Origin of the sequence: Paraburkholderia podalyriae, from assembly GCF_014397785.1 — a bacterium.
Classification (GTDB): domain Bacteria; phylum Pseudomonadota; class Gammaproteobacteria; order Burkholderiales; family Burkholderiaceae; genus Paraburkholderia; species Paraburkholderia podalyriae.
Genome location: NZ_VZQQ01000046.1, coordinates 1 through 49,009, shown reverse-complemented (window position 1 = coordinate 49,009; position 49,009 = coordinate 1). Strand labels below are relative to the sequence as shown.

The 49,009-nt window shown below is 63.8% G+C and carries 54 protein-coding genes and 6 pseudogenes; 28 read left to right on the top strand and 32 right to left on the bottom strand.

Features of this window, described 5'->3' with window-relative positions; genetic code table 11:
- The first annotated feature begins 723 nt into the window (after positions 1-723).
- The 8 genes and pseudogenes from F6X42_RS32310 (at position 724) to F6X42_RS32275 (ending at position 8,194) form a co-directional block, all read left to right on the top strand.
- A complete protein-coding gene (locus tag F6X42_RS32310; protein ID WP_187638072.1) occupies positions 724-981 on the top strand; it encodes a hypothetical protein in 258 nt (85 codons plus the stop codon).
- A 305-nt stretch (positions 982-1,286) separates the two neighbouring features.
- Positions 1,287-1,862: a cytochrome b gene (locus F6X42_RS32305; RefSeq protein ID WP_187638071.1), complete on the top strand. Its 576-nt coding sequence runs from the start codon at positions 1,287-1,289 to the stop codon at positions 1,860-1,862.
- A 280-nt stretch (positions 1,863-2,142) separates the two neighbouring features.
- Positions 2,143-2,595, top strand: a pseudogene (locus F6X42_RS32300) (MBL fold metallo-hydrolase); the annotation flags it as partial.
- Between the two features lie 255 nt (positions 2,596-2,850).
- Entirely contained in the window at positions 2,851-4,827 is a 1,977-nt protein-coding gene (acs, locus tag F6X42_RS32295; RefSeq protein ID WP_187638070.1) for an acetate--CoA ligase, read from the top strand.
- Between the two features lie 118 nt (positions 4,828-4,945).
- Positions 4,946-5,551 (top strand): acetate uptake transporter, encoded by a 606-nt coding sequence (locus tag F6X42_RS32290; RefSeq protein ID WP_187638069.1) that lies wholly within the window; start codon positions 4,946-4,948, stop codon positions 5,549-5,551.
- Between the two features lie 230 nt (positions 5,552-5,781).
- A complete protein-coding gene (locus F6X42_RS44410) occupies positions 5,782-6,045 on the top strand; it encodes a hypothetical protein (RefSeq protein ID WP_246530318.1) in 264 nt (87 codons plus the stop codon).
- A 155-nt stretch (positions 6,046-6,200) separates the two neighbouring features.
- Positions 6,201-7,547, top strand: a complete 1,347-nt coding sequence (locus tag F6X42_RS32280) for a PAS domain-containing sensor histidine kinase (RefSeq protein WP_187638068.1) — start codon at positions 6,201-6,203, stop codon at positions 7,545-7,547.
- The gene (locus F6X42_RS32275) at positions 7,544-8,194 is read left to right on the top strand and encodes a response regulator (RefSeq protein ID WP_187638067.1); all 651 of its coding nucleotides are present in this window, start codon (positions 7,544-7,546) and stop codon (positions 8,192-8,194) included. The genes F6X42_RS32280 and F6X42_RS32275 overlap by 4 nt, the downstream gene beginning before the upstream one ends.
- Positions 8,195-8,638: 444 nt before the next feature.
- Here F6X42_RS32275 and F6X42_RS32270 read toward each other — a convergent pair whose 3' ends face one another.
- The 6 genes and pseudogenes from F6X42_RS32270 to F6X42_RS32245 all read right to left on the bottom strand — a co-directional run bounded on the left by F6X42_RS32270 (position 8,639) and on the right by F6X42_RS32245 (position 14,201).
- The gene (locus F6X42_RS32270) at positions 8,639-9,979 is read right to left on the bottom strand and encodes an ArsB/NhaD family transporter (RefSeq protein ID WP_187638066.1); all 1,341 of its coding nucleotides are present in this window, start codon (positions 9,977-9,979) and stop codon (positions 8,639-8,641) included.
- A 17-nt stretch (positions 9,980-9,996) separates the two neighbouring features.
- The gene (locus tag F6X42_RS32265) at positions 9,997-11,034 is read right to left on the bottom strand and encodes an amino acid ABC transporter substrate-binding protein (RefSeq protein WP_187638065.1); all 1,038 of its coding nucleotides are present in this window, start codon (positions 11,032-11,034) and stop codon (positions 9,997-9,999) included.
- Between the two features lie 43 nt (positions 11,035-11,077).
- Entirely contained in the window at positions 11,078-11,899 is an 822-nt protein-coding gene (gene ppk2 / locus F6X42_RS32260; RefSeq protein ID WP_187638074.1) for a polyphosphate kinase 2, read from the bottom strand.
- Positions 11,900-12,253: 354 nt separating this feature from the next.
- Positions 12,254-12,511: an RNA-binding protein gene (locus F6X42_RS32255; RefSeq protein ID WP_187638064.1), complete on the bottom strand. Its 258-nt coding sequence runs from the start codon at positions 12,509-12,511 to the stop codon at positions 12,254-12,256.
- A gap of 32 nt (positions 12,512-12,543) precedes the next feature.
- Positions 12,544-13,325, bottom strand: a pseudogene (gene fabI / locus F6X42_RS32250) (enoyl-ACP reductase FabI).
- A gap of 381 nt (positions 13,326-13,706) precedes the next feature.
- Positions 13,707-14,201, bottom strand: coding sequence for a universal stress protein (locus tag F6X42_RS32245; RefSeq protein WP_187638063.1), 495 nt, complete (start codon positions 14,199-14,201; stop codon positions 13,707-13,709).
- A gap of 264 nt (positions 14,202-14,465) precedes the next feature.
- Here F6X42_RS32245 and F6X42_RS32240 point away from each other — a divergent pair, with 264 nt between their 5' ends.
- The gene (locus F6X42_RS32240) at positions 14,466-14,720 is read left to right on the top strand and encodes a histidine kinase (protein ID WP_187638062.1); all 255 of its coding nucleotides are present in this window, start codon (positions 14,466-14,468) and stop codon (positions 14,718-14,720) included.
- Positions 14,710-15,141, top strand: a complete 432-nt coding sequence (locus F6X42_RS32235; RefSeq protein WP_187638061.1) for a sensor histidine kinase — start codon at positions 14,710-14,712, stop codon at positions 15,139-15,141. Before F6X42_RS32240 ends, F6X42_RS32235 begins: the two co-directional genes overlap by 11 nt.
- A gap of 30 nt (positions 15,142-15,171) precedes the next feature.
- Here the strand turns inward: F6X42_RS32235 and F6X42_RS32230 are convergent, their stop codons facing one another.
- The 17 genes and pseudogenes from F6X42_RS32230 to F6X42_RS32150 form a co-directional block, all read right to left on the bottom strand.
- On the bottom strand, positions 15,172-16,020 hold the full coding sequence (locus tag F6X42_RS32230; RefSeq protein ID WP_187638060.1) for a F0F1 ATP synthase subunit gamma: 849 nt from the start codon (positions 16,018-16,020) through the stop codon (positions 15,172-15,174).
- The gene (locus F6X42_RS32225) at positions 16,017-17,519 is read right to left on the bottom strand and encodes a F0F1 ATP synthase subunit alpha (protein WP_187638059.1); all 1,503 of its coding nucleotides are present in this window, start codon (positions 17,517-17,519) and stop codon (positions 16,017-16,019) included. Before F6X42_RS32225 ends, F6X42_RS32230 begins: the two co-directional genes overlap by 4 nt.
- Positions 17,497-18,246 (bottom strand): F0F1 ATP synthase subunit delta, encoded by a 750-nt coding sequence (locus F6X42_RS32220; protein ID WP_187638058.1) that lies wholly within the window; start codon positions 18,244-18,246, stop codon positions 17,497-17,499. Before F6X42_RS32220 ends, F6X42_RS32225 begins: the two co-directional genes overlap by 23 nt.
- Before the next feature lie 9 nt (positions 18,247-18,255).
- A complete protein-coding gene (locus F6X42_RS32215; RefSeq protein ID WP_187638057.1) occupies positions 18,256-18,504 on the bottom strand; it encodes a F0F1 ATP synthase subunit C in 249 nt (82 codons plus the stop codon).
- Positions 18,504-19,199 (bottom strand): F0F1 ATP synthase subunit A, encoded by a 696-nt coding sequence (locus F6X42_RS32210; protein ID WP_187638056.1) that lies wholly within the window; start codon positions 19,197-19,199, stop codon positions 18,504-18,506. The genes F6X42_RS32215 and F6X42_RS32210 overlap by 1 nt, the downstream gene beginning before the upstream one ends.
- On the bottom strand, positions 19,196-19,477 hold the full coding sequence (locus tag F6X42_RS32205) for an ATP synthase subunit I (RefSeq protein ID WP_187638055.1): 282 nt from the start codon (positions 19,475-19,477) through the stop codon (positions 19,196-19,198). The genes F6X42_RS32210 and F6X42_RS32205 overlap by 4 nt, the downstream gene beginning before the upstream one ends.
- Positions 19,470-19,787, bottom strand: coding sequence for an AtpZ/AtpI family protein (locus F6X42_RS32200; RefSeq protein WP_187638054.1), 318 nt, complete (start codon positions 19,785-19,787; stop codon positions 19,470-19,472). The genes F6X42_RS32205 and F6X42_RS32200 overlap by 8 nt, the downstream gene beginning before the upstream one ends.
- Positions 19,784-20,242: a F0F1 ATP synthase subunit epsilon gene (locus F6X42_RS32195; RefSeq protein WP_187638053.1), complete on the bottom strand. Its 459-nt coding sequence runs from the start codon at positions 20,240-20,242 to the stop codon at positions 19,784-19,786. The genes F6X42_RS32200 and F6X42_RS32195 overlap by 4 nt, the downstream gene beginning before the upstream one ends.
- Positions 20,239-21,717 carry a F0F1 ATP synthase subunit beta gene (gene atpD / locus F6X42_RS32190; protein ID WP_187638052.1) on the bottom strand — a complete coding sequence of 493 codons (1,479 nt, stop codon included), beginning with the start codon at positions 21,715-21,717 and terminating at the stop codon, positions 20,239-20,241. The genes F6X42_RS32195 and atpD overlap by 4 nt, the downstream gene beginning before the upstream one ends.
- Positions 21,665-21,964, bottom strand: coding sequence for a hypothetical protein (locus F6X42_RS32185; protein ID WP_187638051.1), 300 nt, complete (start codon positions 21,962-21,964; stop codon positions 21,665-21,667). The genes atpD and F6X42_RS32185 overlap by 53 nt, the downstream gene beginning before the upstream one ends.
- Positions 21,965-22,365: 401 nt before the next feature.
- The gene (locus F6X42_RS32180) at positions 22,366-22,686 is read right to left on the bottom strand and encodes a chaperone modulator CbpM (RefSeq protein ID WP_184037555.1); all 321 of its coding nucleotides are present in this window, start codon (positions 22,684-22,686) and stop codon (positions 22,366-22,368) included.
- Entirely contained in the window at positions 22,683-23,639 is a 957-nt protein-coding gene (locus F6X42_RS32175) for a DnaJ C-terminal domain-containing protein (protein WP_187638050.1), read from the bottom strand. The genes F6X42_RS32180 and F6X42_RS32175 overlap by 4 nt, the downstream gene beginning before the upstream one ends.
- Before the next feature lie 133 nt (positions 23,640-23,772).
- Positions 23,773-24,468 (bottom strand): CBS domain-containing protein, encoded by a 696-nt coding sequence (locus tag F6X42_RS32170; RefSeq protein WP_187638049.1) that lies wholly within the window; start codon positions 24,466-24,468, stop codon positions 23,773-23,775.
- Positions 24,469-24,482: 14 nt separating this feature from the next.
- Positions 24,483-24,761 (bottom strand): UDP-glucose 4-epimerase, encoded by a 279-nt coding sequence (locus F6X42_RS32165; protein WP_187638048.1) that lies wholly within the window; start codon positions 24,759-24,761, stop codon positions 24,483-24,485.
- Between the two features lie 77 nt (positions 24,762-24,838).
- A pseudogene (locus F6X42_RS32160) lies at positions 24,839-25,488 on the bottom strand (BON domain-containing protein).
- 74 nt (positions 25,489-25,562) lie between these two features.
- Positions 25,563-25,994: an Hsp20/alpha crystallin family protein gene (locus F6X42_RS32155; RefSeq protein ID WP_187638046.1), complete on the bottom strand. Its 432-nt coding sequence runs from the start codon at positions 25,992-25,994 to the stop codon at positions 25,563-25,565.
- Between the two features lie 85 nt (positions 25,995-26,079).
- Positions 26,080-27,120, bottom strand: coding sequence for a zinc-dependent alcohol dehydrogenase family protein (locus F6X42_RS32150; RefSeq protein ID WP_187638045.1), 1,041 nt, complete (start codon positions 27,118-27,120; stop codon positions 26,080-26,082).
- A gap of 189 nt (positions 27,121-27,309) precedes the next feature.
- Between F6X42_RS32150 and F6X42_RS32145 the strand changes: the two genes are divergently transcribed.
- On the top strand, positions 27,310-28,980 hold the full coding sequence (locus F6X42_RS32145; RefSeq protein WP_187638044.1) for a bifunctional aminoglycoside phosphotransferase/ATP-binding protein: 1,671 nt from the start codon (positions 27,310-27,312) through the stop codon (positions 28,978-28,980).
- A 63-nt stretch (positions 28,981-29,043) separates the two neighbouring features.
- Here the strand turns inward: F6X42_RS32145 and F6X42_RS32140 are convergent, their stop codons facing one another.
- From F6X42_RS32140 to F6X42_RS32125, 4 genes are all read right to left on the bottom strand, one after another.
- Positions 29,044-29,790 carry a beta-ketoacyl-ACP reductase gene (locus tag F6X42_RS32140; protein WP_187638043.1) on the bottom strand — a complete coding sequence of 249 codons (747 nt, stop codon included), beginning with the start codon at positions 29,788-29,790 and terminating at the stop codon, positions 29,044-29,046.
- Positions 29,780-30,307 (bottom strand): hypothetical protein, encoded by a 528-nt coding sequence (locus F6X42_RS32135; protein WP_187638042.1) that lies wholly within the window; start codon positions 30,305-30,307, stop codon positions 29,780-29,782. The genes F6X42_RS32140 and F6X42_RS32135 overlap by 11 nt, the downstream gene beginning before the upstream one ends.
- 173 nt (positions 30,308-30,480) lie before the next feature.
- Entirely contained in the window at positions 30,481-30,939 is a 459-nt protein-coding gene (locus tag F6X42_RS32130) for a universal stress protein (protein ID WP_187638041.1), read from the bottom strand.
- Between the two features lie 55 nt (positions 30,940-30,994).
- Positions 30,995-31,330 (bottom strand): hypothetical protein, encoded by a 336-nt coding sequence (locus tag F6X42_RS32125; protein WP_312892955.1) that lies wholly within the window; start codon positions 31,328-31,330, stop codon positions 30,995-30,997.
- A 256-nt stretch (positions 31,331-31,586) separates the two neighbouring features.
- Here F6X42_RS32125 and F6X42_RS44405 point away from each other — a divergent pair, with 256 nt between their 5' ends.
- Together F6X42_RS44405 and F6X42_RS32120 are read left to right on the top strand one after the other, a co-directional pair.
- The gene (locus tag F6X42_RS44405; RefSeq protein ID WP_246530319.1) at positions 31,587-31,976 is read left to right on the top strand and encodes a chromate transporter; all 390 of its coding nucleotides are present in this window, start codon (positions 31,587-31,589) and stop codon (positions 31,974-31,976) included.
- Entirely contained in the window at positions 31,895-32,677 is a 783-nt protein-coding gene (locus tag F6X42_RS32120) for a chromate transporter (RefSeq protein ID WP_246530317.1), read from the top strand. Before F6X42_RS44405 ends, F6X42_RS32120 begins: the two co-directional genes overlap by 82 nt.
- A gap of 1 nt (position 32,678) precedes the next feature.
- Here F6X42_RS32120 and F6X42_RS32115 read toward each other — a convergent pair whose 3' ends face one another.
- Positions 32,679-33,536, bottom strand: a complete 858-nt coding sequence (locus F6X42_RS32115; RefSeq protein ID WP_187638039.1) for an ion channel — start codon at positions 33,534-33,536, stop codon at positions 32,679-32,681.
- A 383-nt stretch (positions 33,537-33,919) separates the two neighbouring features.
- Between F6X42_RS32115 and F6X42_RS32110 the strand changes: the two genes are divergently transcribed.
- Positions 33,920-35,539, top strand: a complete 1,620-nt coding sequence (locus tag F6X42_RS32110; protein ID WP_312892957.1) for an oleate hydratase — start codon at positions 33,920-33,922, stop codon at positions 35,537-35,539.
- A 12-nt stretch (positions 35,540-35,551) separates the two neighbouring features.
- Positions 35,552-36,853 carry an NRAMP family divalent metal transporter gene (locus F6X42_RS32105; RefSeq protein WP_187638037.1) on the top strand — a complete coding sequence of 434 codons (1,302 nt, stop codon included), beginning with the start codon at positions 35,552-35,554 and terminating at the stop codon, positions 36,851-36,853.
- Between the two features lie 58 nt (positions 36,854-36,911).
- Here F6X42_RS32105 and F6X42_RS32100 read toward each other — a convergent pair whose 3' ends face one another.
- Entirely contained in the window at positions 36,912-37,352 is a 441-nt protein-coding gene (locus F6X42_RS32100; RefSeq protein ID WP_187638036.1) for a hypothetical protein, read from the bottom strand.
- Positions 37,353-37,374: 22 nt separating this feature from the next.
- The gene (locus F6X42_RS32095; protein ID WP_187638035.1) at positions 37,375-37,887 is read right to left on the bottom strand and encodes a flavodoxin family protein; all 513 of its coding nucleotides are present in this window, start codon (positions 37,885-37,887) and stop codon (positions 37,375-37,377) included.
- Positions 37,888-38,191: 304 nt separating this feature from the next.
- On the opposite strand from F6X42_RS32095, the gene F6X42_RS32090 reads away from it, so the two are divergent.
- From F6X42_RS32090 to F6X42_RS32070, 5 genes are all read left to right on the top strand, one after another.
- Positions 38,192-38,431 (top strand): hypothetical protein, encoded by a 240-nt coding sequence (locus F6X42_RS32090; RefSeq protein ID WP_222945799.1) that lies wholly within the window; start codon positions 38,192-38,194, stop codon positions 38,429-38,431.
- A 126-nt stretch (positions 38,432-38,557) separates the two neighbouring features.
- Positions 38,558-39,961, top strand: coding sequence for a bifunctional enoyl-CoA hydratase/phosphate acetyltransferase (locus F6X42_RS32085; protein WP_187638034.1), 1,404 nt, complete (start codon positions 38,558-38,560; stop codon positions 39,959-39,961).
- 160 nt (positions 39,962-40,121) lie between these two features.
- A complete protein-coding gene (locus F6X42_RS32080) occupies positions 40,122-40,958 on the top strand; it encodes a universal stress protein (protein WP_187638033.1) in 837 nt (278 codons plus the stop codon).
- 57 nt (positions 40,959-41,015) lie between these two features.
- Complete coding sequence (locus F6X42_RS32075; protein WP_187638032.1) at positions 41,016-41,522, top strand: universal stress protein; 507 nt, start codon at positions 41,016-41,018, stop codon at positions 41,520-41,522.
- Positions 41,519-42,346, top strand: coding sequence for a universal stress protein (locus F6X42_RS32070; protein ID WP_187638031.1), 828 nt, complete (start codon positions 41,519-41,521; stop codon positions 42,344-42,346). The genes F6X42_RS32075 and F6X42_RS32070 overlap by 4 nt, the downstream gene beginning before the upstream one ends.
- A gap of 134 nt (positions 42,347-42,480) precedes the next feature.
- Here F6X42_RS32070 and F6X42_RS32065 read toward each other — a convergent pair whose 3' ends face one another.
- The gene (locus F6X42_RS32065; protein WP_187638030.1) at positions 42,481-42,957 is read right to left on the bottom strand and encodes a universal stress protein; all 477 of its coding nucleotides are present in this window, start codon (positions 42,955-42,957) and stop codon (positions 42,481-42,483) included.
- A gap of 179 nt (positions 42,958-43,136) precedes the next feature.
- Between F6X42_RS32065 and F6X42_RS32060 the strand changes: the two are divergent.
- The 4 genes and pseudogenes from F6X42_RS32060 to F6X42_RS32045 form a co-directional block, all read left to right on the top strand.
- Positions 43,137-43,500 (top strand): annotated as a pseudogene (locus F6X42_RS32060) (LuxR C-terminal-related transcriptional regulator); the annotation flags it as partial.
- A gap of 190 nt (positions 43,501-43,690) precedes the next feature.
- Positions 43,691-44,122, top strand: coding sequence for a response regulator (locus tag F6X42_RS32055; RefSeq protein WP_187638029.1), 432 nt, complete (start codon positions 43,691-43,693; stop codon positions 44,120-44,122).
- Complete coding sequence (gene fnr / locus F6X42_RS32050) at positions 44,115-44,897, top strand: fumarate/nitrate reduction transcriptional regulator Fnr (protein ID WP_187638028.1); 783 nt, start codon at positions 44,115-44,117, stop codon at positions 44,895-44,897. Before F6X42_RS32055 ends, fnr begins: the two co-directional genes overlap by 8 nt.
- A gap of 126 nt (positions 44,898-45,023) precedes the next feature.
- On the top strand, positions 45,024-46,055 hold the full coding sequence (locus F6X42_RS32045) for an Acg family FMN-binding oxidoreductase (protein WP_187638027.1): 1,032 nt from the start codon (positions 45,024-45,026) through the stop codon (positions 46,053-46,055).
- A gap of 44 nt (positions 46,056-46,099) precedes the next feature.
- Here the strand turns inward: F6X42_RS32045 and F6X42_RS32040 are convergent, their stop codons facing one another.
- Positions 46,100-46,375, bottom strand: a complete 276-nt coding sequence (locus tag F6X42_RS32040; protein ID WP_090804945.1) for a DUF1488 family protein — start codon at positions 46,373-46,375, stop codon at positions 46,100-46,102.
- A 305-nt stretch (positions 46,376-46,680) separates the two neighbouring features.
- Here F6X42_RS32040 and F6X42_RS32035 point away from each other — a divergent pair, with 305 nt between their 5' ends.
- From F6X42_RS32035 to F6X42_RS44400, 4 genes and pseudogenes are all read left to right on the top strand, one after another.
- Positions 46,681-47,352: a SagB/ThcOx family dehydrogenase gene (locus tag F6X42_RS32035; RefSeq protein WP_187638026.1), complete on the top strand. Its 672-nt coding sequence runs from the start codon at positions 46,681-46,683 to the stop codon at positions 47,350-47,352.
- A 176-nt stretch (positions 47,353-47,528) separates the two neighbouring features.
- Positions 47,529-47,801 (top strand): annotated as a pseudogene (locus F6X42_RS32030) (c-type cytochrome); the annotation flags it as partial.
- A 58-nt stretch (positions 47,802-47,859) separates the two neighbouring features.
- The gene (locus F6X42_RS32025) at positions 47,860-48,234 is read left to right on the top strand and encodes a DUF3564 domain-containing protein (RefSeq protein ID WP_187638025.1); all 375 of its coding nucleotides are present in this window, start codon (positions 47,860-47,862) and stop codon (positions 48,232-48,234) included.
- Positions 48,235-48,270: 36 nt separating this feature from the next.
- Positions 48,271-48,674 (top strand): annotated as a pseudogene (locus tag F6X42_RS44400) (hypothetical protein); the annotation flags it as partial.
- Positions 48,675-49,009 lie beyond the last annotated feature (335 nt).

Sequence of the window (49,009 nt, the reverse complement as noted above, 5' to 3'; positions counted from 1 at the left end):
TCGAACCCTGCTGCTTCATGCTTGCAATCGTCATGCGTTCTTCAGGCTGCAGTTGTTGGTAACTTCTTTTTTGCATTGGCACACCTTACACGAGCAAGGTGTTGCACTTCAAATTTGATCGCGCCGGAGATCAATAGCCACCTAAAGCTGGTTGATCTAACCGATTCAGCGCATGCCATTGCCGACTCCAACTGCGCCCTCGCCGATAACTGGCATTCAGATATCGGACGTGGACCGGACCAATACGCAGGAATCGATCCGCCCAGTACGCGGACTCGATCAATCGACATCCCGCACTCGAGCAACGCGGTACGCGGTCGCACAAGGGAGATCAGCGGACTCATTGCGAGCATCTTACGGACGCCGCTCGTTAGCTCACGGAAATTCTCGACGGACCTCGCCGAAAGCATTTAGCCAGCAGATAAAAAACGACATTAAAACGAGGGATGGCAGGATAGGCTATCGCCGGTTTCAGGCGCTTCAGGCGCCCCAAGGGGCCAACGCTCGAATTCCAGAGTTTCATCCGCGCCGCTTCCGAGTCGTCATAGTGCTCGCCGCCTCGAGCTGGTCGCGCCAAACCCGCGACCAGGTGGGGACGTTCATGTCATTCAAATTTAATGTTCGTGCCGAAACGCAGGCGAGCCGCCAAAGGGGTAACCGTCCTATTCGCGCATGTATGGAGCCGAAGCCTTTTGCACGCTTTAGCGTGTTAAGCCAGCGCGGGTGCGCGAGGCCACCGGCAAACTCGGTGACGAAATAGCCGGCGGGAGCGGTGGGCATGAAACCATCGGGCCGCGCCTGAACGGGCGCGATGTTGACCATCGGAATCAACGACGATTCCGGAACCGCATGGCGGGCGACGCGCCGAAGCCCGCATCGCCTGAACTTGATGGCCCGATCGCGCAGGAGGCCAGCGGCAAGACCATTGAAACAGCCAGACGATTTAGCAGGCGCATGTGGGTTCCGACCGATGAGCGTTGATCGGTGATGCATGGGAGGAACAGCAAGAAGCCGGCCCGTGACGTTGCCTGCTAAGGCGCAAACTGCTCCGTGATTCAAGCGGAAGACCTCAGCCTCCCGGCTTCCCGGTCTTGCTGACGCTACGTTGGCGGCTATGCGGAAACAGCAGCGGAGTCGAGCATCCGGATCGTCCCTTCCGAGCGTCAGGATTTCCTTAAGGTAAGGTCGCTAGCATCGGTCGGATTTTTGCAATGCTTTTTTCGGGCTGAATTCGCAGGCTGCGCGCCTCATCAATTCATCAATTCGCGACAACTTGAGGAGCAGGAATGGCTAACGCTTACAGAATGACGCGTCCGGCATACGATGCAGTCGCGCGCACGCTGCACTGGCTGACCGTCCTGTTGGTCGCTATGCAGTTTGTGATCGGCTGGACGATGCCGGATGTCCACAAGGACACGCAGCCCGTTAATCTGATCGCCTGGCATCTTGGCGTGGGCGCGACGCTCGTCGCCGTGATGGCAATCCGGGTGATCTGGCGATTGACACATTGGCCCACGCCGGACCAGCTGCCGCCGCTACTCAGCGTCGTCTCGCGCATAACGCATGTTCTGCTCTACGCCGCCCTGGTGCTGGTGCCGCTGCTCGGCTGGATCAACGCGTCCTCACGCGGCTGGTCGGTCCGCTTGCTGGGCGTCGTGCCTTATCCGGCACTGAGCGAACCGGGCTCGGCCTTCGGCCACGAGATGGGGGATGTGCACGGCATCCTCGCATGGGTGCTCTTCGCATTGATTGGTCTGCATATCGTCGCAGCGTTGTTCCACCACTTTGTTCTGAAAGACCACGTGCTGCAGCGGATGCTGCCCCACGCAGGGCCGTCGCGCGATCAGGTTCGAGACCGCTAAGGTCCCATGCCCACGGCTCACAAAGAACCGCATCGCATCAAGGCGATTGGCTGGCTCCGCGCCGCGGTGCTTGATTCGCGATTGACGCAAGCATCATCAGAGCCGACGCGAGCTCTGCACGCTCACCCTCGACGGCCAGATCGGCCGGGAGAAGTATCAAAGCATCGCCGGCTCGCTCAATGCATTCCGGCGCTTCGCCCAAGCGCTCTACGAAGCCTCCGTGCAAGCCTCGGCGCATTGAACGGACTCCCGGAGGTATGCGGCCACTCCTGACTGCAAGGTGCGCGAAACGAAGCTGACCTTTCTCGGCGCGTCGGAAACCGTCACCGGTTCGAGGTATCTACTGGAAGGCGCGGGGCTGCGGATTCTGATCGACTGCGGCCTGTTTCAGGGCACGAAAAATCTGCGCCTGCGCAACTGGAGCCCCTTGCCGATCGATGTCGGCACACTGGACGCCGTGATTCTGACGCACGCGCATCTGGATCACAGCGGCTACCTTCCGGTGCTCGTGCAGATGGGCTATTGCGGACCGCTCTACTGCACCCGCGGCACCCGCGACCTGTGCCAGATAATGTTGCGTGACAGCGCACGACTGCAGGAGGAAGAAGCGGCCTATGCGAACCGCCACGGCTTCTCGAAACATCATCCCGCGCTGCCGCTGTACACCCGGGAAGATGCTGAAAATGCACTCGAACTGCTCGAGCCGCGCGATTTCGACGTGCCGAAGCGGATTTTCATCAAGACTGCCGCGTTTCGTGTCGCCCGCGAAAATCCCGCTATGAAAATGTGCGGCGGTCCGCTTTCCAGTTGATATGCATCAATCGCGATTCCCCTCGCTCAGTCATAGTCGCCCTATACACACGCTGATTTGCCGCCGACCCGCCCTTGCTGGAGCGCGGGCGTCGGCGCCTCATGGCCAACAAGAGCCTTCCCTCATCGGTGAAGCGTTACGCGCTTTAACCCCCTTCATGACTCATGTGAGGAGACTATGTCTACCATCGATACCGCTCCAACCATTGCCACCGCGCTGCAAATTCCGCTTGCCCGGCATGCCAGCATCGACGGCATGAACGCCTATCGCGCCCTGGTTGCCGAGGCGAGCCAGGATCACGAAGCGTTCTGGGCGCGTCTCGCCCGCGAACACCTCGAATGGCGCCGCCCGTTCACGAAGGTGCTGAACGACACGGATGCGCCGTTCTATCGGTGGTTCGAAGACGGCGAACTGAACGCGTCGTACAACTGCCTCGACCGCAACCTGATTAACGGACTGGCGGAGAAAACCGCGATCGTGTTCGAGTCGGACGACGGCACCGTCACGCATGTCACCTATCAGGCGCTGTATCACCGCGTATGCCGGCTCGCCAATGCGTTGCGTGCTCGCGGCGTGAAAAAAGGCGACCGGGTGGTGATCTATATGCCGATGTCGGTGGAAGGCGTGGTCGCGATGCTTGCGTGCGCGCGCATCGGCGCACCGCACTCGGTAGTTTTTGGCGGCTTCTCCGCGAAATCGTTGCACGAACGCCTCGTCGATATCGGCGCGTGCGCCGTCATTACCGCGGACGAACAGGTCCGCGGCGGCAAGACACTGCCGCTCAAAACGATCGTCGACGAAGCGCTCGCGATGGGCGGCACGGCCGGCGTCGGAACGGTGGCGATCTATCGGCGCACGGGCGGCCGGATCCCGTGGATTGCCGGTCGCGACGCATGGCTGAACGAACTCGAAGCGGCCCAGCCGGACACCTGTGAGCCCGAGTGGGTCGGCGCGGAGCATCCGTTGTTCGTGCTGTACACGTCCGGCTCGACGGGCACGCCCAAAGGTGTCCAGCACAGCACCGGCGGTTACCTGCTGTGGGCTGCCGCGACGATGAAATGGACCTTCGATATCAAGCCGGCCGATGTGTTCTGGTGCACGGCGGATATCGGCTGGATCACCGGACACACCTACATCTGCTACGGGCCGACCGCAGTCGGCGCAACGCAGGTGATCTTCGAAGGCGTGCCCACCTACCCGAACGCGGGACGCTTCTGGAACATGATCCAGCGCCACAAGGTCAGCATCTTCTACACGGCGCCGACGGCCATCCGCTCGCTCATCAAGTCCGCCGACGCCGATCATTCGGTGCATCCGGCCAGCTTCGACCTGAGCAGTCTGCGTCTGCTGGGTACGGTCGGCGAGCCGATCAATCCTAGCGCCTGGACGTGGTATGCGCAGCACGTCGGCGGTGGGCGTTGTCCTGTTCTCGACACTTTCTGGCAAACGGAAACGGGCGGTCACATGATTTCTCCACTGCCCGGTGTGACTCCTCTCGTGCCGGGGTCATGCACGTTGCCGATGCCCGGCATCGACGCGGCGATCGTCGACGAAACCGGGCGTGAAGTGCCGAACGGACACGGCGGCGTGCTCGTCATCCGCAAGCCGTGGCCCTCGATGATCAGGACCATCTGGGGCAATCCGGAGCGCTTCCGCCATGGCTATTTTCCCGAAGAGCTTGGCGGCAATCTGTATCTCGCGGGCGACGGTGCAATCCGCGACCGCCACACCGGCTACTTCACCATCACCGGCCGTATCGACGACGTGCTGAACGTTTCCGGGCACCGGCTCGGAACAATGGAAATCGAATCGGCGCTCGCCGCGCATCCGTTGGTCGCCGAGGCCGCGGTGGTCGGGCGTCCCGATGAGACCGCCGGCGAGGCGATCGTCGCGTTTGTAGTGCTCAAAGCGGCGCGACCGTCAGGAGCCGAAGCGAAGCGCTTGGCCGCGGAATTGCGTGCGTGGGTCGGCAAGGAGATTGGCCCGATCGCTAAGCCGAAGGACATCCGCTTCGGCGATGCGATGCCGAAGACGCGCTCGGGCAAGGTAGTGCGCCGGCTGTTGCGTTCGGTGGCCAAAGGAGAAGCCATCGCGCAGGACACGTCGACGGTAGAAAACCCGACGGTGATTTCGCAGTTCGCCGACGCCACCTGACACACGAGCAACTACCAATCGCATCTCTTCTGACGCAATCCGATGATCGCGCGCGAACCGCACGTGCACGCGCGCGACCCTAATTTCAGCGTTCCTGCATGGAACGGAGGATGTCATCATGAACTTCAAGGCGCCCAATCCCGCTTCGCTCGGGCTCGCAGGCTTTGCCCTGACAACGTGGCTGCTCAGCATGATCAACGCCGGCTGGTTCAGCGGCAATGCGATGGGGATGGTGCTCGCCGTCGCCTTCGCTTACGGCGGCACCGCGCAGGCGCTCGCCGGATTGATGGAAATTCCGCGCGGCAACGCCTTTGGCGCGACCGCTTTCCTCAGCTACGGCGCGTTCTGGTGGTCGCTGGCGCTGTTCGTGCTGTTTCTGCACGGCACGGTTCCACCTGCCTTTATCGGGTGGTACCTGTTTCTATGGGGCGTGTTTACGCTTTACATGTGGGTGGCGACGTGGCGCGCGGCGCGCGTGCTGCAACTGGTGTTTCTCTCGCTGTGGATCACGTTCTTCGTGCTCGCCGCGAGCGAATGGACCGGACTTGAATGGCTACATCATGCCGGCGGGTACCTGGGAATGCTCACCGCGCTGCTAGCGTTTTATCTGTCGGCGGCGGAAATCATCAACGAGACCCATGGGCACGTGGTATTGCCAACGGGTGCGATGAGCCCACAAATCGCGGTAGCCATGACGATTCAGGAGGAGCTGCGCAACGCGTGATATGGGCAAGTGTCTTGCACTTACGGAAACTGAATGAGCCAGGAGCGGACACGCCCGCGAGCGCGGCCACTCCTGGCACGTGGCTGTCGATACGGACTTCGCTACGAGACCCGGAAGACAGGAGCGCATTTGTCGCCCGCCACTTCGTCGAGGACGAGATCATGGGTTCGGGCCGGCCGGCAATCGTGTTGCCGTATGCGGGACCGATCCGGTCTCAGATGGATAACGTCATGATCGCGTGGGATGGCGGCCGGGAAAGCGCGCGGGCCGCAACCAACGCGCTGCCGCTCATCCGCCGCGCCAGTTTCGTCACAATAATGAAAGTTCAGCGTCATTCCCATTACGGTGAGCCGACGGGCATCGATGTGGCGGCCTGGCTGGCGCGGCACGGCATCGAGGCAAGTTTCACGGCCACGCCAAGTGGGGACGAGCAAGTCGTCCGCCCTCGCCGCCCGGCGGCACTGGCACGAAACCGCCGATTCACGGACAATTAGCGCGAACACAAGCTTTCCGCGCGTGTTTCCCTGGCCTGCGGCCACCCGAAGCACGGAATCGCCCGGAACAGACGTGTTTGCCATGCGCGCCGCCGTACCGACATCGTCGAACAGCGCGCCCGATCCTTGTCCGCGGTCACTCCTAAGAGGCGCACATGCCTGTCAGCGGTAAGACGCCCGCACCGCACAGTGCCGTTTTACGCGAGCGGCTGGGCTCGATTGCGGCACGGCCCGCATTGGCGTCGGCGGCAGCGTTCGCCGTGACTCTGGCCGCGATGCTGGCGGCACGGCACTGGCTCGACCCGGTGTTGTTCATCTGTGTCGCCGCCGCCTTTCTTCTGGCGACGAGCGCGTACCTGCTCGTGCGCGGGCGTCCCGATGACTCTTCCGCACGCTACGAAACAAGCGCCGGGAGCAGTCGGTCTGGCGTGAATGAGGCTCGCATGATGGCGATCATCCGTTCCTCGATGGAAGCAATTATCACCATCGACGAACAGCAGCGGATCGTCATCTTCAATCCGATGGCGGAACAGGTATTCGGCTACTCCGCCATGGACGCGATCGGCCAGCCGCTCGCCCGCTTCATCCCGGAGCGGTTTCGGGCGGCGCACGCGCAGCACGTCGAGCAATTCGGCGTGACAGGCGTGTCGGACCGGCAGATGGGCAGGCAACGCGTGCTATCGGGTTTGCGCGCCAACGGCGAGGAATTTCCGCTCGAGGCCTCGATCTCGCAGATTCGCGATGGCGACACCCGCCTTTACACAGTGATGCTGCGCGACGTCACAGAACGCGTCAAAGCGGAACGCGCGCAGCAGCAGGCGCGTGAGGAACTGCGCGAACTGTCCGCCAATCTGCAGAAAATCCGTGAAGAAGAAAAAACGCGCATCGCACGCGAACTGCACGACGATCTCGGCCAGCAACTCACCGCGCTGAAAATGGACATCTCGTCGGTCGAACAGGCGCTGGACGCGTCGGCAAGCGCGCTGGTGTGTGAACAGTTGCAAGGCATGCGCCGGTTGATCGACGTAACCGTTGCCTCGGTCCGGCGCATCGCCGCCGATCTGCGGCCAGTCATGCTCGACGACCTCGGGCTGATTCCCGCGATCGAATGGCTTTCCAACGACTTCACCAACCGCTACGGTATCGATGTGAAACGTGACATCGAGACCGGTGACGCGCGTTTCAGCCCGGCAGGAGCCACCGCGCTATTCCGGATCGTGCAGGAGGCGCTGACGAATGTCGCGCGCCATGCTGACGCCACGCTGGTCACACTCAGCCTGCACGCCGGGAATCAAACCTTCGTGCTGCGAATCGCCGACAATGGCCAGGGCGCGCATCGCATGGCCGAGCCGGCGGGCAAGTCCTTCGGCTTGCTCGGCATTCGCGAACGCGCGCACATGCTCGGCGGCGCGGTCGACATTCATACCACACGCGGCGAGGGCTTTGTGTTGACTGTCACCATTCCTTCGGAAACCGTGCAAGCGCGGGAGACACAAACATGACCCGCGTCCTGCTCGCCGACGACCACGCGCTGGTGCGCGACGGTCTGCGGCATATCCTCCAGGGTGCAAGCGGCTTCGAAGTGGTCGGCGAAGCGAACGATAGCGCCAGCACCGTCGCGCTGATCCGCGCGCGGGCCGCCGACGTGCTGGTGCTCGATCTGTCGATGCCCGGCCGCAACGGCGTCGAGTTGATCAAACAGATCAAGGAAGAAAAACCGACGCTGCGCATCCTCGTGCTGACCATGCACGCTGAGCAGCAATATGCGGTGCGCGCGTTCAAGGCCGGCGCATCCGGTTACCTGACAAAAGAAAGCGCAAGCGCAGAACTGGTGGTGGCCGTGACCAAGGTCGCTGCCGGCGGTGTCTATGTGAGCCTCGCAATGGCGGAGCGGTTCGCGCAGAGCCTCAACGAACCCACCGATCTGCTGCCGCATCAGCGTCTGTCTGATCGGGAATTCGACGTCCTGAAGCGTATTGCCGCCGGTCAGACGATCACAGAGATCGCGGCCGAACTGTGCGTGAGCGCCAAGACCGTCAGCACGTACAAGACGCGCATCCTCGAGAAAATGCAGATGCCGCACGAAGCCGCACTGGTGCGCTATGCGATGCGACACAAACTGGTCAGCGACGAAGAGGACGACATCTGAACGCATCGCAGCCCCTCGCTTGCGAGCCACGACGCGGGCGAAGCCCGGGAGCCGTGCGTTTCCTGCCTGATCTGCCGCACAACTCGGGGATCTCAAGAAACGGATTTTTTCGTACGCTAAGCGCCGAAACAAGGCGTTTCGAATGTCTCTGCGCGACCCCTTCGCGACAGCCGGGCGAAATTTTCGATCATCTGCTGCTGATCCCGGACCGGACAATTGCACCGAACGGCCCTTGATCTTCTAGTCGCGGGTCTATGCCGGAACCGCCACCTCGGACCTGTAATGACACAGGTCGAAGGGAGAAAGCATGTCTGAATGCTCGCCGGCCTGCTTTCCGATGACGCCGCACGCGAATACTACCCGTACGATGGCGAAAAGGCGAAGAGACTAACAATGCTGCTTTGCTGCGTTAGGCTGACCAACGTGCAAGCTGCCGTGTTGGGGCTATCGCATCACGCGCGCCAGCAGGAGTACGTACAGCGCCGACGCAGCCAGTTGGCACAGCGTGACAGGCAGTCCGAAGCGCAGGAACTTCGCAAACGTGACCTGCTTGTCCTCGCGCGCACAGATCCCCGCCGCTACGATATTGGCGGAAGCGCCGATCAGCGTGGCATTGCCGCCGAGCGTTGCGCCGAACATCATCGCGACGAACACGGGAATCGAAATGGCGGGCCACTGCGTGAAGTGGGCGGACAGCGCCGATTCGGGCACCACCTCGGCCGCCACGAGATAGCCCTTGACCATCACCATGGACGCTGCGGCCACCGGCACGTTGGCAAGCAGGCTTGACAGCACGCCGATGCCCCCAATCATCGCCAGCGCAACCAGCGTCAGCTCCGTGCCGAACGCTTGATAGAGCCCAAGCGCCATCAACTGCAGCAAGCCGGTCTTGACCACCGCCTGCACGAGGCAAAAAATGCTTGCCAGGAACACCAGGGTCTTCCAGTCGACATCGCGCAGCACGTCGTCGGTCGGCTCGATCCGGGCTGCATATCCGACCAGCAGCGCAAGCGCACTCGCGATCAGCGCCACCGCGGGCGGCACGATGCGCGTAGGCAGATCCTCGCCGAAGACGAAGAGGGCCACCATCGTCGCGAGCACTGCGAGCGCGAGACTCGTGTACACAGGCCGCTCGATGCGCCTTGCCGCCGTACGCGCCGGCAAGGTCCGCCGCAGATGCCACACGTCCGGCATCAGCCAACGCAGCAGCGGCACGACGATCGCGATGGCCATGACACCGCCCAGACTTACGCGGTGCAGGTAGGCGCCGAACGTCATGCCGATCGAGCTGCCGACGAGGAACGTCGCCGGGTCGCCGACCAGCGTGAGCAGACCGGCGGAATTGCTCACGATCGCGGTCAGTATCATGGGCCCGACGAAATCCACTTCGAGCGCAAGCGCGACCCGCACGATGACGGGCGCGAGCAGGATGACGGCGGTGGCATTCGGCAGGAACGCGCACACGGGCGCGACCAGGGCGATCAGCAGGAGCAGGAAGCGCTTGCCGCTGCCTCCCGTCGCGCGCAGGTAGAAGTCGCCCAGCAGATCGAATATGCCCGTCGTAGCCAGGATGCGCGCCACGACCATGCCGCCGAACAGCAGGCCGATCGGTCCGCCCGCGGTGCGGCAGGCGTCGACGATGTCCTGACCGTCCAGAATGCCGAGCGCGATCAGCACGCAGATACCGGTCAGCGCGGCCACGGCCATGTCGATCACATTAAAGGCGATCGCAAGAATCACCGCCGAAAAAACCGCCATCACGATGGCGATCTGCAGTTCGCTCATGGGCTGACTCTCCTCGCCTATCGCACGGGCGGCGCGTACATCAGTCCGCCCTGCGTCCAGAGCCGGTTGAGCCCCCGTTCGAGATCGAAGGGGCTGTGCGGACCGAGATTGCGGTCGAACAGCTCGCCGTAGTTGCCGACGGCCTGCACGGCGCGCAACATCCATCCGGATTCAACGCCGAGACTGCGGTCCACCTCGTCGCCGGCCACCAGCGCTTGCAGCACGACGGCCTCGTGTGAGCGTTGCGCAAGGTTCGCCCGCGTGACACCCAGTTCCTCGGCGGCCAACAGTCCGAAGAGAACCCACCGCACGAGCACCAGCCAGCTCAGGTCGTCGCCGCGCACGGCGGGTCCAAGCGGTTCCTGCGAGATGCGTTCGGGCAGGATCACCCAGGTTTGCGGACCGCCAGGCGCATGCAGGCGCGCGGCGGCCAGCTGCGACGCATCGCTCGTCCAGGCGCTGCAGCGTCCGGAAAAGAACGCAGCGCCCGCTTCGGCAGCCGAGGCGAAAACGAGCGGCCGCAGGTTCAGGCGGTTTGCGGCCGAATACGCGAGAAGATGAGCCTGGCTCGAGGTGCCTTTCTCAACGCAGACGGCCGCATCCCTGAGCCCGGCCAGCGTCTGCGGGGCGCCCTGCGTGCGGACCATGAACGCCTGGCTGTCGTAGAAAAGCACGCCCGCAAACTGCACGCCGAGCGTGCTTTCGCGCAGCAGGGTCCAGCTGGTGTTGCGGGCAAGCACGTCAATCACGCCGTCTTCGAGTGCCGGGAAGCGCTCCGACGCCCTGAGCGGAACGAAGGCAACCCTGTCCGGACTGCCCAGTGCAGCAGCCGCGACCGCACGGCAGAAATCGACGTCGATGCCCGCCCAGAGGCCGGCCGCGTCGTGCGACGAAAACCCGGTGATGCCTTCGCTGACGCCGCAGCGCAGGACCCCGCGCGCTTTCACCTGAGCGAGCCTCTGACCGTCCGAGGCGTGCACGCCAGGGACCGCGCCGATGAACAGGAGCAGGCCGGCCAGCAGGGTGCGACCGACAATCCGACGAATGTGCGTCATGGCTTACCCCGTTTGTCCGCGGTTAATCGCGACGCGACATTACTCAGAATTTCTCAGGCACATACCTGAACGGATGGTCCGATTCGCGATAATCCCCAGCCTTCTGTCGTTGCGGCAACGATACCTTCCCGCGCGGGACGGCCTCATACGGAACCCTGCTGAGCAGGTGGCTGATGACGTTCAGACGGGCGCGCTTTTTGTCGTCGGAACGTGCGACATACCACGGCGCGAACTCGGTGTCAGTCGAGCTGAACATCTCGTCGCGCGCACGCGAATAGTCGTACCAGCGACGATAGGATTCGAGATCCATCGGCGACAGTTTCCAGACCTTGCGCTCGTCGTGAATCCGAGCCTCGAGCCTGCGCGTCTGCTCTTTGGGACTGACTTCGAGCCAGTATTTGACGAGGATGACACCTGAGTCGATGATGGCCCGCTCCACCAGCGGCGCATCCTTGAAGAACGTCTGTAGTTGCTCTTTCGTGCAGAAGCCCATGACCCGCTCGACGCCCGCGCGGTTATACCAGCTTCGGTCGAAGAGCACCACTTCGCCGGCCGCCGGCAGGTACGGAAAATAGCGCTGCACGTACATCTGGGTCTTTTCACGCTCGGTGGGTGCTGGCAGCGCGACCACCCGGAAAATGCGCGGGCTCACGCGTTCGGTGATCGCCTTGATTGTTCCGCCCTTGCCCGCGCCATCGCGTCCTTCGAACACGATGCAGATCTTGGCACCGCTGTGCACTACCCATTCCTGCAGCTTGACCAGTTCAACGTGAAGCCGGGCCAGTTCCTTCTGGTATGCCTTGTTGCCTAGCTTGTTGCCTGATTTCGAACCGTTGACCTTCGTCTCATTCCGAGTGTCAGACATTGCTTCGTCTCCCGAACAGAAGCTAACCCTTGCATGATCGTCCCCCACAAATACAGTATTGTTGGCCCGGCTTCTTCTAGCAATAGGATTTTGGACTGATGGCTGGGTGCAGGAATGGCCGGTTCTCATGACCGGCCGTGCCCCACGGCGACACGCACCTTGGGCGTGCGTCTGCTTCGATCCAACTGGCAAATCGTGTTTTCGGCGCGCGTTTGTACCAGTAGGATCTTTGAACCGGGAAATATCGGAGCTGCGCGCGACAAGATTACGTCATTTGCGGCTTGTCTCCCTCGCCGTTCGCGCGACTCCTGTGAAGCAGCCTTCCGAGGATGCCCATGTTCGGCTTCGGCGGGTTCAATTGCCGTCGCGCTCTGGCATGACCTGTACGACGAGTTTCCGGTTTTTCCAGAACATGTCATGTACCCGCGGCTGCAGCCTCCGTAACATTTCCGGCCCCACGTCCTTGAACGTAAGCTGTACTGCGGGCCGCGAACCGCTTCCTGGAATGCGCCTGATTTCGTCAAATGGCGGAAACCCGTACTTGATCAGGAATTCCCTGATCTCGTCGTCGGAAGCGTCTTCTTCTACATTTCCCACCCAGAGATCGGCCATGATGCTGTCCTCCATTGTTCGAAAATCACGCGTCAAGCCATGATGTTGACGCCGACGTCGATATACAGCGTTTCGCCCCAGAGGCGTCGCGCATAAGGTGTCGCCAGAAACGCGCACGTAAAGCCAACATCCATGATGTCCACCAGTTCGCCGAGCGGTGCGCGCTGCGCTGCTTCGTTGAGCAGCAGATAGAAATCCTTGAGACCCGATGCCGCGCGGGTCTTGAGCGGGCCGGGCGAGACGCGTGAACGCGGATGCGCTTTGGCCCAAGCTCATACGCAAGATAGCGGGCACAGGCTTCGAGCGCGGCCTTCACCGGTCCCATCATGCTGTAGTTCGGAACCACCTTGTTCGCGCCATAGAAGCTCATGGTCAGCATGGTGCCGCCGTCTTTCATCAGCGGCGCGGCAAGGCGCGCCATGCGCACGAACGAGTGGCAGGAAACATCCATCGCGCTCGCGAAGCCCTCGCTCGAGCAATTGAGCAGGCCGCCTTGCAGGTCGTCCTTGGGCGCCCACGCAATCGAATGGACCAGAATGTCGAGGCTTCCCCACTCTTCTTCGATCCGCTTGAACACGGCTTCGAGTTCGGTATCGCTAGCGGCGTCGAGCGGCATGAAAATTGGCGCGTCGAGTGCGGTCGCGAGCGGCTCGACATACGGTCTCGCCTTGTCATTAGCATAGGTAATCGCGAGCTTCGCACCAAGTTCGTGAAACGCTTTCGCGCATCCGTATGCGATCGAATACTCGTTAGCGATGCCGGTGACCAGTGCTTTCGCGTCGCTCAGGATCGGGCGCGGTTGCTCGAGTGACATGATGGAACTCCCTCAATGCAGGTTCATTGGTGGCGCCGGGTCCGGCATGTGATGCGCGTGCCGATGCGTTTCGCGGGCATGGCGGAGGCTACTGCTGATTACGCAGCGCCGGGCCGGCACCTGCGTGAGCATTGCCACACCCGGCATCCGCTACCGTGCGGCGACGGCCAGCTAGCTCGATATGAAACATTGGACGACCGTCTCGCCCCGCGGCACACGTTGCCGACGGGGCCGGACGACGTCGGCGCTGAGAACGGTCCATTCTCGGCAGACATCGCATGGACCGCGTTACCCATCGGTTCGGATACGTTGGCGTTCGAGGTCGTTAGAGCGAAGAGCGGCGAGTGTTGTCGAAGGGCATCTGTTTCAGACGATGCGCGGCTACGCCGTGCTCGATGCGGGTGCAGCGGCGCGCGGGTCCCCGACGTCCGCGCAGCCTCGAACCAGCAACACGGGGCAGGTGGACATTCGCAGAAACTGTTCGGCGACGCTGCCGAGCACTGCCCTGCTCATACCGCGCCTGCCGTGCGTCCCCATCGCGACGAGCCCGGCATCGTGGCGCTGCGCGCAGCGTTGCAGGCAGCTCGCAATATCGTCCGCGGCGCTCTCCGTCTCGACTATTTCCGTCGTACCCGCCACGCCACCTTTTGCCATCGCTGCGCGGGCAGTTTCCAACGCAACCTTTGCATCTTCCCGGAGGACCTTGCGAAGGTCCTCCGGGTCATAGTAGCCCGCGTACTGGGACATATGCCACGGATGAACGATATAGACAGCGTGCAGGTTCGCGTGCGCGAGCGTTGCCACGCCGAGCGCCTGGTCCAGTGCACGAATCGAGCCCTCGCTTCCGTCTATGGCCAACAGGATGTTGTGGTACATGGTTTTGCACCTGGCGCGATGCGCTTTGTCGGGTGAAGGGACGGCCCCGTCGAACGCGCTTTGTAGATCAAAATCGGGCGGGGCAATGATCCGATGATCGGCGCGAATCGCATCGGGTTATTGACTTGTGTCAACGTAGCGGCGCGGCCTACGGCATCCGTCGCTTTGCGGTTCCTGCGGCTCATTGATCGAACCCGACGATTGCCTCTGCGGGTCGCCCGCCATCCGGCGTGCCGCTGGAGGACCGCTATCAGCTGCTGACTGATGAGTGAACTTGCGGCGCAGATCCAGAGCACGCGCGAAGATGAGCAACGACGTATTGCGCGTGAATTGCACGATGATCTCGGCCAGCAGTTGAGGGCGCTCAAGATGGGCATCGCCGTGCTGGAAACACAACTGGCCGCGGGCAACAATGACCTCTCGCGCTCGCAGCAACAGTCGTGTTGCAAAAGCAGATCGACGCCACGTGGCGTCGTTGCGAGGCATCGCCGCCAATCTGCGACCGCCGATGCTGGATGACCTGGGTCTGGTGCCAGCGGTCGAGTGGCTGGCGGACGACTTTACGCACCGGTACGGCGTGAAAGCCACCGTTCACGTCAAAGTCGACGAAGGAATTTTCTCCACGTCGGCTGCGACGGCTATTTTCCGGATCGTGCAGGAAGCGCTGACCAACGTGGCGAAACATGCGCGGGCCAGTGAGGTGCTGATTGCCATCTCAGCCAACGCGGCCCATTGCACCGTGCGCATTGAAGACAACGGCCGCGGCGACACGGCCGGCGGTGAGCGCAAAGCGCGTTCGTTCGGCCTGCTGGGCCTGCGCGAGCGCGCCCGGCAGCGTGGCGGCTTCGTCTTGATCGATAGCGCGCCGGACGCGGGGTTCCGGATCGCCGTTCACCTTCCGCTCAGCGCGATCCAGGTGAGTGCGCCGGACGCCCCCTGATGCGCCTTGGCCGGGCGCGGCCGGCGTCGCTCACGGCGACCGTTGCGCCGCACCTGCCGCGAGTTCGACGATATCGGCCGTGATTTCGTCCTGGCGGACCTGGCGGTAGCGGTGCGTCAGTTCGTCAAGTGTCTCCTTCACATTGGCACCCGCGGCCAGCATTGCGCGCACACGCGCTTCGTTTTCAGCGGCGAACGAGAGCATCAACGCCTCGCACAATTCGACATACACGTAGGCTTCGACGAGTCCAGCAAGCAGGCGCTCGGCGGGCAACGTCAACAACGGTGGCAGGTCGCGGAGCGCCACCCGGAAGCGCGAGAAGTCAAACGGAATGAGACGGTGTTCGACGACTTCGCTACGCGCCGCGATGCCGGGCATCGCGTGAACGACGAAGACACCGGTTACCGGTCGCTGGTCGAGGCGCAGGTAAAGCGCGTCGGTAATGCGGCTTGCGAGTACGGGCACATCGTCGGCATGGGACGCCGCCGGAGAACTCCATGCGAAAGCAACGCGACGTTCGTTTGCCGCGATCTCGCCGCGCGTTCCCACCAGCAGCCATTCGCAATCCGCCGACGGGTGGCGGGTTAGCGCGTGGTCGAGAATCTGCTCGTTGAACGCGCCCACGAAACCCTGCTCCGCAAACAGCGCGATGACGATTTGCGCGCCGCGTTCGGGCGTCTTTGCGGATACCCCCGCACGGTGGGCGAGCACGGCGCCGATCGCGGCGCCGACCGTCGAGGCCGAGGAGCGGATGCCGGGCAGCCGCCCTTGCGCTTCGCGTGAGCGGGCGGCCGCGATGCCGCGCATGGCGCCGATGACGGCGTCGAGTTGCCGCGCCGTGGCGCTGCGCGATTCGATTTCGGAGAGTTTGCCGCTCATCGCACGTTGCCCCGATCGGACGCGCCGCTAGCGGCACGGAGCGTCAATTGTTGAACGAGTTCGCGAACCGTGGCCATCAACGCGGCCTGAACAGCCGTGTCAGACGGTGCCGATGATAGCCGCGTACGAGCTTCCGCGAGCTCGGCTAGCACTTGCTGGCTCTGCGCTCGCGCGCCCAGTTCGGTTCGGACCTGAGCGACGATGCCGGGCGGCGCCGCATCGAATACGCCCGCCGCCAGCGCGGCGAGCAGTGCGATTTCGTCGACGGTACGCAACGCGCTGAAGCGCGGTTGTGCAATCAGCGCCCGGATGCGTTCGCCGCGCGCGATTTTTCCGGCAACATGCGCGTCCGTCAGACCGCCGAAGCGGCTGAACATTTCCAGTTCGAGGAACTGCGCATAGTCGAGGCGCAGGCGGCCCGATACCTCGCGCAAAGCCGGACGTTGCGCCTTGCCGCCGACCCGGCTCACGCTCAAACCGATATCGACGGCCGGCCGCTGATTGGCGGCAAACAGCGCGGCGTCCAGCACGATCTGGCCGTCCGTGATCGAAATCAGGTTGGTGGGAATGTACGCCGACAGGTTGCCGGCATCGGTTTCCGCAATCGGCAGCGCGGTGAGCGAGCCGCCTCCCAATTTCGGCGACAGCCTGGCTGCGCGTTCGAGCAGGCGGGCGTGAACGTAAAAGATGTCGCCGGGATACGCCTCGCGCCCCGGCGGTTCGCGTGTGAGCAGCGCCAGCTCGCGATGCGTCGCCGCGTGTTTGGTGAGATCGTCGATCACGACCAGCGCGTGCTGTCCGCGATCACGAAAATACTCGGCGATCGTGACGCCGGCGAACGGCGCAATCCATTGCAGCCCGGGCGCCGACGCAGCGGCGGCCACCACGAAAATGCAGCGCTCCGGCGCGCCGTGCTGACGGACCGCTTCGATCACCCGCTGCACGGCGGTTGTGCGCTGGCCGATCGCCACATACACGCAGATCATGTCCGAGTGCTTCTGATTGACGATGGCGTCGATGGCCAACGCGGTTTTTCCTGTGGCGCGATCGCCGATGATCAATTCGCGCTGGCCGCGGCCAATCGCGAACAGCGCGTCGACGAGTAGCACACCGGTTTCGACCGGTTCACTGACCAGGTCGCGCTCGATAATCGCCGGCGCCAGCCGCTCGGCCGGCATGCACTTCTCCGCCACCTCGAGCACGGCGCCGGTGCATGTCACGCGCGTACCCGCCTCGACCGCGCTGCCGCCGTCCAGCAGCACGACGCTGATTTCTTCCGCGTCCAGCGTGTGGGCAAAGCCCGTCGCGCCCCCTTCGAAGCGCAGCAGTTCGTTGAGCGGCGCATCCGGCAGTCCTGAGACAAACGCAATGCCATCTCCGAGCCGCTCGACACGACCGAGCATTTCGGCCTGGGGCGTAACCGTAGTGCGCATCAGCGTGTGGCGTTGCTGCGCGAGCCATGGATCGTCGCTCATGTCAGCCGGACGCATGTTCGCCATCCAGCAGCGCTGCCCTGATCCGCGCGAGATCGCCTCCAAAGCTGTTACGCACCACGGCATGCGGCGCCCGCAATTCCAGTCCGGCGATCAGCTGAGGATCGACCTCGAATCGAACCGAGACTGCCCGTTGCAGGCAGTTAGCGAGCACTTCCCGGCAGCGCTCCTGCTCCTCGGGGCGCAGCGCGCGCGGCGCGGCAAGCGCGAGCGTCACGCCATTTGCACCGAGCTGCGCGCGAACCGCTTCAGGCAGTTGCGCAAGCCCGTCGGCGAGACCGTCGATGAAGCCGGCTACGCACGCGCTCTCCGGCAGTTTTGCGACCAGCTTCGCCGCGATATCGACGGCCAGCTGGGTTGCCCGGACGGCCACGAGCTTGTCCTGCTCGGCGCGCGCGGCCGCGGCTTCGGCGCCGGCTGCGGCGCGCAGTCCGGCGGCCTCGGCTTGCGCCGCGGCGAGCAGCGCGGCCTTCTCCGTCGCCGCCTGCGCCGCGATTGTCTTCAGGGCGTCGCCACGCGCGGCGACGATTTGCTGCGTCTCGCGAGCCGCAGCGTCGCGCTCGCGAACCGCCGCCTGCTTCGCCGCGTCAGCGTCGCCGATGAGCGCCTGCGCTGCCTTCTGGCGCTCGGCGATGATTTGCGCGACTGGCCGGAACAGAAAGCGTGCGAGCAGCCAGATGAGGACCAGTGCGTTGATCGTCTGCAACGCGAGTGTCGACCAGTCGATTCGCATGAGCGCCGCCTATTTGATGAACGGGTTGGCATAGAGCAGCAGCAAGGCGATCACGAGGCAATAGATCGCCATCGTCTCGATCATGGCCAAACCCACGAACAGGGTACGCGAGACGGTGCCCGCCGAGTCTGGCTGCCGCGCGATCGCGTCCATCGCGGCGGCGACGGCGCGGCCTTCCGCGAGCGCGGGGCCGATCGCGCCGAACGATACGGCAAGCGCCGCGGCCGCGATGCTGACGATTTCAATGAGATTGTTCATCAAGCATTGCCCTTTTTGACGCTGACCGGGTGAGGGGTATCGCTGATCGCCGCGCCGATGAAAACCATCGACAGCACGGCAAAGATGTAGGCTTGCACGGCGCCCGTAAGCAGGTCCAGGGCCATCAGCGGAATGGGCACGAGCAATCCGGCAAGCGACAGGATGATGCCGACCACGAACACGCCGCTCATCACATTGCCAAACAGCCGCACCACGAGAGAAAACGTGCGCGTGATCTGCTCGACGACGTTCAGCGGAATCATGACCCAGCTCGGCTCGGCGAAGGCCGCCAGATAACCTGCCGTGCCGCGCGTGCGGATGCCGTGGAATACCGTGGCGCCCAGGACGATCAGCGCGAGCGCGGCATCCGTTTCGAGGTGCGCGGTGGGTGGCGTCACGCCCGGTATCAACGCGGACCAGTTGGCAACCAGCACGAAGAGGAACAGCGTGCCGATCAATGCACGATACGTGGCTGGACTGGTTTGCATGGTGTCGCGGATTTGCTGATCGATCGTGTCGACCAGCAGTTCGAGCGCGGTCTGCACCTTGCCGGGCATCAGAGCGAGATTGCGGCACAGCAAGGCCGACACCGCCGTGATGACGGCCATGATGACCCAGGTCGTCAGCACGGGCCCCATGATCGCGAGCGGGCCGACATGCAGCAGCGGCGCGGTAGCCAGCGGTGAAGCGGTCATGGCTTGCCTCCCCGGCTGCGTACCGCGATTGTGCGTGCGAGCAGGATGCCCGCCATGCCGGCTAGCAGCGCGAGCGCACCGACGTGCGCGAGCATCAGCAGCAGCGCACCGGTCGGGGCGAACCGGACAAGCTGGAGCGCCAGCGCCGCTGCCGCCCTACCCTGCGCAAAAAGCGGCCAGTTCCAGCGCAGCGACACAAAGTGCCATGCGCCGGCCAACGTGCCAAGGGCGAGTCCCATGGAGAGCTGCGCGGCGATCGATGGCAGCGGATCAGTCATGGTGCCCTCCCTGTTGACGATGCATCCACTTCCACGCGGACCAGAAACCGACCACCGCGCCGATCATGAGGAGCGGCGCCGAAAAGAACACGCGCGTGCCGAAGGTCCGGTCCAGCCAATGGCCCAATGCGAGTCCCATCAGCGTCGGCAGGACGATTGCCCAGCCGAGGATGCCGATCTGGCCGAGCCGGCTGCCGAGCGACGGCTCGGGATCAGCGCGCCCGCGCGCATCGCGCTCGGCGACCTGGCGAGCCGCATCGGCCATGCGGTCGTCACGCGGTTTGCCCGCGTCGGGGCGGTGCGAGTTCATCGCGACGTTGCTCCCATGGCGACGCCATAGGCGGCGTCCCTACCCTGGCGTGGACACAGATAGCGCAGCATCTGCCGCACGGCGCGAGCATGCAGACGCAACTGGTCGACGCGGGCGCGCCGTGCCGCATCGTCTTCGACAGCGTGGTGACGGCGAACCCCGGCTTCCAGGCTCTCCAGCGAGTCGCCGGGAATCGCTTCGCGGCAGGCAATCGACACCTCGGCGCCGCGCGATACCAACAGCACGCCGCCGTCCACCGCGCAATAGCGGGTGGCGCCGTCGGCACAGGTCCAGCGGACCACCGAGGGCGTCAGCAGCGTCACGTAGTCTGCATGTCTGGTGCGGATGCCGAACGAGCCGCTCTCGTCTTCCGCCCGCAGGGATACGATCTCGACGGCGTCGAACCAAACCCGGGACGGCGTCGCAATCGTCAGTGTCAAAGATGTGCCGCTCATTGCGCACGCTCCGCGCCGTGATGTGCCGCTTTCTCGGCGACAGCGGTCTCTTCCTTGTGGCGTGCCTCGTCGAGCGAGCCGACCATATAGAGCGAACTTTCTTGCCAGGTGTCACATTCCCCGGCGAGGATCGCCTTACAGCCTGCGATCGTCTCGGTGACTGCCACGGAGCGGCCGACGTCTCCAGTGAAGGCTTGCGTGACGGCAAACGGCTGGGTCAGAAAGCGCTGCAGACGTCTGGCTCGTTCCACGAGGACGCGGTCGTCTGCGCCGAGCTCCTCGATACCGAGCAATGAGATGACGTCCTGCAATTCGCGGTAGTGCTCGATGATCCGGCGTACCTCGGTCGCGACCGCCACGTGTTCCTCGCCGACCACGAGCGGATCGAGCAGAACCGACGACGATGCGATCGGATCGATGGCGGGGTACATGCCTTCAGCGGCCATCGCGCGAGACAGTACGACCATACTGTCGATATGCGCGGCGATCGCGGTGACGGCTGGGTCGGTGAAGTCGTCGGCGGGCACGTACACGGCCTCGATCGCCGTGACCGACACATCGCCAACCGACACAATGCGTTCCTGCAGACTCGCGACTTCGCTCGCCAGCGTCGGCTGGTAGCCCACTCTCGAAGGCATGCGCCCCAGCAGGCCCGATACCTCGGCGCCCGCCTGCACGAAACGGAACACGTTATCCATCAACAGCAAAACATTCTGGCGGTGTTCGTCGCGGAAATACTCGGCAATCGTCAATGCGGTGAACGGCACGCGCCAGCGTGCGCCTGGCGGCTCGTTCATCTGACCGTACACCAGAACGGTGCGCGCCAGTACGTCGGACGTACGCATATCAAGCAGCATTTCGTGCCCTTCGCGCGAGCGCTCCCCGACGCCGGCAAACACCGAGATGCCCTGATAGCGCTCGACCATCGCGTGAATCAGCTCCATCACCAGCACCGTCTTGCCGACACCCGCGCCACCGAACATCGCCGCCTTACCCCCTTGGGCGAGCGGCGCAAGCAGGTCGATGACCTTGACGCCAGTGGAAAACAGAGAAGTCGCGCCGGTCTGCGCGGCAAGCGGCGGCGCCGCCCGATGAATCGGACGGCGCTCGATCTTTACAGGGAGCGCTGGGCCAGCGTCGCGGGGTGTGCCCGTCACGTCGAGCAGCCTGCCGAGCACCGCCTCGCCAACCGGTGTCGTAATGGGGCCGCCACAGGCTCGCGCGCGGGCGCCGCGCCGTAATCCCGCCGTCGATTGCAGCGCCACTGCGCGCACCATCGTTTCACTTAGATGCGCCTGCACTTCGACCAGCACCGGCGCGAGATCGTCCGGCAGGATGAGCAACGCGTCGTCGATAAGGGGAAGCGGGTTGCCCGCAAACCGTACGTCGACCACTGCGCCCCGGACCGCGACGACGCTGCCGTCACCGGCAGCCGGTGGGGCATCGGGTGCGATCGCTGCTGGCTGGGTCGACATACCGGGCCTCCTCGCGGCCAAGTTCGAACAGTTGCACGATACCGCAGCGTCCGGCAGAAGAAATGACATTGATCAAACGTAGCTGAGAAGGCACGCGCCCGGTACCGCGCCGATAAATCTGAAGCGGTAATGGACCAGCCAGCGCAGCACACGGGCAGCGAACATTTCGGCCAGATTGATTTGCATCAAATGCGGCGGCGGACACGTCACCAAGCTTGGTGGTGATGCCCGTCAGATTGGCGGCCATACTGATCCTGGACAACATCGTCCGGGCGGCTCGTTAGGGTGTTCGCATATTTCAGATGGAGTTCGCCATGTCCCACGATGCCGACGAAGTCGCCTACCTGCGAGACCGCGCGGCCTCGCTTGACGCCGCCGCGCGGGCATTGCCGGTTGCGCTGGAGGCGCCCTGCCATGAGCCCCGCTTCACACTCAAAGGTATCGTGTACCAGTTTGGCCTACAGCACCTACGACCCTACCGGCCGACCCAGCGATCTCTTTCACTACAGACTCTCGCTTGCCATTGCCGAGGCAGTACAGGCCTCTTTGCCGGTGCCATCTCCCACCGACGCGTCAGCGCGGTCGGCGAAAGATGACGCACTGCGCGTAGCCCGACGCAACGCCGCCGCACACATCGCGCACCAGCGTCTAGCCAACACGAGGACGATTGACACGCGCGCGCAGCGCGTCGATTTCGTCGAGCAGATCGAGGGCGAGCGCGATGCCAGGTGGGTTGATTTGAAGATCGCGTGCGAGCCGCTGTGCGGTCCGTACGCGCCGAAACGCCGCACCACTGAAACGCCATTCCTGCGGTTGATCCCCCTTGGGTTCGAACACGCCTTCGGAGACCCAAAGCCTCAATTCCTCTTCCGATGCCCCGCTCGCCCGACTTAATTCGACGAGCGTAAACTCGACACTCTCGTCGACAACCTGTCCTTGCAGGCAGGTTGTGGTCCTGGTCTCTTTCACGATGATCCTCCATAAAAGTGCGCGCGCGGATCGAAGTTGAAGGCCCGTTGCATCGAGTCGTAAGCGGCCCTCGCCGTTTCGCTTTCCGCCGGAGGCAGAACGATGTTCAGCATCACGTAGAGATCGCCAGGCGGGTTGGCGGGGATCCCCTTGCCTCTGAGTCTCAGGCGTCGGCCGCCGGCGGAACCCGGCGGTATTGTCATCTCGACCGTACCATCCGGCATCGGCACCGCAATCTTCGCGCCCAGCGCGGCTTCCCACGGCGCGACCGGCAATTCGAGCGACACGTCGCGGCCGTCGACGCGAAAGCGCGGATGTTCGCGAAACCCGATTTCCAGGTAGAGGTCGCCAGCGTCCGCGGGCGTGGCGCCCGCGCCGCCCTGGCCGCCGAGCCGAAGATGCTGGCCCGCACGTATCCCTTTCGGAATCGATATGTCGAGCGTGCGCGATTCCAGTGCGACATGGCCTTGCGCATCGATCACCGGCACTTGCAGCGAGATCGAACGCTGCGCGCCGCGATACGCGTCTTCGAGATCGATCAGCACCTTCGCGTGATGATCTTCGCCTCGCACGTTGAACGCCCTGTGCCCCGCATGCGCATGCGCGCCGCGTGCGCCGCCGAACATCGACTCGAAGAATTCATGGAAGTCGGTCTGCGCACCCGGCTGACTGCCCGCGCCGCGGAATTCGAAGCCTTCGTCCCAGTCAGGCGGCGGCTGAAAATCCTGACCGTCGCGCCATTTGTCCCCCATGCGATCGTAGGCCGCGCGCTTCTCGGGGTCCTTGAGCACCTCGTACGCCTCGCCCAACTCCTTGAAGCGGACTTCCGCATCGTCATGCTTGCTGACGTCCGGATGATATTTGCGCGCGAGCTTACGATACGAACGCTTGATGTCTTCCTGAGAAGCGGTGCGTTCGAGACTCAGGATCTCGTAATAGTCCCTGTATTTCATTTTGGAGGCTGACCGGTGAGGAACGGGGGCGGCAATACGGGGCCAACGCGCCAGTGGCGGCGCCCGGTTCACTTTATACCAATCCGGGCAGCCCGGCAGAGCCGCGGCGGCTCTCTCGCCGACGGCCGGCCGTTCAAATACCCGGCATGACCGGATACGGCTCCGTATGGTCGTCGACGCCCTTCACGCCGGAAATGCTCTCGGCTGCCACGCGAACCGCCTGGATGGACTCCGCCGAGTGGAAGACGCCCCAGAGATGGATCACGCCGTCGCTCACGACGATGTTGCGTCCAGCGAATGCCCACTTGTGGCCGGCCAACTCGCCCATCAACATCGCACGAATCTCCCGGTCCGTGACGTCGGCGCCGGCGTCGCGCGCGGGCTCCTCCGGGAGACTGGCCAATGCCTGAATCAGATTGGCTCGGCTGATAATGCCGCTCATCTTGCCGGCTCTGGTCACGGGCACACGTTTGATATGCTGCGTTTCGAGAAGTGCGGCGACGTCGCCGATCGGCGTGTCTTCGTCCACGGAGACGACCTCGCGCGACATCACGTCTTCGACTTTCAGTCCATGCGACTTCACATAGTTGCGAGCGTCGTCGCTCGCGGAGAACAGGTCGAGCCATGATGAACGCACGGGTTTATCGGTGTCGAGCTCGACGCGTCGAAGCAGATCGCCTTCGCTGACCATGCCGACGATAGCGTCGGCTGCATCGACTACCGGCGCGCCACTGATTCTCTTTTCCACGAACATCCTCGCGACTTCGCGCACCGTCATGTCGGGCCTGACGGATATCACGTTACTGGTCATTATGTCGAAAGCACGCATGGCAAGTCTCCTGACTATTGCGTTGAGTGTGGTTTGAGTTGAGCGTGGTCTGCCGCCTGAAGCGACAACGTCTTTGACATCTTCAGCTGCACCCACACCATCCCCTCGCGCAGCCCGGCGAGCACGGCTTCGCGTTCGCTCGAAAGTACGCTGCTGTGCGTGAACTCGTGGGTGAAGACGCCTTCCGGTGTCGTGTGACTGAGCTGGATCGAGCAGTTGAAACCGCCCGCTGTCGGATGCGTCACGACCGATACCGACCAATGGCCGTCGCCAACTTTTCCGGAAAGGGTCATGAGCCGCTCCTGAACTTTCACCTCGATGAAGCGACGCGAACCGCACGCAAAACTGCGCCCCGGCCGCGCGCCGCAAGTTAGCCCACGGTCAGATTGTCGACGACCGCATGCACGCCCGGCGCCGCCACGCGGCTCCGCGCGCAGCCGAACGCTCCGCGGCGGAATCGACCTTGCCGGTCAGCGTCACGGTGCCTTCGTGCACCTTGACCGCGATATGCTTTGCCTCGCGGTCGGCGTGACGCTGCAGCGCCTGGCTGATCTGCTCGCCGATATCCTGCGCGGCGACGTTCCCGCCGATGCGGATCGTGTTCGAGACGCCGATTACGCCACGCATACACGAGATCGTGCGGGTGGCGAGATGACTCTGATGGGCACTCTCGACTTCGCCGCTTAATGTCACCCAGCCTCTTTCGACCTGCACCTTCACGGAGTCTTCGCTCAAACCGACCGTCCAGCGCAGCATCGTGCGAACTGCCCGGGCAATGTCTTCGTCGGTTCGCACATCGGTATGCAGCGGGCGCACATCCAATTCCACGACGACGGCCTTCACGCCCGCGACGCGTTGCGCCGCCTTTTCCGCCGCGACTTTTTCCGCGTAGCTGACCGGGTGGCCGGACAGCGTGACGACACGGTCGCATACTTCGACGCCGATGTCCGTGACGCTGACGGCCGGATCCCAAGCCAGTTCTTCTTCAACCTGCTGCTGCAATTCCATGTCTGACTTCATTGCCTGCTCCTTGATGGCATGCAAGGGTTGCCGCTGCGCCGGGACGTGCAGCGGTGCGCCCAGCGCCGCGCCAATCAGCTGATCGGCAGGCGTTTGCGCGCGGAGGCCGCTTTCTTGGGCAGCGTCAGCGACAGCACGCCGTCCTTGTATTGCGCCGTTGCAGTGGCTTCATCGATCTCGCTATGCAGCGAGAACGAACGGCTGACGGCGCCCGAATAGCGTTCGCGACGAACCACGCGTTCGCCCTCCTTCAGCTCCTGCTTACGCTCGACCTTGGCGCTGATCGATACGAGATTACCGTCGATCTTCACGTCGATATCGTCTTTCTCGACGCCGGGCAGTTCGGCTTTCACGGTGTACTGGGTATCGCTCTCCGTCACATCGACCTTGATATCGGCAAGCGGCACTTCCCCGCCCGCGCCACCGCGCAGTGGGCGGAACAGGCCCTGAAAGAGATCCGACATGGGTTCGATTGCAAACGGGTCAAAACGGGTCAAGTTGCTCATCGTGTCACTCCTTATCATCCATTACGGTCATGGATAGGGGACTGGGTTAATGGCGCGGGTGCGCATGCGTCGCGCAACGCGCCGGTTAGGACACTTCAATAATCACTTTCAGCGCATGCGTGTCCGCGGCACGGCTGAAGGTGTCGTAGGCACCGGCCACGTCTTCGAGCTGGAAGCGGTGCGTAATCAGCCGCGCGGGATCGATGCGGCCCGCGCGCACCGTCTTGAGCAGCATCGGCGTGCTGACGGTGTCGACCAGACGCGTCGTGATCGCGATGTTGCGGTCCCACAGCTGTTCAAGGTGCAGATCGGCCTTGACGCCGTGCACGCCGACGTTCGCGATCACGCCGCCCGGCGCGACAAGCGCCTCGCACAGTTCGAACGTGGCAGGCACGCCGACCGCTTCGATTGCGCAATCCACACCTTTCTGTTCGGTCAGCTTCATCACGGCCGCAACGGGATCGTCATGGCCGCTATCGATGCATGCAGTGGCGCCGAAGCCGCCTGCGACTTCGAGCCGGTTGGGATCGAGGTCGATCATGATGATCTGCGCCGGCGCATAGAACTGCGCGGTCAGCAGCGCGGCGAGGCCAATCGGCCCGGCACCGACGATCGCCACCGTACTGCCGGGCTGCACTTTGCCGTTCAGTACGCCGCATTCGAAGCCGGTCGGCAGGATATCGGAGAGCATCACGAGCGCTTCTTCGTCGGCGCCAGCGGGAATCGGATAGAGGCTCGTCTCCGCGTGCGGAATGCGCACGTACTCGGCCTGGGTGCCGTCAATCTTGTTGCCGAGAATCCAGCCGCCCGTGCTGCAATGGGAATACATTCCGCGCCGGCAGTAATCGCATTTGCCGCACGACGAAATGCATGAAATCAGCACCCGGTCGCCGGACTTGAACGACGATACCGCCGTGCCGACCTGCTGCACGACGCCGACGCCCTCGTGGCCGAGAATGCGTCCCGGCTCGCAGGTCGGCACGTCGCCTTTGAGAATATGCAGATCGGTGCCGCATATCGTGGTGCGCGTCATTTTGACGATCGCATCGGTGGGCGCCGCGAGCTTTGGAATGGGCCGTTCCTCAAGCGATTTCTTCCCGGGACCCTGGTACACGAGCGCTTTCATATGCTGCCTCCGTTGATCGATGCGGGCTTGCCTACGACTGACTTTAGGCTGGCTCGCAGCGCGCCGATTGACATGTATCAAGCGATGTTCATCCGCCGCCGTCCGCTCGAATGAATGATCTCCGTCAAGCGCCGCTCATCCGGTCGTGCCTATGCTGGACGAGCCCTCATTGCTTTCCCGGAGCCGACCATGCCCGAACATTTCCCCTCGCCGCGTCACCGCCCGCTGCACGTCCGGCAACGCGAACGCGTTGCGCAACGCGGCTGGCGCGCCATCGACCGGGCCTTGCAACGGCCCTGCTCATACCGCCATCCGGCCGGCCGCATTGGCCGGATCGAAACGCATATCTCCGTGATCTATCTGGCCGGCCGTTACGCGTACAAGCTGAAGAAACCGGTCAATCCGGGCTTTGTCGATTTCACGCTGCCCGCCGTGCGGCAACGCGCGTGCGAGGACGAAGCGCGGTTGAACGGCCGCCTTGCGCGCGAGTTGTATTGCGGCGTCGAGACGATCGTGCGTCAGGGCCGCGTGCGCAAGATCCGGCACCACGGGCACGTTGTCGAACACGCGGTCAAGATGCGGCGTTTCGACGAGCGCGACGTATTCCAGGCATTGCTCGCGCGCGACGCGCTCGGTTTCGCGGAGATCGACGCGCTGGCCGACAGCCTCGCCGCGTTTCATCGCGGTGCGGCGCGCGCTGCACCGCGACGCGGCTTCGGTTCGGCGTCGACGGTACGCACGCAAATGCACACCGTGCTGGACGCGCTGGGACGCGAGACCGGCAAGCCCCTACCGGACACACTTCGTCAATGGTGCGAGAAAGACGGCGAGCGGCTCGCGGAACATTTCGAAACGCGCCGCGCGGGCGGCTTCGTGCGTGAGTGCCATGGCGACCTGCACCTCGACAACGTGCTGCGTCGTGGCAAGCGGGTGCTCATGTTCGATTGCATCGAATTCAGCGACGCGTTGCGGTGGATCGACGTGGCGAGTGATTTGAGTTTCCTGCTGATGGACCTGCAGGCGCACGGCCGGGACGATCTTGCCGCCCGGTTGCTGAACGGCTGGCTGCAACGCACCGGCGACTTCGCCGCATTGCCCGCACTGCGTTACTACATGGTTTATCGCGCGCTGGTGCGAGCGCTCGTTGCGGCGCTGAAGGCGCGTGGCGGCCCGACGGACCGCGAATCGGTAGAGACCCATCAGTACCTGCGGCTCGCCGGACGCCTGATCGCAAAGCCGCGCCCTTATCTGTTGCTATGCCACGGCTACTCGGGTTCGGGCAAATCGGTGGCGAGCGAGGCGCTCGTCAATCTGATCGGTGAGATACGCGTGTCCAGCGACATCGAACGCAAACGCCCACGCCCGTTCGCGCCGATAGATGCGCAGCCGTTGCCGCGCGCCGCCTACTCGGCGGACTCGATCGATCGACACTACGGCACGCTGCTGGCGCTCACGCGTCACGTGCTGGCCGCGGGTTATCCAGCGCTGGTCGACGCGACATTTTTGAAGCGCGATCACCGGTCGAGGTTTGCGGCGTTGGCCGATGCGCTGGCGGTTCCTGTCATCGTGCTCGATTTTCATGCGCGCACCTGCCTGCTTGCGGAACGCGTCAGCAGGCGCGCCGCGCAGGCGCATGCGGAGTCGGACGCCGGGCCGGTCGTTCTGATCAGGCAACTGGCGAATGAAGACCCGCTCAGCGCAGGCGAGATGGCTTGCACGGTACATTTCGATACCGAGGTGCCCGTGGGCGCCTTCGCGCATATTGAGTACTGGCAAGCATTGCTGGAACGCCTGGACACGCAGTCAATGCATGAAATGCACGAAACGGCGGCGCCCGATGCGGACGTAGCCCACGCATGAAATGGGCCGCGCAGTCGTTCGCCGCGCGGCCCTGAAGCGCCATCCGTACCGCTTTAGCCCGTTTTAGCCCATATGCATGCCGCCATTGATGGCGAACTCCGCGCCGGTGACGAAACCCCCGTCGTCCGAACAGAGGAACGCCACCAGCGCGGCCACTTCGTCGGGTTGCCCGAGACGGCCCACGGGAATCTGCGGCAAGATCTTCGTCTCCATTACATCCTTCGACACGGCCGCGGTCATCGCGGTCGCGAGGTAACCGGGCGAGACGGTGTTGACCGTCACGCCATGTTTCGCAACCTCCAGCGCCAGCGACATCGAGAAGCCATGAATCCCGGCTTTCGCCGCTGCGTAGTTGGTCTGACCGAAAGCGCCGCGCGCGCCGTTCACCGAGCCGATATTCACGATGCGCCCGAAACGTTGCGCGACCATCCCGCCGAGCAACGGCTTGGTCATATTGAACAGCGAGTCGAGATCGGTGCGCAGTACCGCATCCCAGTCGTCCTTGTTCATTTTTGCAAAGCTCGAATCGCGCGTGATGCCGGCATTGTTGACGAGAATGTCGATCGTCCCGAATTCGTCGAACACGCGTTTGGCGCAATGCGCGCATGAATCGAAACTCGTCACGTCGGCTTCGTAGGCATGAAAACGGCGGCCGGCTTCGCGTTCGTGCACCAGCCAGGTGGCGACGTGATCGTTGCGTTCCGAATGCGACATGGCGACCACCATGCCGGCGTCGTGAAGACGCCGGCTAGTGGCGGCGCCGAGTCCGCCCATGCCGCCGGTAATGAAGGCAACGCGCTTAGCCGACATGCTGTTCTCCCGGTTGCGCGGAGCGGCACGCCGGCGCGGGTGGTGTCGCAGAACCCGTACGCAGCCCGAGTGCTGCGCCGCCGTCCAGCGCGCCCCTGGCCATCTCTTCGAAGCGACGCATCCAGCCCTGCAGCGGCAGCGTCGCGGGGTTCATGCCGACGCCCTGTTGCCAATTGCCGGTCCACGCGGCGTGCCATCCGGCGAGCGCGTCGCGCATGCCGTCGCTGCACGCGGTTTGCTGCCGGGCCGCCGAAACGAGCCCCTGCTGCCAGAGATTCGTAGTGGCCGCCATATAGTCGCGCAGCATCGTCTGATAGCTCGCCGCGAGTTCACTCCAGTCGTGCGCGCCAGTTGCGGCGTCGCGCGTCGCATTCAACGCGGCAAGATCACGTTGGATGCGTTGCATCTCGAACTCGCAGGCTTGCCGGCGGTATTCGTGTCCGTAGCCGAGCATCCGCAGTGAAAGTCCCAGGTTCGCACGATACAGATCGAGCGGCGTGGTGGATTCAGTTGACATGATGGTCCTCAGATCGTTTTGGTGGACGCAGGCGAGCCCGCAATTCTCACTGCCGGTCAGCGCGACGCAGCAGACGGTTCAATGTAGGCCCGCGCGTTGAAGTGCGGTTGACCTGTATCAACGCACGCCAGCGCGCTGCGGTCCCGCACATGGCGCGCCTGTCAGGACGATGCTCAGGCATGGGCGGCGCTTTCCCGAACCAGCAGCACAGGGCACGGCGAATGCCGCACAAAACGCTCGGCGACGCTGCCGAGCACCAGGCGCCGCATGCCGCGCCGGCCATGCGTGCCCATCACCACCAGATCCGCGCCGCGCCGCTCGACACACCGCGCGATGCAACTTGCGATATCTTCGGCGATGCCCTGGGTTTCGATGATTTCAGAATCGCCGGCCACGTCGAGGGCTTTCATTTTCGCGAGCGCGTCGTCCAGCAGGCTTCGTCCGGCCTCGCGCGCGGCATCGGTCAACAGATGCGGGTCGCATACGCCCGCATAAGTGAAGGCCGCCGACTGGTCGATCGCATAGACCGCCGTCAACTTCGCGCTTGCCAGCTTCGCCATGCGGATCGCCTCATCGAGCGCGCATTTCGACGCTTCGCTGCCATCCACGGCAACCAGAATGTTTCGATACATGCCTGTCTCCTCATAGAGCGTTAAAACGATGCGGTCGCGGCACTCGCTGCAACGATCAGGACCGGGTACGCGGCGAATTGCGCACCAGTTGCTCCTCGGCGGAATCGAATGCCGCCCGGATCGCTGCTTGCACGTTGGCGTCGACACAATGTCTGATCGGGACGAGTTCGCCGCTGCGCATGGTCAGGTCGAGCCGGGCGTCGAACGTGGGCTCGCGCGGCTCACCTGGCTGCGCATTGGCCCGCTGGTCAGGAAGCGCGGCACGGATGAATTCGATCGCCAGATGACAGCCCGCGATGGACCTGCTGAAACGCTCGAGGCGCACCAGTTGCGAAGCGGCTTCGGCTTCGATTTGCGACGTTCCGACGAAGCCGAGGTAGACGATTTGCATGCCGACTCCCATGTTCCCTCTCCCAGGCGTCCAGCGTTCTTGCGCGGGCTCCATAGCAAACTTGCCCGCCGCGGTCGTGTGGCCAAACTGACGAGACGCAGCCGGCGGGATGATTGGATCATCGGCTGGGACGGTTTGAGCCACTTGACTTGCGTCAAGACATAGAGTCGATGCGGGCTTTTCCTGAGCGCCGAATGCTGTTCATGTCGCGCCGTGCGCGCCACGCCTCACTTCGTTCGGCGGTCCGGCCGCGCATCTGGGCTATTTCCGCGACGAGTTCGTCAAGCGCCGCCGCTGGCTCGACGAACACACGTTCGGCGACCTCGTCGCGTTGTGCCAGTTTCTGCCGGGCCCGGGCAGCAGCCAGGTCGGCATCGCGATCGGGCGGATGCGCGGCGGTATCGCCGGCGCGTTGGCAGCGTGGCTGGGATTCACGCTGCCCCCGGTCGCGCTGCTGACCGGTTTCGCCTGCGGGTTCACGCATCTGACCGATGCGACGTCGCTTCGTCTGCTGCGCGGTCTCAAGCTGGCGGCGGTGCGGTCGTCGCGCAGGCGGTGTGGTCGATGGGACGCACGCTCTGTCCCGACCGCGCCCGCTCGACCATCGCCGCAGGCGCCGCGATCGCGGTGCTGGTGCTTGGCGTGACGTATGGCCAGATCGCGTCGATCGTCGTCGCGGCCGGGATCGGCGCGCTACTTCTGAAAAGCTCGGCCGACGTGCCGGGCGCGCCGCTCGGCATGCCCGGCACGAAAGCCGGCGCGTTCGCGTGCCCGCTCGGATTCGGTTTGCTGCTGTTCGGCCTGCCCGCGGCGGCCGCATGGCTGCATGTCTATCCGCTCGACCTGTTCGCCGCGTTCTACCGGGTCGAGTCGCTGGTGTTCGGCGGCGGCCATGTGGTGCTGCCGTTGCTGCAAGCGGTCGTGGTGCCGCGCGGCTGGCTGTCGGCCAACGAATTCATGGCCGGCTACGGCGCCGCGCAAGCAGTGCCGGGTCCGCTGTTCTCGTTCGCGGCATTTCTCGGCGCCGCCAGTAGCGGCCATCCGGCGGGAATCGGCGGCGCACTGATCGCGACAGCCGCGATCTTTCTGCCGTCGTTTTTGCTGGTCGGCGCGACGCTGCCGCTGTGGGGACAACTGCGGGCGTTCGCACTGATGCGCCGGGCGATGGCCGCGATCAACGCCGCGGTGGTCGGCATTCTGCCCGCCGCGCTCTACGATCCGGTCTGGACGAGCGCCGTGCACAGCGGCGCGGATTTCGTGCTCGTCGTGCTGGCCTTGCTGCTGCTCGGAACGTGGCGTGCGCCGTCGTGGGCGGTGGTGCTGGTGACCATCCTGCTTGCCGGATGAGTCATCTGACGCGCGCCCGCCTGGTTCGATCATGCGTACCCGCAGCACGATGACGAGCGATTGCGGTGTCGTCGGCGTGCGCGTGGGCGCCGATGCGGAGCACTTCCGTTCGCAGCGAGGCGATTTCCGCCTGCAAGGTCTTGATGTCGCGATGCATTTCGCGACGCAGCAGACGCTCTTCCCGTTCGATGAAGAGCGCGGCAATACTCGCGAATAACAGCGACAGCAGCCCATAGCCGAGCAGCACCACGAACGCGGCGAAGACGCGCGAGGCCGGCGTGGTCGGCGCCATATCGCCGTAGTCCACCGTCGCGCTGCTTTCGAAGGCGAGCCAGACGCCCTCCGCATACGTGTGCGCGCCCGGTTCGAGCCAGTAAAAACCGGCACCCGCCGAGGCGAGCAGCACGGCAGCCATCGCGGGCAGCAGAAGCAGTCGGTTGGGCGAGAAAAATCCTTGCAGCGACAGCGCGATTCGCGCCGCCACGACTCCGACGAACAGAATGCGCATCGACCATTCGAACGAGGACCAGGCCGACACGCCCGAAATGACGCTAGCTGCTGCGCCCACTGCGATCAGCACGTCATAGCGGTTGCGCACCAGAAACCGCCGGGGCTTGTGGCTCAAGCGCGCGAGCCACGCGAGCGATATTGAGAAACCGACCGACATGCACGCGTAGAGCGCCCGCCCCGTTTGGTGCAAGACCGTGGAGTGGGCGGCCAGTTCGAAGTAGAACGCGGGAATGGCCAGCAGGCTGAATCCCAACAGAACCCATTGCAGCCAGCGCCATGCGCGCACCGCACGCGGACCGTCATGGGGGTCGATGCCGCCCAGGCCGGCAATGCGAAAATCATCGCTCATTTCGCCACCGTATCCGACTTTGCGACGCCCGGTAACCATCCCGTTACCGGCCAGCGTCCCTTGACTGCGCCGCCGCTGTAACCACCGGCTGACGCGAGGTGCTGAACCATCGTATGAGGGCAGCTTCGGCCGACCTTGATACGGATCACAAAGAGGCGAGATACGCAGCGTCGCGACGCCCGCGCTGCCTTTGCGAATCGACATGAGGTCGACTGCCGCCCGCTCGGCTGCGCTGCCGCGATCATTGCTTGATCCAACGCAATCGAACCCACCGAGCCTCGCGTATGGTGAACCAACGCCTGCTCTGCGCGGCAGGGCGGGCCGGCTGCAGTTCGATTGCAGCGAACCTCAAACGGGAGAACGACGTGCAAAACTCTGATCCGATTCACGCACACACGCCGCGCACCGACGTCAACAGTGACGGCCACCCTGCAGAGAACGGCAAGTTCTATCTTGTCGGCGGCGGCATTGCCTCGCTGGCGGCCGCTGCGTTCCTGATCCGCGACGGCCACGTGCGCGGCTGCGACGTCACCATCCTCGAAGCCCTCGACAAGCCCGGCGGCAGCCTTGATGGCGCGGGTAACGCGGAAAGTGGCTATGTGGTGCGCGGCGGCCGCATGCTCGAAAGCAAGTATCTGTGCACCTACGAGCTCTTTTCGTCGATCCCGACGCTGGACGACAGCAAAACCGTGACCCAGGAGATCTTCGACTGGAACGAGACCATCCGGACTTCGTCCAGGTCGCGGCTCGTGAGGAACGGCAAACGCGAGGACGCCCCCGCCTATGGGCTCGATGAAAAGCATCTGATGACGCTGGGCCGCCTGTCGATCGAACCGGAAATCATGCTCGGCAACAGCCGGATTTCCGATCATTTCGACGCGTCGTTCTTCGACACCAATTTCTGGCTGATGTGGTGCACGACGTTTGCGTTCCAGCCATGGCATAGCGCAGCAGAATTCCGTCGGTATCTATTGCGTTTCGCGCATATGTCGGCGGGCTTCAACCAACTGCACGGCATCATGCGCACGGTCTACAACCAGTACGAGTCGATGGTCCGGCCTCTGCGCCGCTGGCTGGACGGGCACGGCGTAATTTTCCAGCCGGACACCCGGGTCACCGATCTCTGGTTCGACGAAACCGGCGAGCAGAACAGTGTAGTTGGCATGGTTTGCTTGAGCGCGCATCAAGGCTTCGAATTGCTGATCGGCCGCAACGACAAGGTGATCGTCACGCTCGGCTCGATGACGGCGGCTTCCAGCCTCGGCGGCATGGACCGTCCCGCGCCGCTGGAGACGGTCGACGGCACGGGCGCCTGGAGCCTGTGGAAAAACATTGCCGCGGGCCGGCCCGAATTCGGCGACCCGTCCGTGTTCGCCGATCATGTCGACGCGTCGAAGTGGCTCTCCTTCACGGTGACGCTGCGAGACCCGACACTGTTCCGGCTTATCCGCGATCTGACCGGCAATGTACCCGGCGAAGGCGGCCTGATTACTTTTCCTGAGTCGAACTGGCTCGCCTCGATCGTGCTGCCGCACCAGCCGCATTTCATCGATCAGCCGGCGGACGTGCAGGTGTTCTGGGGGTACGGCTTGCGAGTCGACCAGCCAGGCAATTTCGTCGACAAGCCGATGCAGGCCTGCACCGGCCGCGAAATCCTGACGGAGATTCTCGGCCATTTGAAGGTCAAGGCGGAGTCGGCCCGAATCCTCGAGCACGCGGTTTGCATTCCCTGCATGATGCCGTTCATCACGAGCCAGTTCCTGCCGCGCCGGCGCGGCGACCGGCCTGCCGTGGTGCCTGACGGATGGCGCAATCTCGCTTTCATCGGCCAGTTCTGCGAGTTGCCCGACGACGTCGTGTTCACCGTCGAATACTCGGTGCGCTCGGCGCAGAACGCGGTGTATGCACTGCTCGGGCTCGATCGGGCCGCACCGGCTGTCTACAAGGGGCGGCATGACCCGCGGATCGTCTACAAGGCATTCGCGACGCTGCGGGACCATTAGCGAGGTGATCGAGTGGAAGTCGACGGTTTGCGGCATACCAGAAGCCTGCGGGCGCTGCTCGCGCGTCTGAAGGAGCATCCGCTGGCCCATGTCGGTCCGGGCCTCATCACGGGCGTCGCCGATGACGATCCGAGCGGCATCGCCACCTATTCGCAGGCTGGCGCGCAGTTCGGCCTGAACATGCTGTGGACGATGCCGCTCGCCTTTCCGTTGATGGCCGCGGTCCAGTCAATGTGCGCGAACCTCGGCCGGGTGACCGGAAAAGGGCTCGCCGCCAACATCAAGAGCGCGTTCCCACCTGTCGTGCTGATGGGCGTCGTGTCGTTGCTGCTGGTCGCGAACGTGCTGAACATCGCCGCCGATGTTGCCGCGATGGGCGAAGTTGCGGAACTGGTGAGCGGCGTCGACCGGCACCTGATGACGGCCTGCTTCGTGGTCGGCACGCTGCTGCTGCAGGTTTTCGTTCCGTACCATCGGTACGTGTTCTTTCTGAAGTGGCTGACGGTCTCGCTGCTCGCCTATGCCGTCGTGCTGTTGACCGTTCATGTGCCCTGGCGCGAAGTGGCCTGGCGCATGCTGTGGCCGCATCTGACGCTGAACGGCAACGCGGCGGCGATGGTCGTCGGCGTGTTCGGCACCACCATCAGCCCTTACCTCTTTTTCTGGCAGGCATCCGAAGAAGTGGAAGACATGCACGCTCATCGCGGCGGTGTCGCGCTCATCCTGGATGCCGGCGCGGCACCCCGGGAGCTTGAGCGGATCCGCTGGGACACATGGTCCGGCATGTTCTACTCCGACCTCACCGCCTTTTTCATCATGCTGGCGACCGCCGTCACGCTGCACGCGGCCGGCGTGACCGATATCACCACAGCGGCGCAGGCCGCGAGCGCGCTGCGACCGCTCGCCGGCGACTTCGCTTACCTCCTGTTCGCGGCGGGCATTCTCGGCGTCGGCCTGATCGGCGTGCCGGTGCTGGCGGGTTCTGGCGCGTACGCGCTATCCGAAGCGATGGGCTGGCATGAGGGGCTCGAGCGCAAGTTGCGCGACGCGCGCGGCTTCTACGCGATCATCGCCGTCAGCGTGCTGGCCGCGCTCGCGATCCAGTATTCGCCGATCAGTCCGATGAAGGCGCTGTTCTGGAGCGCGGTCATCAACGGCGTGGTGGCGGTGCCGTTATTGGTGGTCGTGATGATCCTCGTGTCGAGGGAATCGGTGATGGGCGCGTTCACGGCCAGCAAACCGCTGATCGTGCTCGGTTCGATCGCCACCTTGGTGATGGGCGTGGCCGCGCTGCTGATGTTCATTCCCGGGTAAGAAAAAAGCGCGCTGTGCACGCCGCGACGCGGTCACAGCGAAAGTGCGACCAGCGGAATTACGACGCGGCGCCGACGAACACCCGGAAATCCCTTTCGACTGCACGGATCTGCTGCGCACAGCTCGTGTACAGCCAACCGGGGTTACCGTCGGCGCGATACATGCCACGGCACATGCCTTTGAGCCTGATGGTCGAGGCGCCCGCGTCATCGGTGGTCCTGGTTGCCCAGACATAGACGGCGCCGAACATATGCGGCTCGGTGGTTTCGATCGCTGTGTCGTCGGCACGGCGAATCGGCGTCACCGAGCGCTGCGCGACGTATTTTTTCGTCAATGTCCAAAGGCGATCGCAGTCGGCGCCAGCCGAGCAGTTCACCCACGCCTGTGTGCGGGCCTGCTGCAGCTGAATCTCACTGTCGCGCAATGCGGCAATGCGTGCCTCGGAGCTGCACGCCGCAAGTCCCGCGACGGCGAGTATCGGAAAGAGCCGCCAGTTCATGTTCGCCCGCTCCCCATGCGACTCAACACATCCATTCGAATTCGCCGGCCCGCGCCAGGTGCCGTTTGAGTCCACTGACGAACGCAGCCAGCGCGGCCTGCGCGCCCTGGTGCGCCGCGGCCGCGGTGATCTTGCATTCGGCAACGGCCGGCTTCCCGGCCAGTTCGCCCATCTCGCGAAGCGCCGCGTCGGCGCCGTGTCCGCCGAAGCTGCAGAAGAATGCAACCTGAGGCAGTCGCGCCCGGTTCTCGATCAGATACGAACGCACCGGGGCCGACACGGAACCGGCCCATACCGGCGAACCGATTACGACGAGGTCATAGTCCGACACGCTCAAGCCGGCCGGAACGATTTCCGTGGGCCGCTTGCGGATCGCATCGATCAGCGAGCGCAGATAGCCGCCTGGCCCTGCGCGATCGCTGCAGTCACAGATCGCTTCGAGATCGGCGGCCAGCATTCCGGCAATCGCCGACGCGAGTAGACGCGTGGTCCCGGTGCGTGAGAAATAGACGACAAGGACTTTCGCTTCGGACATTTCAGCCTCCATATCACTCGCGGTTGTGCATTCACATGCTGGATTCGCAGCGCATGCCACGAGCATAGGCGCGGTTGAGCGAATTCTCATGATCCATATCAAGCGACGAACCTGGCCGTCATGACGGCGCATCGTTGCGTAGGAAAAACCTGACAAGCATGCAGAACGTCCTACCTGAAGCTCGGTGCCACCTGATTTGCACCGGCCGGGTGCCCACCCATACTGGATTCGTGACAGCCCGAATCGATTGCCCTCGCGATGCGCCCGATGCGCGTGCCGAGGTTGACCCGTAAGGAGACCGGCCATGTCGAACACACCCTTTTTCGCCCGCGCCGCGACATCGGCGGAACCATCACAGGACGTGCGCAACGCGATCCGTGAATTCGATGCCATCCTCGCGCTCGCGCGCGAGTCGGGGCTGCTGATTACGCTCGACGGACAGATCGGCCGCGAAAAATACCAGAGCATTGCGGGCTCGCTGCATGCGTTCAAACGCTTCGCCGACGCGCTGTGCGACACCGTCGGTCAACGTGCGCCTGTCTGAAGGAATGCAGGACGCCAGCGGCTGCGTCCCCGAAACAGATGATGCAGATCAACTCACCGGAGCGTCGGCATGACTTAATCGACGTACCTGAAAACTCACACGGCATCGTGTCGTGTCGGAGCCATCGTGAACGACAACCTTTTGCGCAACCGCACTTTCGACGAAATCGAAATCGGCGAGTCGGCGTCGCTCGTACGCGTGGCCCTGCAGAACGATATCGATCTGTTTGCGGCCGTATCGGGCGATCTCGATCCCGCGCATGAAGATGCGGCAATCGCCGCGGGCGCGCTGTCCGGCCATGGAGTCGTGCACGGCATGTGGACCGCCACGCTGATTTCCGCGCTGCTTGGCAAGCGGCTGCCTGGCCCCGGCACGATCTGCCTCGGCCAGACCCTGCAGTTCCGTCATCCTGTCTCAGCGGGGGACGCCATCACCGCGATGGTCAAGGTGAAGAAAAAGCGCAGTAACGGACGCATCGTCATGCTCGACACCTGCTGCACGAACCAGAGGGGCGACAGCGTGCTGCTCGGCACGGCAACGGTCGTTGCACCGTCGATGCCGGTATTGTGGCCGTGCACGGTGAATGCCGAGGTCGCCTTGCGACGTCACGACCGCTACGACGCGTTTATGCGGCAGGCGCGCGTGCGTCCCGCATTGCGCACGGCGATCGTTCATCCCTGCTCGGAAGAAGCCATCCTGGCAGCGATCGAAGCCCGCGACGAAGGCCTGATCGAACCGGTGCTGATCGGCCCCGAAGCCAAAATCCGCGCCGCTGCCGAGGCCGCCAACGTCAGCCTCGCGGGCGTGCCGATCGAAGCGGTCGAGCACAGTCATGCGGCGGCCGCGCGTGCCGTGGAAATCGGCGCGGCCGGTCGGGTCGCCGCGTTGATGAAAGGCAGTCTGCACACGGGCGAACTGCTCAGCGCGATCGTCGCGCGGACATCCGGCTTACGCACTGCGCGGCGCATCAGCCATGTCTATGCGATGGACGTGCCGGCCTATTCGAAGCCGCTGGTGGTCACCGACGCCGTGGTCAATATCACGCCATCGCTCGACCATAAGCGCGATATCTGCCAGAACGCCATCGACCTGTTGCACGTGCTGGGCGTCGAACTCCCGCGGGTCGCGGTGCTCGGCGCGATCGAAACGGTCAACTCGCGCATGCCGACCACGCTCGACGCCGCCGCGCTGACCGTCATGGCCGCGCGCGGTCAGATCACGGGCGCGCTGGTGGACGGCCCGCTCGCCTTCGACAATGCAATCAGCCTGGCGGCCGCGAAAATCAAGCAGATCGATTCGCCCGTGGCCGGTCAGGCGGACATCCTGCTGGCGCCAGATCTGGAAGCCGGCAACCTGCTCGCCAAACAGCTCATGTACTTCGCCGGCGCCGACGCGGCTGGTCTTGTGCTCGGCGCGCGGCTGCCGATCATCCTCACGAGCCGTGCCGACAGCGTGCGCGTAAGGCTCGCATCCGTCGCACTCGCCAAGCTGACGGCGGAACGTGCGCTGGCAGGCTCGGAGCGCCCGTGAACGGGGCGTTTGCGGACCGGCGCGCCGCGTCGTTTTCAGGTTTCACTGTCCCCGCGCCACCAGTCGCACGGTTGATCTGAATCAACGCCGCAGCGCCACAGGCTCATAGACTCAGTTCACATGGTCGGGCGCCGCCCATTCACTTTCCGGGAGCTTTGCAATGAGCTACAAAACCATCGTCGTTCATCTGGATACGAGCCGGCGCGCGCATCCGCGGCTCGAAATCGCGCTGCGCCTCGCGAAGCACTTCGGTGCCCATCTGACCGGCGTATTCGCCCTGTTCAGTCCCGATCCGCGCTCGCTGTACGTGATGGCCGGCACCGCCAGCTACTACGCGACGCATGAGCAGCTGCGCGCCGAGCGGCGCGGCGCGCTCGAACGCCTCTTCCATGCGGAGCTGAGCCGGGCCGGGGTGACGGGCGAGTGGGTCGCCGTCGATCAGTCAGCCAGTCTCGCGGTGCCGCACCGGGGACGTTGCGCGGATCTGATCATCGCCGGCCAGGACGATCCGGATGATCCGGAGTCGTACGTCGGCAACTATTTCCCCGAAAACCTGGTCATGTCCGCGGGCCGGCCGGTGCTGCTGGTGCCGAACGCCAGCAGCGTCACTTCCCCCGGCGGCCATGTGATGGTCGGCTGGGACGGCAGCCGCGAAGCCACCCGTGCCGTGCATGACGCGCTGCCGTTCATGCGCACAGCGCGGCTCACCACGATCGTCGCGGTCAACGGCGCTCGCAGGGAAACGGGCCCTCGTATTCCAGGCGCCGACATCGCAGCGGTGATCGCGCGGCACGGCATCAAGGTCGAAGTCAAGGACGTCGAAGCCGGTCCGGCCGCGTCGGTTGGCGACACCCTGTTATCGGAAGCAGCCGGGCTCGGTGCGGACCTCCTCGTGATGGGAGCCTACGGCCATGCCCGCTGGCAGGAACTGGTGATGGGCGGCGCAACCCGCACGGTGCTGCAGTCGATGACCGTGCCGGTGCTGATGTCGCACTGACAATCGAAGGCGCTTTGCAGGCGCGGCCCTAAGCCGCCTCCTTAAGGAGAGTTCGCCATGTACCAGCAGATTCTGGTTGCGGTCGACGGCAGTGAAGCGTCGAGTCATGCGCTCGACGCCGCCTTGCAACTTGCACACGAAGCCGGCGCGCAATTGCAACCGTTGTATGTTGTGAACGTCCCGCTCATGACGTATGACGTGCCCTCTTACGATCCCTCTTATGTCCGCGACACGCTTCTCGAAGAAGGCGCGCATGTGACCGACGACGCCGCCGCCCGCATGCGCCGCGCCGGCGTGGCGGGCTCACCACGCATCGTCGAGGCGGATCCGGGCGCCGACGACGTCGCGCAATGCATCCAGCGCGCCGCCGCCGAGTTCAAGGCCGACGTGGTGGTGATAGGCACCCATGGGCGCCGAGGTTTCCGGCGGATGGTGCTCGGCAGCGTCGCCGAACGCTTTCTGCGCATTGCGCAGTGCCCGGTGCTCCTGATCTCCGCGCACTGCGTGAACCCGGCTACAGGCGAACAATCGCCAACGGCCGAAGCTGCCAAGGAGCGATCATGAACTGCAAAACCCTGCTCGTGCATCTGGACGACAGTCCGTATAGCGCCGCGCGCACCGAATTCGCGCTCGACCTGGCCCGCCGGTACGAAGCGCATCTGATCGGCTTGTACGTGGTGTGCCAGGAACTCGCACGACCGATTTTATTGGATGGAGAAGGTGCCTGGGTGGCTGCGCAGGAAGCGCAACGCGACGCCAATCTGAAGGACGCCCGGGCACGCTTCCTGGCGGCCGGCGAACGCGCCGGCCTGAGCGTTGAATGGCGCGCGCCAGCGGGTGATGCGGTCGAAACAACGGCTTTGCACGCTCGCCACGCGGACCTTCTGATTCTCGGTCAGTCCGATCCGGAGGAGCCGTCGTCGTATATCGCCCGTTACTTTGTAGAGGACGTGGTCATGAGTGCGGGCCGCCCGGCCATCGTACTGCCTTACGCCGGAGCCGTCCGGTCGTTCGGGCAAAGCGTGTTGATTGCGTGGGACGGCAGCCGCGAAAGCGCGCGATCCGTGGCCGATGCACTGCCGGTACTAAAGAAGGCGAAATTCGTCACCGTGATGACGGTGCAGCGCCATTCGCAGAGCGGTGAACCGGCCGGCATCGACGTCGCCGCCTGGCTCGCGCGACACGGCATCGAAGCGGGATTCGCCGGGACGCCCGGAGTGGACGGTGTATCGACCGGCGCGCTGCTGTTGAACATGCTTGCCGACCGCCATATCGATCTGCTGGTGATGGGCGCGTACGGGCATGCGCGCGTTCAGGAAAGGTTGCTCGGCGGCGTCACGCGAACCATGCTGCAGTCGATGACCGTGCCGGTGCTGATGTCACACTGATTCGAAACGGATTCGCGATGTACGGGTTTTTAGGCATTACGCGGCGATAGCCCCTCACGAAACTTTCAAGGCGCCCGCTCGTCAGGGCGCCTCTTTTGTCCGCGATCCACAGGCCGAGGTTGTAATTAATGCCGTCACAGGCCCGAGGGTATCTCGTCCAGATCCCGTTCGCGCCGGACCAGCAGGACCGGCACCTCGGTGCGCCGCAAGACGGCTTCAGCTACACTGCCCAGCAGCAAGCGTCCTATTCCATGCCGTCCATGCGTGCCCATCACGACGAGATCGGCTTCGCATTCGCCGGCGATACGGCAGAGCACACCCGCGATGTCCTCGCCGTACGCGTCGAGAACTCGCGTCAAGCCACGCACCCCACGCTGCTCGAATAGCGCGCGAGCATCTTCCAGCGTCGCCATCGCGGCCTCGGCCGACACCGTCGAGCGGCTCTGCTGATCGATCAGGCCGATGCCGACGTCGACCATTTGCGCAGCATGTTCGGCGACGAATACCGCTGTCACGGTCGACTGTGCCGCCTCCGCGATGGTCAGCGCTTCCTGAAGCGCGAGTTGGGCGGCCTGACTGCCGTCGATTGCTACGAGAATCCGCTTGTACATGACATGCTCCTGAACTTTGACGCATCCCCAACGAACGCTGGCGAAACGTGCCCGGAAGTTCAGTCTGCGGTTTCAAACCCGAAATACGCTTGATGCGGATCAAGCGCCGGGCGTCTGGCTTCGACCACCCCTCTTTCAGGCACTGCGCTCCGCGTCATCAACCGCAGCTACTGGCATGAGAGCAACAGTACGCCGTGCGCGCTTTCAAAGCCGGCGCATCGGGCTATCTCACCAAGGAGAGTGCCGGCGCTGCGCATCCTCGTACTCACCAGTCTCGCGATCGCCGAGCGCTTTGCGCAAAGCCTCAACGAGCCCGCCGACACACTGCCCCACCAGCGCCTGTCGGATCGCGAATTCGACGTATTGCGGCGCATCGCCGCAGGGCAGACCCTCACGGAAATCGCCGTCGAACTGAGCGTCAGCAGCAAGACCGTAAGCACCTACAAAACCCGCATCCTCGAGAAAATGCAGATGCCTCACGAAGCCGCACTGGTGCGCTATGCACTGCGCCACAAGCTGCTCGGCGAAGACGACGAAATCTAGCGCAGTCATGGCGCCGCTGTCACTGGGTCCGCTCCGTCGTTAACCCCCGTCACATCCGTGGCTCCTCGCGCGGCTGCTTTACCGTCACAGAGTGTATGTAGGAAATTCCCTACAACACTTCGCGCTCGCCTACCCGAAGCTCGTTCCCCGCTGATTTTATTTTGAGATGATGCGGCCGATACTTCGAGCCATGAACTCAAGCCCGTCATACCCAGCCGTACGCGTGTTCCTCGTGGACGACGCGATTTCGATCAGGAAACGGATCGCCGCGCGTTTCGGTGCGATCGAAGGCGTCGAGATCGTCGGTGAAGCGGAGGAACTCTGTGCGGCACTGGACGGCATCGGCGCGACGGCAGCCGACGTCGTGGTGATGGATTTACATCTGAGTGGCGGCAGCGGCATCGACCTGCTGCGCAACCTCGCGCAGAGCATGTCCACCGTGATCACGATCGTGCTAACGAATCATTCGGGCACGTGGTTCAGGCAGGCGTGCTTCGCCAACGGCGCGCAGTACTTCTTCGACAAGACCAGCGAATTCGATCTTGCATGCAACACCATCGAGCGAATTGCCCACGAGCATTGCGCGCGTGGTCTCTACCATCTCGGAGCCCACCATGTCTGACGTTGCCGAATATTTCCAGACCCGGACCATCGCGCAGATTCCGCTGCAAGCACTGAAAGACCCCGGATTCGCACCGGCCCCGCCGAAGCACGGCGGCGCCAACTGCTCGAGTTGCGCGATGCGTGCTTCCTGCTTGCCGGAAGGTCTGACGGCGACAGAGACCGAACGGGTCGAGGCGCTGATCTGCCCTTCGCGCACGATCAAAAATGGCGAGTCCCTGTTTCGCGCAGGCGATTCGTTCCAGAGCATCTACGCAGTTCGCGCGGGCTCGTTCAAGACCGTCGTGATGCATCGCGACGGCCGTGAACAGGTCACCGGGTTTCATCTTGCGGGCGATGTGCTGGGTCTCGACGGCATCGGTTCAGGCAAGCATAGCTGCGATGCGCTCGCCATCGAGGACAGCAAGGTCTGCATCATCCCGTTCCATTTGCTCGAAGCCATGTGCCGCGACGTCAAGGCATTGCAGCAGCATGTGCACAGGCTGATGGGCAGCGAGATCGTGCGCGAGGCCACGCTGATGATGCTGCTCGGCACGATGTCCGCGGACCAGCGGGTCGCGACGTTCCTGCTGAACCTGTCGGGCAAGCTCAAGTCGCGCGGTTATTCGCAGGCGGAATTTCATCTGCGCATGACGCGGGAAGAGATCGGCAGCTACCTCGGGATGAAACTCGAAACCGTCAGCCGCATGCTATCGAAGTTTCAGAAGGACGGCCTGCTCGACACCCACGGCAAGCAGATCAGGATTCTCGACAGGGAAGGTCTCGCCCGCGTGTAGCCGCGCGCGCCGCCGTTGAATCAAGCCGGCATTGCGCCGCCGTTTGATCGGAGTCAAGCCCGCCGCAGGGCTCTCTGACACGATGGTCTGACGCAACATAGCCGACACGGCGTCAGGAGACCCCGAATGAGCACCCTTCCCAACACGACGGCATGGTCCGTCGATGAACGGCAACTCGACCCCCATGCCGGCATCGACGAAAAACTGCGCTTCGCGCTGCGCTATGCGGTACTCGCGCCGTCGAACCACAACACCCAGCCGTGGCATTTCATCGTCGATGGCGACTGCATGACGCTGTGCGCGGACCGCATGCGCGCGCTGCCGGTGGTCGATCCGTACGACCGCGAGTTGATTATCAGTTGCGGCGCGGCACTGTTCAATCTGCGCGTGGCGCTGAGCCGCTTTGGGCTGGCCTACGCGATCACGCCGTTTCCCTCGAACGCCGACCCCGACGTCCTCGCGCATCTGCGGGTGATACCCGGCGGCCGCTGCGATAAGGGCCTCGCCGCGCTGTTCGATGCGATTGCGCTGCGCGTGACGACGCGTGAGATTTTCGCCGGCGAACCCACGCCACCCGAATTCCAGCGGCGCCTCGTGGACGCGGGGACGGCGGAAGGCTGCGATACGGTCTGCATTGAAAGCACAGCGAGTCGGGAACAGCTCGCCGAGCTGATCGGTGAAGCCGACCAGACGCAATTCAAGGACCCGCGCTTTCGCCGCGAACTTGCTAGCTGGATTCATCCGCGGCGTCTTCAGGACGGCATGCCCGCGTTGTCGACCGGCGCGCGCGGGCTGCTCGACTTCGCGGTGCCGTTGGTGAGTTCGATCGTTCGCACCTTCGACCTGGGCGGCGGTCTGGCCGCAGCGCATCAGACACTCGCCGCCGGCTCGCCATTGCTGCTTTGCATCGGCACCGGCACGGATGACGCGGCCGCATGGCTCGCGGCCGGGCAGGCGCTCGAACGGGTGCTGCTCACCGCCGCCTCCGAAGGCATGACGGCTTCCTACCTGAATCAACCGATCGAAGTGGCTTCGCTGCGCGAGCGCCTGCGCGCCGCGCTCAATCTGGACGCCGTTCCGCAACTGCTGATCCGGGTTGGCCGTGGCAGCGCCGTGCCGCATTCGCCGCGGCGCCCATTTGCCGAAGTGGTGTCGTAGCGGGGCGCAGTCAAAGGGCCGATCAGCGGCTCGGCCGCGCGGCTTCAATCGCGGAAGCGGAAGTAGCCGCTGTGCATCATGACCGGCTTCGCGCCCACTTCTTTCAGCAAATTTCGCGCGGCGGCCTCGATGGGCAGCCGGTGTGTATCGAACGCTTCTATCAGATCGTCTTCACGCAACGACGGCGCGCCGAAGTGGTCTTCCAGCGCCTCCGCGGTAATGGCGCACTGCACGCGCTCACCGTCGACCTCCGCCGGAAAGGCGACGACGAGATCGCGCGCACAGTACTCGGGACGTTCCTGCGGGAAATGGATATGCATGGCCGGTACCTGTGAGAGTGAAAGTACGTGGCTTGAATAAAGCCGACGGAAGCGGCGCGGATAACCTGAGAGCGGCCACGCTCGGCGCTCTGATGTGTTCAGAATAGACGCGCTTGAAACGTCGCCAATTTTTTGGTGGCGATCCTGGTTGACTCGGATCAAGAGTGACATCACCTGACGGCAGGCCTCGAACAGCCCCGCGTTCGCGAAAGCCGGGTTGATCTGAGTCAATCATTAAATGCCGCGGTGGTACACGATGACTGTATGCCGTTCGCAGTTCCGGCTTGCACGAGGATGACGTGTTCATGAAACATCTATTCAGACTTGGCACCACACTCCGCGATCAGGCGCGTACGCGTCCGGTCACCGGCATGGTGTCAGAGCACATCGAACTGCCTGCTCCCGAGCGCGCCGGCGGCATGCCGATCATGGAAGCATTTGCGAAACGCCGCACAACGCGCCGCTTCGCTGCCGACTTGCTGGACGACACGATACTCAGCAATTTGCTGTGGGCGGCCAACGGCATCAATCGCGAGCCGGACGGTGGGCGAACCGCGCCCTCGGTGCTGGCCCTGCATGAAATCGACATCTACGCGGTGCTCGCGCGCGGACTGTATCGCTACGATCCACGCCGACATCGCCTCGACCTGGCCATCGCAAGCGATCTGCGCGGGCTGACGGGCTACCAGGACTTCGTGGGCGATGCGCCGCTCGATCTAGTGTACGTCGCCGACCTTGCTCGCATGCACGACATCACACCGTCGCAGCGCGAACCTTTTGCGTCGGCAAGCGCCGGCGCGATAGCGCAGAACGTCTATCTGTTCTGCGCGGCCGCAGGACTCGCTGTCGCGGCGCGCGGCTGGCTCAACCGCAGTGCGCTGAGTGTCGAAATGCGCCTGCCGCGCGACAGCGTTCCGGTCCTCGCTCAAACGGTGGGCCACTTCGATTCGTCCGATAGCGCCGACGATGCCGGATAACGCAAGCAAACGGTCAATGATCGTGGGCGAACGTCAGCTTGACGTGAGTCAATTGCAACCGCGTCGTCAAACCTGGACTGAGCCTGCAGCCTTTCGTGGAGTGTGTCTCGTGAAAGCCATGTTTCCGCCCTACCTGGCCGCGCATGTAGTCGGGCTCCTGCTGACAGCAAGCGGCGGCGTTCGGGCAGTCCGAGCCGACCGCCCTCGTCGATCAACAGCATTGCATGTTCTGCCATACCCGCGACGCCCCGTTTCTCGCGCCTTCGTTCCAGCAGATCGCGCAACGTTATCGCAACGAGCCGAATGCACAGGTGATGCTTGAACACAAACTGCGGGTCGGCGGCAAGGCTCATTGGGGTGACATGGCCATGCCGCTGCCGCCTGACCGCGGCGGACCGATTACGTCCGAAGACGCCCACACGCTGATCCAGTGGGTCCTGAGTCAATGAACCGCAACGAACGACTAGTCGCTTACTGCGGATGCACGTGGTACAGATGGAGAAAGTCATGCGCCTGACCATTCACCTCGACACATTCGACCGTGTCAATCCGATGGCATTTGCCATCCTGTGGCTCGACAACGAAACGCGGCAATGGTCGCGCGAGGGGCACCTGGGCCTCGAACTGCCCGAATGGGGCACGCTGCACGTCGACTGCGGCAATACACTCGTGTGCGGCCCGCACGATTCGGTGCCCTGCTGTGTGCTTGAGGGGCTTGATCTGAACGTGTCCGGCGGCCCGTTCGAAGGTGAGACCGGGCGTGCGCAATGGTGCGCCAATGCAGGCATGACGCTGATGAGCGGCCACTGGCACATTCAATGTGTCGACCACGAGAGCGCGGAGCCTGAAAATGGCATTTTCGCGGACGACGACACTGCCTGAACCTTATTTGAACCGTCACGACAATGAGGTGCGCTCATGGGACTGACCGCGGATCTGGACGGCGTACGGCACGCGTATGGACTCTGTTTCGTGCGCGCCCCGTGGGCCTATTTCACGCGTGTGCCACTCGATCAGCAATGGGGCGACGGCTGGGAACGGGTGCCGTATGAACAACATGCAGGCGTCCCCTACGACGACATGCCGGAGCAGATTCTGACGGTCGCCTTCGACGGTCCGTTGTATCCCCCGATGCGGGCTACGACGGCAACACGCGCAGCGTCATCGAGATCAATCGGGGCGACGCCCCGTGGCTGCGCACGCAGGATTTCATCAGCAACGCGCCGATTCACATCATGGCTGGCGTGAAGCTCGAATCGTTTATCGAGCAGGTCGAGCTTGCTGGCGGCCGCGTGTTTGCTCCGCTGGGCTGGGGCGCGTTGCGGCTCGAACGTTGCGAGCGGGACGAGCCGGGTGACGCGCCGGCGTCTTCGCACCTAAGGCGAGCAACGTCTGAGGCGCACGCTGCGCGGGCCTCGATCCCGCGCCCTCCACGTATCGCCCTCCCGGCGCCATGCCCGCGAACTCTCACTCAAAAACTTGCCCGGTCATTGCCCGCTCTCCCATCCCCCACCCAGCGCCGCATATAACGAGAGGTGGCGCCGTTGGTTCGGACAGTCAGATCGAGTTTATAAGTGGAAGCGCCGGGGTCATCAAGCTGCCAATTTGATCGCTGGCAGCGTCGCGAAGTATGCCTCATCCGGCGTCTGATCGGACA

Coding starts and splice junctions, on each gene's coding strand:
- F6X42_RS32305 (WP_187638071.1), top strand. CDS start 1,287: ATGGCTAACGCTTACAGAATGACGCGTCCGGCATACGATGCAGTCGCG.
- acs (WP_187638070.1), top strand. CDS start 2,851: ATGTCTACCATCGATACCGCTCCAACCATTGCCACCGCGCTGCAAATT.
- F6X42_RS32290 (WP_187638069.1), top strand. CDS start 4,946: ATGAACTTCAAGGCGCCCAATCCCGCTTCGCTCGGGCTCGCAGGCTTT.
- F6X42_RS44410 (WP_246530318.1), top strand. CDS start 5,782: ATGATCGCGTGGGATGGCGGCCGGGAAAGCGCGCGGGCCGCAACCAAC.
- F6X42_RS32280 (WP_187638068.1), top strand. CDS start 6,201: ATGCCTGTCAGCGGTAAGACGCCCGCACCGCACAGTGCCGTTTTACGC.
- F6X42_RS32275 (WP_187638067.1), top strand. CDS start 7,544: ATGACCCGCGTCCTGCTCGCCGACGACCACGCGCTGGTGCGCGACGGT.
- F6X42_RS32270 (WP_187638066.1), bottom strand. CDS start 9,979: ATGAGCGAACTGCAGATCGCCATCGTGATGGCGGTTTTTTCGGCGGTG.
- F6X42_RS32265 (WP_187638065.1), bottom strand. CDS start 11,034: ATGACGCACATTCGTCGGATTGTCGGTCGCACCCTGCTGGCCGGCCTG.
- ppk2 (WP_187638074.1), bottom strand. CDS start 11,899: ATGTCTGACACTCGGAATGAGACGAAGGTCAACGGTTCGAAATCAGGC.
- F6X42_RS32255 (WP_187638064.1), bottom strand. CDS start 12,511: ATGGCCGATCTCTGGGTGGGAAATGTAGAAGAAGACGCTTCCGACGAC.
- F6X42_RS32245 (WP_187638063.1), bottom strand. CDS start 14,201: ATGTACCACAACATCCTGTTGGCCATAGACGGAAGCGAGGGCTCGATT.
- F6X42_RS32240 (WP_187638062.1), top strand. CDS start 14,466: ATGAGTGAACTTGCGGCGCAGATCCAGAGCACGCGCGAAGATGAGCAA.
- F6X42_RS32235 (WP_187638061.1), top strand. CDS start 14,710: ATGCTGGATGACCTGGGTCTGGTGCCAGCGGTCGAGTGGCTGGCGGAC.
- F6X42_RS32230 (WP_187638060.1), bottom strand. CDS start 16,020: ATGAGCGGCAAACTCTCCGAAATCGAATCGCGCAGCGCCACGGCGCGG.
- F6X42_RS32225 (WP_187638059.1), bottom strand. CDS start 17,519: ATGGCGAACATGCGTCCGGCTGACATGAGCGACGATCCATGGCTCGCG.
- F6X42_RS32220 (WP_187638058.1), bottom strand. CDS start 18,246: ATGCGAATCGACTGGTCGACACTCGCGTTGCAGACGATCAACGCACTG.
- F6X42_RS32215 (WP_187638057.1), bottom strand. CDS start 18,504: ATGAACAATCTCATTGAAATCGTCAGCATCGCGGCCGCGGCGCTTGCC.
- F6X42_RS32210 (WP_187638056.1), bottom strand. CDS start 19,199: ATGACCGCTTCACCGCTGGCTACCGCGCCGCTGCTGCATGTCGGCCCG.
- F6X42_RS32205 (WP_187638055.1), bottom strand. CDS start 19,477: ATGACTGATCCGCTGCCATCGATCGCCGCGCAGCTCTCCATGGGACTC.
- F6X42_RS32200 (WP_187638054.1), bottom strand. CDS start 19,787: ATGAACTCGCACCGCCCCGACGCGGGCAAACCGCGTGACGACCGCATG.
- F6X42_RS32195 (WP_187638053.1), bottom strand. CDS start 20,242: ATGAGCGGCACATCTTTGACACTGACGATTGCGACGCCGTCCCGGGTT.
- atpD (WP_187638052.1), bottom strand. CDS start 21,717: ATGTCGACCCAGCCAGCAGCGATCGCACCCGATGCCCCACCGGCTGCC.
- F6X42_RS32185 (WP_187638051.1), bottom strand. CDS start 21,964: ATGGCCGCCAATCTGACGGGCATCACCACCAAGCTTGGTGACGTGTCC.
- F6X42_RS32175 (WP_187638050.1), bottom strand. CDS start 23,639: ATGAAATACAGGGACTATTACGAGATCCTGAGTCTCGAACGCACCGCT.
- F6X42_RS32170 (WP_187638049.1), bottom strand. CDS start 24,468: ATGCGTGCTTTCGACATAATGACCAGTAACGTGATATCCGTCAGGCCC.
- F6X42_RS32165 (WP_187638048.1), bottom strand. CDS start 24,761: ATGACCCTTTCCGGAAAAGTTGGCGACGGCCATTGGTCGGTATCGGTC.
- F6X42_RS32155 (WP_187638046.1), bottom strand. CDS start 25,994: ATGAGCAACTTGACCCGTTTTGACCCGTTTGCAATCGAACCCATGTCG.
- F6X42_RS32150 (WP_187638045.1), bottom strand. CDS start 27,120: ATGAAAGCGCTCGTGTACCAGGGTCCCGGGAAGAAATCGCTTGAGGAA.
- F6X42_RS32145 (WP_187638044.1), top strand. CDS start 27,310: ATGCCCGAACATTTCCCCTCGCCGCGTCACCGCCCGCTGCACGTCCGG.
- F6X42_RS32140 (WP_187638043.1), bottom strand. CDS start 29,790: ATGTCGGCTAAGCGCGTTGCCTTCATTACCGGCGGCATGGGCGGACTC.
- F6X42_RS32135 (WP_187638042.1), bottom strand. CDS start 30,307: ATGTCAACTGAATCCACCACGCCGCTCGATCTGTATCGTGCGAACCTG.
- F6X42_RS32130 (WP_187638041.1), bottom strand. CDS start 30,939: ATGTATCGAAACATTCTGGTTGCCGTGGATGGCAGCGAAGCGTCGAAA.
- F6X42_RS32125 (WP_312892955.1), bottom strand. CDS start 31,330: ATGCAAATCGTCTACCTCGGCTTCGTCGGAACGTCGCAAATCGAAGCC.
- F6X42_RS32120 (WP_246530317.1), top strand. CDS start 31,895: ATGGGACGCACGCTCTGTCCCGACCGCGCCCGCTCGACCATCGCCGCA.
- F6X42_RS32115 (WP_187638039.1), bottom strand. CDS start 33,536: ATGAGCGATGATTTTCGCATTGCCGGCCTGGGCGGCATCGACCCCCAT.
- F6X42_RS32100 (WP_187638036.1), bottom strand. CDS start 37,352: ATGAACTGGCGGCTCTTTCCGATACTCGCCGTCGCGGGACTTGCGGCG.
- F6X42_RS32095 (WP_187638035.1), bottom strand. CDS start 37,887: ATGTCCGAAGCGAAAGTCCTTGTCGTCTATTTCTCACGCACCGGGACC.
- F6X42_RS32090 (WP_222945799.1), top strand. CDS start 38,192: ATGTCGAACACACCCTTTTTCGCCCGCGCCGCGACATCGGCGGAACCA.
- F6X42_RS32080 (WP_187638033.1), top strand. CDS start 40,122: ATGAGCTACAAAACCATCGTCGTTCATCTGGATACGAGCCGGCGCGCG.
- F6X42_RS32075 (WP_187638032.1), top strand. CDS start 41,016: ATGTACCAGCAGATTCTGGTTGCGGTCGACGGCAGTGAAGCGTCGAGT.
- F6X42_RS32070 (WP_187638031.1), top strand. CDS start 41,519: ATGAACTGCAAAACCCTGCTCGTGCATCTGGACGACAGTCCGTATAGC.
- F6X42_RS32065 (WP_187638030.1), bottom strand. CDS start 42,957: ATGTACAAGCGGATTCTCGTAGCAATCGACGGCAGTCAGGCCGCCCAA.
- F6X42_RS32055 (WP_187638029.1), top strand. CDS start 43,691: ATGAACTCAAGCCCGTCATACCCAGCCGTACGCGTGTTCCTCGTGGAC.
- fnr (WP_187638028.1), top strand. CDS start 44,115: ATGTCTGACGTTGCCGAATATTTCCAGACCCGGACCATCGCGCAGATT.
- F6X42_RS32045 (WP_187638027.1), top strand. CDS start 45,024: ATGAGCACCCTTCCCAACACGACGGCATGGTCCGTCGATGAACGGCAA.
- F6X42_RS32040 (WP_090804945.1), bottom strand. CDS start 46,375: ATGCATATCCATTTCCCGCAGGAACGTCCCGAGTACTGTGCGCGCGAT.
- F6X42_RS32035 (WP_187638026.1), top strand. CDS start 46,681: ATGAAACATCTATTCAGACTTGGCACCACACTCCGCGATCAGGCGCGT.
- F6X42_RS32025 (WP_187638025.1), top strand. CDS start 47,860: ATGCGCCTGACCATTCACCTCGACACATTCGACCGTGTCAATCCGATG.